The following is a 57,671-nucleotide window of genomic DNA, read 5'->3' on the forward strand; positions in this document are numbered from 1 at the left end:
CCCCGGAGCCCCACTCCATCACGGCACTCCTGCGGGAGTGAGCAAGAGCAATGCCATTAGGGAGAATCCCGTTTCCTGCGTTTTAAAGGGAATCGAACAGGTGTAATCGGAGGGCGCGGCATTCCTGCCGCAGCAGCACGGTGATACAAAGTTTGAAACGGCCTTGAAAATCAGGGCGATGGCCGGTGCGGCAAAACTACCGCGGTGGTGAGGAACTTAGGCGCGGCCGTCGAACGGTGTCTGAAAGGGCGACGGACAATCGCGCGAGGAATCGGTCGGATCGTTCTGAAACGCTTCTCGATCGATCCCGTATTTTCGAAGAAGTCGTTGAAAACTGCGCCGCTCCTTGCCTGCCGCTTTGGCCGCATGCGTCACATTTCCCCGGAATGTCACCAGGGTCTTCACGAGATAGGCCCGCTCGACATCCATGGTCGCGGAGGTTTTGGCCGCGCGAAGCGAACCATCCAGACAGGGGGTCTTGGGCGCCTCCCCCGCACACTCGATATCCTGCGCCTGAATCGTCGCGGACCCGCACATGACGACGGCTCGCTGGAGCGTACTCTCCAACTCCCGCACATTCCCCGGCCAGGCATACGCGAGCAATTTCTGGATGGCGTCTTCGGACAACCGTCGCGGGCCTTGTCCATCCGCTCGCCGGAAGCGCTGGAGAAATCGGTCGGCCAGCAAGGGAATGTCTTCCACACGCTCCCGCAGAGGCGGCACCACCAGCGACAACACATTGAGTCGGTGGAAGAGATCCTCGCGAAACTGCCGCTCCGTCACGGCCTGCCGCAGATCATGATTGGATGCCGCGATGATCCGCACATGCGCCAGCTTCGTGCGCGAACAGCCCAACGGCCGATACTCCCGGTATTGCACGAAGCGCAGCAGCTTCGCCTGCGCGTATGGATTCAGCGCATCGACCTCGTCGAGGAACAACGTTCCCCCCTCAGCCTCCAGGACCAGCCCGCCCTGTTCGTTGGCTGCACTCGTATAGGCGCCCTTCACATGCCCGAACAATTCATTTTCAAACAACTGATCGGGCAGCGCGGCACAATTGATCGGAATAAACGCGTGGTCCTTCCTGGCGCTGGAGTAGTGAATTGCACGTGCAAACACTTCCTTCCCGGTCCCGGTTTCACCCTGCAGCAGCACCGTCGCATCCACATCGGCGAAGAGGGGAATTTTTTCAACCTGTGTCTGAAAGATAGAACTCTCTCCCACAAGCGAATCGATCCTCACGCGCTGAGACCGACCGATACCATGTGGTGTTGAACTCCGTCCGGCTACGAGGACTCGCCCGATTCGCAGGGCCAATTCGTCTCCATCGACCGGGCACAAGACAAAATCATTCAACTCCGCCGGAACTCCGTTCAGGAGCAGTGGACGGCGGCCATGCTCCGCTGCAAACAATCCTAGTATCGGCACATCCGGCCAACGACCGGCCACATCGGTCAGCCTCTGCGCCGATAAACGATCAGTAGATGGGTGGTGAAACAGCAGCACGTGCGGAGAGCGCGGAAGCGTTGCGGAAGGATCCGACACCCGGTGGAACTCTATGGTCCCTCCAGGCAGTGCACGTTGCAAAACGTTTACAAGGTGAGACTCATCGAACCAGGCATGATACTGATTGTCCGAAGTGACCAAGAGGATTCTGATGAAGTCCTTCATCCGACTCACCCTTTGCTGCGAGAAGCTTATCTACGTTCAGCCGGCGACCGGCCTGTAGACACAAACCGCCTTTCTACGTAAATGTGCACCATTCGTACCATCCGATGTGCGCTGTGCAAACGCATGTATCAGAACGAGACACCATCGACAAACCCCGCTCGAAATACATATTCTGAATGCACCGGGTTGCGAGATGAGTGGCTTCCATCGCAGATGACCATACTGCTGGCATCTTCATGTATGTGATTCGATACAGTCCCTCGTGATTTTGGATACAGTCCGCACCACCGGTCAGCATCGCCCGCTCTTATAACACAGGACGCCGAACCTGACCATGCACCCGCGGGATAGACCGCTCGATTCTCCACGCGTAGAATGCACGCTCGCACGGGTGATGAACAGTTCGACACCATCTACGTATTCCCAAGCGTCTTTAGCACGACAGCGGAGAACCACATGGCCTATGACAGAGGATCCAGAGATGTCGCACCTAGCACGGGGCACTAGCGCAGGAGGAGCTTTCGAACAGCATCGGTCCTGGTCCTTCCTACTTATGCTCCTCTTATTTTGTGGAGGCTGTTCGGAGGTCCGGGACAGTCATGAACTGCTGCACAGCCTGCTCTGGATGCGCACGTCTGCTGAGTACCATGTCCTCAGTGTCATGACCTATCAACGAGCGAGGGACGCGCTGGATCGCGCGTTGATCGACACGCGCTCAACAGCCAGTATCGAACAGACCGGAGACTTTCAACACCTGCCTCCCGCCGTGATCCTGGATCTCGACGAAACAGTGCTGGACAACAGCCCCTTCGAGGCGCGGTTGATTGCACAGCGCACCACTTTCAATCAGCCGATGTGGGAACAATGGGTACAGGAAGCCTCCGCGCAAGCGGTGCCGGGAGTCCTGGAATTTATCGCCGAGGCTCGCAAGAAAGGGGTCGCCTTGTTCTTCGTCTCGAACCGCGGGGCTCACCAGGAATCCTCAACCAGGCGCAACCTCGAGAAACTCGGCATTCACCTTCCGATCGATCCCGATGCCCTGCTGCTCGAAGGTGAACCTCCGTTCCGGTGGCCGCCGAACAAATCGAGCCGGAGGCGATACCTGGCCGAGCGGTACCGGATCCTGCTCCTCATCGGGGACGATCTGGGAGATTTTGTCGACGGGGCACGGGACAAGCCGGAGAATCGAATCGCATTGGCCAGACAACACGACCATCGGTGGGGAAGGTCGTGGTTTCTCCTTCCCAATCCGATGTACGGTACCTGGGAAACATCGCTCACTCCACCGGGTCTCTCCGACACCGATCGGTTGACCTTCAAGCGGGAGCTGATACGCAACGTTCCTTAGCACACCTTCCTGTCTTTCTCCTGCATAGGACAGATGAGTTCAGCCGATGCACATCACGGGCATGACCCAAAATGGAACATCGAATGCAGCATCCAAGAAAACTGCTCCCGGAGGGTTGACAGCTGGAAGGTGAATAATGTGTACTCCGTTCTGGTCACGAATTCCTACACCATAGGATCCCGAGTGACCGGAACAACCAGAGCTCTCAGCTTGCACCAATTCCCGATTCACTCACAACCGGGACATTGGCCATCCTGACAGTCAGTTCAACCAATTTCGACATGTACGTCCCGCGCATCAGCGCAGGGTGGGAACTGCCCAATTCCTGCTCTGGCCTCGGTAATTGAAGTGATGAATACGATCGCAGCACAACAACAGAGCGGTTTCACGAGGAGGACGTCGTTGGATGACCCGCGCTGATAAGCAGATGACGTCCTGCTCGCCGAATCTCGATTTCCTCCGGGCGAGTGCGGTTTTAATCGTCTATTTTTTTCATCTCTTCATCACGACGAACACCCGGTTGCCTGATTATCTCGGCCAGTTTGGCGTGCTGCTCTTCTTCGTCCATACCAGTCTCGTCTTGATGTTCTCGCTGGAGCGGATCGAAGCAACAGGGGGCAGCTTCTTTCTGACCTTTTATCTCCGCCGGCTGTTTCGCATCTATCCCCTCAGTATCTTCTGTGTCTCCGTGATCGTCCTCTTTCAACTGCCCCGCGCTCCCTGGTGGCCCTGGTCCAACCCGGACCTGTCGACCATCCTGGCCAATCTGTTCCTCTATACGGAGTTCATGTACAAACCAGTGGTCACCTCCGTCCTCTGGAGTCTCCCCTATGAGGTGGCCATGTACATGGTGCTGCCGTTCCTCTATCTCGCTGGGAAGGCCTATGGCGTTCGTGGAATTTTCGTACTCTGGTGCGTCGCTGTCGTTGGTGCGATTGCCCAGCCTTACGTGTCAAGCCGCCTCGGGGCGGCCCAATATGCGCCCTGCTTCATCGCCGGCGTGGCCAGCTACTTCCTGGGGTTCGGGATGCAACGATTCCGGCTCCCGTTTATCGGTTGGCCTCTCACTCTGCTCATAGCCGGCGCTATCTTGGGGTATGGAAATCACTCCGAACATGAGATCACCGCCCAGTGGGCCCTGTGCGTGCTGATTGGTGTGACCGCGCCGTTCTTTGCCGAGCTCCAGCTACCGGCAATGCGCAAGGCCTGCGCCCTGATTGCGCGATACTCGTATGGCATCTACCTCACGCATTTACATGCCCAGTGGACCGCGTTTGTCTTGCTGAAGGACTCCCCCTCGGCGGTACGCTATTCGGTGCTCGTCGTCCTGAGCGTCGGTCTGCCAGTTGCCCTCTATCACCTGATCGAAGCCCCGATGGTCAGGATGGGAGCCAGCTTGGCCCAGCGGTTACCAAGAACTTCCGCACAATCCTCCAAGCCGACTCCCGCTCAACGGCCATTGCCCGTCTCAGCAACCGCCGCCCCGCACACACCCCTACACGCGGCAGCGCGGCCGCGCGCAGCCCACGCGCCCGATCATCGTCACTCCAAAACCGCACCTGCTCGTGTCTCCGCAAGTTGACCGGTTTCTCGCAGCCGAACGCTTCGGCGCATCGACCGTATGAGCCTGCAACAGATGACGGCAAACCGATTCATCGCTGCCCCACGCCTTTTCCTCGCTCGATTCAACGTTCCAGGGCAAGATAGGGCAAGAATGGAGACTATCTATTTGGGACAGCTGCCTGAATGACCCCATAAACCATTCTCCCCATCATCGTCGTTCCTCTCCAATCGAGCGCATCGTGCGCATGTATCGCAAAGTTGGCCAACGAGCAAGCAGGCTGATCTGGAAACAACACCCGACTTCTCAGCATTCTCCCGTTCACATCCCAGTTCCCCCTGCTCTGCTGTCAGCCTCGTTTCGGGCAGCGTAATACTTGCATTTCTCCCTGCGCCCCAACGAATCTCTTGCCTCATTTTTCCGGTTATGGGATAAGCGCAAGCAGTTCGTGACGGCCACAAGTCGAACCGCCGCCGCTCGTCACTCGTGAAGCGTATCTCGTTTCAACTTCGCTCACCTCACGCTTCACGAGACACGAGCTACAGGATCACATGAATCGATTGCGCTCGGTCTGACGAGCGAAGTGGGGGCACACCATGGCGCACAAAAAATCAGGCACAGTGAGCTGGTCGACAACAGAGGGCTGGGACGTTCGTGCTACGGAACAGGCTCGTGGAGGGCGTCGAGCAGCGGGCGAGGTACCTGACCCCTTCGTGGCCAACCTCACCGCCACCAAGCGCTGGGAAGTCGAGCAAACCCTCACCGCGATGCCGAAGTCCAGACGAGGCGAGGCGACTCCGGCTCCCCTCACCCTGGATGTCGAAGGCGCTCCTGACGACGCGTACATCGTGATGACGCGATACAACTCCGGAGCCATCCGCTTCCACATGCCGACGGAACCGGCTCGACGCGGCATTCGACGAGGCGGGAAGAGAATCTATCGGTTCTCGATCCCGGTGCCGGCCGCGCCCATCGCCGAAGCAGGCGGCCGCCGCGGATTCATCAGCGCGGCGATCAAGGCCGTCGTGCTCAAAGTGGCAGGGAAAATTGCCGACTTTGCGCTCTCGAAACTCGCGCTGCTGTGGGAAACCGCCACGTGGAAATTGAAAAAACAACGAGAAGGGTGGCTGTCCATAACCGCCGACAGTCTCGGCGGAGAATCAGGCCTGCCTGCCGCAGACTTGCAGACGTTGAGCGCATCGGAGCGGAATCTTCTGTTCATCCACGGGACCTTTTCCAGCACCAAAGCAGCCTTCCGCTCGCTGGCGCAGACCCCGGGCAGCAACGGCAGGACATTTTTTGAAGAACTGCAGGCTGTGTATGGCAATCGCATCTATGGATTTGATCACTTCACCCTGAGTCGCACGCCGCAAGAAAACGTGCAAATGTTGCTCGAAGCCCTCCCCGCTCGCCCGACGACCTTCGACGTGATCACCCATTCGCGCGGTGGCCTGGTCCTGCGGCATGTGGTGGAACGTCGCGACCTCTTCGGCTCGCTGGCTGACCGGTTTGTACTGGGCCGGGCCGTGCTCGTCGCCAGCCCGAACGAAGGCACCCCGCTCGCCTCACCCGATCATGTGACCCAGTACACCAGCTGGCTGTCCAACGTCCTGGAATTATTTCCCGACAATCCCTACACCACCGGCGTAGAATTTGTCAGCGAAGCCCTCTCCTGGATCGCCCGCCGTCTGGTGGGCGGGCTACCGGGATTGGCCTCGATGGACAATAAGGGTGACATCATCCAGGCGTTGCAGGCCACCCCAAACCCTCCCAACGAGACCTACTCGGCTCTGGTCGCCAATTACGAACCGGACGCGGGGGTGCTGCAGCGAATCATCGATGCGGGAGCCGACTTATTCTTTCCGACGGCCAACGATCTGGTCGTGCCGACCGAAGGCGGGTGGCGGGTGGACGTCGGAAGCGGTGGGACGGTGACGATTCCGGGCACTCGCGTCGGCTGCTTTGGATTAGGTGGAAACCTGATGCAGCAGAAGGCGGTGAACCATGTGAACTTCTTCGACGATCCGGGCACGGTAGACTTTTTGGTGCGCGCCCTGCGCGGGGAGGCCCAGCCTGCCGCACCGATCGACATCGAGCACGACCTGCCATCCGGCAAGCGGCGGGGCGCCGTTCGCACCGAAGCGCGGCCCACCATCGCGGCCGGTCCTGCACTTCAGCAACCGGCGACGATCTCCCCAACTGTGGCTGCGACTCCTGCCTCCAAGGCAGTCCCGCCCATTGTATCCCTGACGCAGAGCTCCGAGCCTGACGACGTGTTCCAACTCGCCCTCATCGATCCCGACCCGCGCGATGCGGTCGCAACGCTTATCGCCACCTTCCGCAATGCGCGGGTGATGGAAACCGTGCACATCGGGACGGGCAGCACTGCGGGCACAGCCCGCGGCAAACAGGATCACACATCGGCGCAATGGAAAAACATCGATGCCATGCAACAGCACATCCACGGCTACATCGACGGCGATCCGCGCTATCCTCAACTGCCCGGCGAGAAAGACCTCCAGCAATTCGGCGGCGCATTGTTCAATGCGCTCTTTCCTGACCAGGTCCGCCGTCTCTACGATGCCGCCCGGTCTGAACAGGTCACGCAACGGCTCAACCTGATCTTTACTTCGGACAATCATTGGCTCGCCAGACAGGCGTGGGAATTCATCTACGATCCCGATCGCAGAACCTTCCTGGCGCTCGAGGAGGTGAATTTCACCCGCAACGTGCTCACATCCATTCCCGCCGAACGCATACCGGCTCGAACCGGCCCTATGCGCATCCTGGTGGTCGTCGCACAGCCGTTGGGATTGGGCGCCTTGTCCGTCGAGGAAGAAACAGACGTCATTCGCAGCGGATTCCGGCGGCTTCTCGACGCGAAACTGGCGGACGTGGAACTTCTGCTCGACGCCACGCCTGAGCTGTTACATCGAACACTCGAAGGCGCCGCCGCGCCGTTCGACATTCTGCACTTCATCGGACATGGCGAATATCGGGAGCAGGACGACTGCGGCTATCTCCTCTTCGAAAATGCCGAGGGCGGCGTGCATGAACTGGATTCAACCACGCTCCGGCAGATCGTGTGCCGGCGCGGCATTCGTCTGGTGTGTCTGAACGCCTGCGAGACCGGACAGGGGGGGCGAGAAGACTTCAGCCGCGGTGTGGCGCAGGCCTTGATCGCCGGCGGCGTCCCGGCCGTCGTCGCCAACCAATACCCTGTGCTGGACGTGTCGGCGACATCCTTTTCCCGCCACTTCTATTGGGCGCTGGCCATGGGCCAGTCCATCGGCGATGCGGCGCGCGAAGCGCGGGTGGCGGTCAATTATTCGATTTCCGGAGAAGCCATCGATTGGGCCGTGCCGGTCGTGTTTGCGCGCAACCCGGCCCAGCGCATTTGTGTTCCAAGACCGGCCGCCGAGTATGAACGCACCCGGGCAGCCTCGGAACGACAGCGCAGACGCGCCATGCAGGACCGGATCAAGATCGGCATGTGGAACGCGCATCGCATGATTCCCCACCTCCCCGCGATTTGCGATCGTCTGACAAAAATGCAGGATGTCTATTCGTTTGAAACCGTCTCGTTCCCTGCGCCGATCGGCACCTGGCGGCGTGAACAGGACGAAGACCAGGCCTACGTGGTCGCCGAAACCCTCTATGAGCGGCTGAAAAACAAGCCAAGAGAACTGGGCCTGGATCGACTTGTCTGCATGATCAACTTCCCGCTCAGGAGCGGGAAGAAGAAAAATCTCTACTATTGGCCACTCGAACCGGGAAAGGGCGAGCGCCTCTCCATCGTGTCCACGTTCGACCTGCTCGATCAGTTGACGGGTCCTGAATTTACGGTCGAACGGATGATGGCCCACCTGGCGGCTGCCGTGGTGGCGGACCTCATCCCCCATCTTCCAGACGTGGGACCGGCCGATTGCCCGTTTTTCTACAACAAGGACCGCGACATTCGCTCGATTGCCGGTCGCCTGCGGTTCTGCGCGGCTTGTCGGAGACAGTGCAAGAAACAGGAGGATCAGAATCGCCTTAGGATTGCCGAGCGGCTCCTGGCGGCCTATCCGTAAGTGTCGGAGTTATCGTTCGGGCGGGTTGAACTGACGCACCGCTTTGGCAAGATCTTCCGGCGTGCCGATATCGATGTAGGTATCGTGGGGAAAGATCACGCTCTGCAGCAACAGCCCCGCTTTCAAAGCGGCTTGCAGTACCACCCCAACGGCTAAATCCCCGCCCAGATCATGGGCGGTATTGGCCAATTGAGCCAAATTGCGGTGAGTCTCCTCTGCGCGCAGAAAGCGGTGGAGAAATTCCGAAAAGGCCGGTGTCCAGACCGCGCAGCACCAACCGTAGGTCAACGTCGTCGTCACCGGTTTCATCACGATATTCCGCACGAGGCCGTCGGCGTCGCAATCCACCATGTCCCAGACGCGATGATCATACACCCGATGCAGCCCCAAGACCACATCCGCTCCGGTTCGCTCTTGCGCCGCAATCAGCTGCCGGTAGGCATCGTCCGGGCCAAAAAGAATATCGGGAAATCCGAAGGCCACACGCTTCTGTTCCAGAAAGGGATAGGCGCGGTCGATGGTATCCGGCGGTCCCAGCGAGCCGGCGATCACGATGTAGGCGAGCGACAACCCCACCACTCCGCCCTCGCGGAAATAATTCGGAATGTCCCATTTGCCGTCTCGAATCACCAGATAGGCCTTTGTAATCCCGGCAGCCCTGAACTTCTCCAAAAGATAATGCGCCGCGACCTTCGGACGAGGCCTCCCGGTTTGCCGATCCGACACGAAGCCGACCGGATAGACCTCCTTACTGCAGGGGAAGGGTTGCAAGCGTTTTGCCAGCCCGGCTGCGGGCACCAGCCCGACCACTTCCTGTGCGGCCGATGAAGACGATTCAGGCCGGCTGATCGAAGGCGTCATCGCAAGGGCTCCTTCCCACCCGCAGGCTGTTCCCTGGTGATTTCACGATAGTAGGTCTCCAGCACAGCAGCGCGGGCCGGCTCAATCAGGACCAATTGACGCTGGTCGAAGGTGTTGGCGCAATACAGATACGCAAACGCCCCTGCCCGCCCCCATTCGACATGCAGCTGTCGACCATCCGGCTCTGTGCTGGTGACCTGAGCAGTCACCTGTCTTGCCGGTAACGAGAGCCATCCCTGTTCCGCCGAAATCTGATGATTTTCGTACAGCGGCTGGTCTCCTTGTGCCCGAGCCGAGCGGAGCGAGTCCAGATGGAGCGGCGGCATTCCATCCGCTTCCGGCGATTCATCCCACCCGCATGCCTGCTCCCGGGGAACGGTTCCCATTACATACAATGGACCGTCGTCCGTGACCTCCTCCACTGATCGATAGCGCACCGGCTCCGGCGGTGCGAGCAATCGAAGGCCGCGAGCGGCAAGCGCGCGCTGAAATGGAATGCGGCGGGCAAGTTGTCTGGTTTTTTCGAAGACCACCATGCGACCACCGGGAGTCAGCCCGGCACGAAGCCTGTCCAGCCTGACGCCCACGCCGATCCGCTGTTCGAATCCCTGCTGGGCCTGCGCATCTGCTGAGCGTGCGAACGTGCTCCAGTCGCGACTCGGCAGACCCGGCTCCTGCTCAGCCTGCAGCAACGTGTGGGTGGCAATGATCAGGTTAAAACAGCCGGCGAGATCCTGTTGATCTAAATCGCGGCATTCAAAGCGTACATTGGTCAGGCCCAGCTCCTGCGCCCGCTGCCGGGCAAGGTCGATGGAGGCCGGCGAGCGATCGATCCCGACAATGGTCGATGCCGGGCACCGTTTCGCGTAGAAGGTCGTGAGAATGCCGATGCCGCAGCCGACATCGAGAATCGTCGAGGCATCGCCGAGATGACCGGCCACCCGTGCCCCGACCTCCAGATAATATTCGTATCGCTGGCTGTAGAGCGCGGGAACAGAACGGGGCTGAGCGGTCAGATCGTAGAACGCGATTTCAGCGGCAGGACCGTCGGTGGCCTGCCGTTTGGCTTCGATGTGACGATGAAGTGTCGTGAGCTCTTGCGGGGAAAAGACGTCCCGCTGCCAGGCAAAATAGGCTGCATCGGATTCGACGTGCCGGAGTCCCCACCAGGCTAAGTGCTCACGCAGGCTCGCTCGTATCTCGTCATTCGTGTCGCCGGGCACAGGGTCCTCTTCACGAGAGACGTTCACGATACTCGCGTTACGGCCTCTTGAGCATGATGGCATCCTCGTAGGCCAGCGGCACCGGATGGGGGTGACGGAGCTGACCGCTGCCGAAGACGACATACTTTTCGCAAGTGAGCTGTGTCAGACCGATCGGCCCTCGCGCGTGATGGCGCGAGGAACTCAACCCGACATCGGCGCCAAATCCCAAACTGTCGCCGGCATTCAGGCGCGACGAGGCGTTGACCAGGACCGAACCGGCATCGACCTCTTTGGTGAAGCGCATAGCGGACTCATACGATTTCGTCACGATGACGCAGGTGTGACTCGGCCCGTGTTGCGTAATATGAGCCAGCGCGTCATCGAAGCTCGGCACCATTTTGATCGCCATGGTAGGCCCCTGAAACTGCCGATTCCAATCTGCATCCTGCGCCGGCTTGACGGCCTTGTGTCCGGTCATGAGCATCTGGCCCATGAGTGCCACGGTCTTCGGACAGCCCAGCACGTCGATCTTGAATTCATCGAGCAACCGCAGAATCAGCGCCGACAACAGCGGCCTGGCGATCCCCTGATGCACCAGGAGCGTATCCAACGCGTTGGCTGCCAAGGGCTGCTGCACTTTGGAGTTCACCACGATATTTTGGGCCAGCGGAATGTCGACATCACCGTCGATGTACACATGCGTAATGCCGCCGTCGTGGCAGAGGATCGGCATCTTGGCCTGCTCCTGCACCACCTTACGAAGCCCCGCGCCGCCGCGCGGAATGATCGCATCCAGTGCCTTGCCGGACTTGATCAGTTCCAGCGCCGCCTCCTTCTCCGGACGCTCAATGATCGTACAGGCGCCGAGAGGAACCCCAGCATCTGCGGCGGCCTTCGAGAGACAGGCGGCAATGGTCTGTTGCGTCAGCGTCCAATCCGGGGAACCGCGGAACACACAGACGTTACCGGACTTCAAGCAGAGCGCCAGAGCGTCGATCGTTTCGAGCGGCGCCAGTTCCGACACAATACCGATCACCCCGATCGGCACACGCACGCGGCTGACTTGGAGCCCGTTGGGTTCATCGTGACGTCCCAACACCTCACCGAGCGGATCCGGCAGATCGGCGATCCGGTGCAACCGGTCCACCATGGCCTTGACGTCGTCGGCCGTCATACGGACCCGCGCAACCGCGTCTCGGACCCGTTCCCGGTTCTCGTACCCCGTCATGGACTTCCCGACCGCATCCACATCCTTTTCATTGGCGGCCAGGATGTCCTCTTCTGCCTCCGCAATTGCGGTCGCCATCCCCCGCAATGCCTTATCCCTGGCCGGACCCGTCATGAGGGCAAAAGGACGCACGGCTTCACGGGCTGATTTCAATACTTTATCGAGATACAGCTTAACGGGAACTTCAACCATAGTGTTCCTATCTTTCGACTTAATACCCGGCGGATTCGGCGATGTTCTCAGCGGGCAATCGGCCGCCGCATCAGCAGATCAGAAAATGGTCACTGCGTCGCGCCGGACTATACCATGCGATTTTTTTGTGAGTCAAAGACGGAGGGGCCGTCAGATGTCGCCTCTCTCGACCGAAGGGCCGGGAGGTACCTGCCCGGCGAGCCAGCGGCCGAGCCAGGCCCAAAAGAACATGAGTGGCACCAGCACCCAGGAAATCTGTGCCGTGGTTACGCCGAGGGCCTTGATGCCCGATACGAGCCATCCGGTAGAGGCATCCCCTGCGCGCGAGATTGCCGTATCAATGAAATTCTTCGCTTTGTATTTCTCTTCGCGACTCACGACCGTGAAGAGCACTTCGCGGGCGGGTTTGGAGAGGGCATATTCCCCCACCCGGCGCAACACGGAAAAACTCACATACACGACGAGCCCCGGCCACAGGGCGATGCCGAGAAACCCGATCAGACTGACGACCGGCAGGAACAGGAGCGAGGCCACCAGGCCGTACCGGGCCACCACACGATTCGTGATGAACAATTGCGTCAGCCAGGTGAGCACATTCGTCGCGAAATCCAGCGTCGAGAAGAGGCGCGTCCTAGCTTCCGGCGTATCGAAGTGCTCGGCCACCAGCCGGACCTGCTCGAAGTACAGGAACGTCGCCGTCATGGTCAGGAAGGTGAGATAGCCACAGATCCCCAGCAAATAGGGCGAGGACCACACCAGTCGAATACCGGCCAGGAACCCGCCGCCCAATGGTTCTCCGCTGTTCTCGCGGTAAGACACAGTCCGGCCACGACTCCAGGCCTCCAGCTTGTAAATGCACCCGATGCAGGCCAAGAGAAAGAGCGCCGAGACCAACATCAACACCGGAACCGGGAAGAGATAGGTCAGTCCCGTCGTGAACAGGGGACCGAACAAGGCACCGGTGCTCCCTCCCGCAGCAATCATGCCGAAGAGGCGCGCGCCCTGGGCCGGCGTAAACAGGTCGGCCATGAAACTCCAGAACACCGACACCACAAACAGATTGAACACCGAGAGCCACACGAAAAACCCGCGGGCCACCCACTCGATGTACTGCTGGCCGGTCATCAGCAGATACAGGCCGACCAGATTGGCGATGAAGAACAGATAGACGGCGAGCAGCAATCGATAGCGGGAATAGCGGGCCGACAACCAGCCGAACAGCGGCGTGACGGCCAACAGCGTCAGGAAGGTCCCGGTCATCATCCAGGGCAGATTGTGCACGCCGCCCTGAATGGCCATTTCATCGCGCACGGGCCGAAGGATGTAGTACCCGCAGAGAAGACAGAAGAAATACCCGAAGGACCAGGCCAGCGGCCATATTTCCTGCGGCTCCGCCTGAACGAACCGGGCAACTGAACGGCGCAGTCTCTCCATACATCTCCGGGGAGGACCCCAGTGTAGCAGGCCAACCATCCCCGGCAAGCAGAAAATTTGCTAGAATGCCGCTCGACCACCATCAGTCGAGAGCAAGCACCTCCGTGTCAAACACACCTCAGCCCATCATCGATCTCCGGAGCGATACGGTCACGAAGCCATCTGCCGCCATGCGCGACGCCATGGCACGTGCGGAAGTCGGTGACGATGTGTACGGGGAAGACCCGACGATTAACCGGCTGCAGGAAGCCGGAGCTGCGATGGTCGGCAAACGAGCCGCGCTCTTCGTTCCATCAGGCACCGCCGGAAACCAACTCTGCCTTCGCGCCCAGACGGAACCGGGACAGGAAGTCATTGTTGAAGGCCAGTCTCACATCGTCCGCTACGAACTGGGTGCGGCGGCGGCACTGGCCGGGGTGCAGCTCCATTGGGTCGCCGGCAGGCGAGGACTCATGACGGCGGAACAGGTCGAGGCCGCTATTCGCCCCAAAAATCCATACAGTATTCAGAGCGCACTCATCTGTCTCGAGAATACCCACAATGCCGGAGGCGGCACAGTGTACCCACTCGCGACGATCCGGGCCATCCATGAAGTGGCTTCCGCCCACAGGCTTCCCATGCACCTGGACGGGGCCCGGTTGTTCAATGCGGTCGTGGCCTCGGGAGTGTCGGCAGCCGAGTATGCGCAGCACTTTGACACGGTGACCTTTTGCCTCTCGAAGGGACTCGGCGCGCCGGCCGGCTCATTGATCGCAACCGACGATCGCCTGCTACTGGAGCGAATCCGTCGGTTCCGCAGAATGTATGGAGGGGCCATGCGCCAGGCCGGGATCCTGGCAGCAGCAGGACTCTATGCATTGGAACACAATATTCAGCGGCTCGCGGACGATCATGCCCATGCGCGACAACTCGCAGCGCGGCTGCAACAGATTCCCGGGATCTCGATCGATCCGGAAACCGTCGATACCAACATTCTGTTCTTCGACGTGGTCGGTGCGAAGTGGTCGGCGAAGGAATTTGTTGCGGCACTCAAACCGCACGGCCTGTTGCTCAACGCCGTCGGTGCCCGCAGCTGTCGCGCCGTCACGCACCTCGACGTACCGGCCGAAGCGATCGAACAGGCCGCTGAGAAAATCGCACGTGTACTCGATCGCTAGCCCCTCCTCACATTGACAGTCCGCCTGCCCCCTCATAAAATGCCTCCACCGTAAATACACCAGAGGGGGATGCGTGCCGCTCGAAGTCGTCTCGTTTCAACTGATCAGCCGGATTCTCGATGTGACAGACGGCTTGGGACTCAATCGCGAGTGGGTGGAAATTCCCCTTTCGCCGGAATCCCCAGGCCAGGTCCGCACGCTCCCGAATGGAAAACTTGAAATCATCGTCGATGCCGACCAGCCGTTTGAAGAATGGCTCGGCACCCTCGAGCAACAGATACGACGCGCGCAGACCACCTGACACGTCGAAGGATAGACATGGAACCACAACTCGCGACCTCCTCCCCTCAGTCCACCCCGGCGCTTCCGTCCTCTGAAGAGCTGCAGGCTGAGTTATTGGATATTCCTGAACCACCCGACATGCCCCCGGCCGTGACGCCGCCCGGCTACGAGGATGCCCTCGCCGGTGCCGTCAAATATGTCCGCGCGAAACGCGGCGGCGACCTGGTGGGCATTATTCTCGTCGGATCGGGCGCCCGACGGGCGGTGACCGCGCATAGCGATATCGACCTGATCGCCCTGGTCAAAGGCCCGGCCGACGGACAGGAAATGATTCGCGTGGGAGACCGGCTCGTGGACATCCGCTATGGCGACCACAAAACCGTCGCCGAGGACCTGGCCTATTCTCCCCGCCTCGCGCCCTTGTTGCGCAAGGGGCGAATCCTGTTCGACCACGAGGAGACTGCGGCACAAGTCATCGCCAAGGCCGCACAACGGTTCCGGCAGGGGCCGCCTCCAGCCGGCATTCACGAGCGCATCCGCCTCAAGGCGGAGTGTCTGCACTGGCTGGGCAAAGTCGAGGACCTCCGCGATAAACCCAACACGGCACAATATCTCCTGCAACTGTTCTTTGAAGACTGCGTGACGGCCTTCTTCCGCACCCGGGGACTCTGGTTCACGGCACCGGTCGATACGCTCCGGTTCCTGGCCTCCCGCGACCCGGCACTCGGGGAACTGGCCAGCCAGTTTCTCAGCGCAAGCACACTACATGACCGACTGACAGCCGGCCGACGCTTTGCCGACCTCCTGTTTCGCGACATCCCCCTTCCGCCTCGCGTGGATTGACGGGGCCCGTCGAGGCGCTCGAATGCCGCCATCCGCTTGCATCGGCGTCCGGGCGTGCTACCATCGGTACTCCAGAGGGTATGGACGGCGACTGACCGTTTGAGACTCGCGCAGCCCCAAATACCACACACCGGCAACCACCAGAGAGGATGACCTATGGAACTCGGATTTGTCGGACTCGGGAAGATGGGCATGAACATGGTCACGCGCCTGCAACAGGGCCGGCATCGCGTCGTAGCTTACGATCGCACGCCTGAGGTTGTGAAACAGGCGGAGGGCAAAGGTTGTATCGGCGCTGCATCGCTGAGCGACCTCGTGGCAAAACTCGCCGCTCCTCGCGCCGTCTGGATCATGGTCCCGTCGGGCGCTCCGACCGAGGAAACCATTCAAGCCATCGCCGCCCTGCTCCAACCGGGCGATACCATCATCGACGGAGGCAACACCCGTTTCCACGACGATACCCGGCGCGCCGTCGAACTGAAACAGCGAGGCCTCCACTATGTCGATGTCGGCACCAGCGGCGGAATCTGGGGGCTGACGGTCGGCTATTGCCTCATGATCGGAGGCGAGAACGAGCCGGTCCGACGATTGACACCGATCTTCCAGACGTTGGCGCCTGAACAGGGCTGGGCTCATATGGGAACACATGGCGCGGGCCACTACGTGAAAATGGTGCACAACGGAATCGAGTACAGCATGATGCAGGGCTACGCCGAGGGCTTCGAACTCATGGCAAAAAGCGACTATCGGCTCGACCTGGGGAAAATTGCCGATGTGTGGATGCACGGCAGCGTCGTGCGATCCTGGCTGTTGGAGCTGGCCGTCGGCGCCCTGAAACAGGATCCGAAGCTCGAACAATTGAAAGGCTACGTGCAGGATTCCGGCGAGGGACGGTGGATGATTCAGGATGCGATCGATAAGGACGTGCCGGTGCCGACCCTCACCGCGGCGCTGTTCACCCGGTTCCGCTCGCGACAGGAAGAGTCCTTCGCGGAGAAAATGCTGGCGGCTTTGCGCAACGCCTTCGGCGGACACAGCGTCCGCCGCTGAGGCCTTAACCCAACGGACCACCACACCATGTCTTCTCCAACGACTCCCGTGGACATCAAGCCACTCCCCGAAGCCATCACGCCCGTTGAAGCCTGCACGCTCGTCATTTTCGGCGGTTCCGGAGACCTGGCCCGGCGACGGCTCATCCCGGCCGTCTACAATCTGCTCCTCGATGGTTTGTTGCCGGACAAATATGCGGTGATCGGGCTGGGCCGCAAACCGATGACTGATGCGGAGTTTCGCAATCTGGTGCGGGAGGGGGTCATCGCCCATTCACGGCAAGCCCTGGTGGAAGACACCTGGCAGGCATTCGAGCGCCACCTGTTTTATATCCAAGGGGAAAACGAAGACGCGCAGACCTACAGCGCGCTCCGTGCCAAAGCTGAGCAGATCGAACAGACGATGCAGTTGCCCGGAAACCGTATTTTTTATCTGAGTATCCCTCCGAGCTCTTTTGCTTCCGTCTGTGAGGGGTTAGCCAAGTCTGGCTTGGCGACCCCGCCCGCCGGCTCGGCTCCCTACTCCCGGATCATCGTTGAAAAGCCCGTCGGTCGAGACCTCGCTTCCGCGCAACAGATCAACGAAGTCACCGGCAAGGTCTTCGACGAGTCGCAAATTTTCCGCATCGACCATTATCTGGGCAAAGAGACCGTCCAGAACCTCATGGTCGTCCGGTTCGCCAACAGCATCTTCGAGCCGATCTGGAACCACAAATATATCGACCACGTCCAAATTACCGTCAGCGAAGCGGAAGGCGTCGGGACCAGGGCCAGTTATTATGAAGAGGCCGGCGCCCTGCGGGACATGATTCAAAATCACCTCCTGCAACTGCTCTGCCTCGTCGCGATGGAACCACCCTATTCGCTCGATCCCAACGTGGTGCGCAATGCCAAAATGGAAGTCCTGCGCTGCCTCCGGCCCATCGTCGGCAAGGATGTCGAACAGTATACCGTCCGGGCGCAGTACGCGCAGGGAACCGCGCATGGCCAGCCCGTGCCGGGATACCGTCGTGAGAAGGGTGTGAGCCCCGACTCCATCACCGAAACGTATGTGGCGGTGAAAGCCTTCGTGGAAAACTGGCGCTGGTCCGGCGTGCCGTTTTACCTTCGCACCGGAAAAGCCTTGCCGAAGCGCGCGAGCGAAGTCGCCGTCCAATTCAAAGACATTCCGCAGATTCTCTTCAACGCGAACCCTGCGAATCCTCAGCCGGCGAATGTCCTGACGCTGCGGATCCAGCCGGATGAAGGTCTCTCCCTGCGCATCATCTCACGAGTCCCCGGCACGCGCGCGCAGACGCATCCGGTGGAAATGGACTTCCAGTACAGCGACGTCTTCGGGTGCCCGTCTCCGGAGGCCTACGAGCGCCTGCTGCTGGATGTCATGGCCGGCGACGCCTCACGGTTCATGCGCCGCGATGCCGTGGAAGCCTCATGGGACTGGGTGACGAAAATCCTGGATGGTTGGGCTCAACAGAAACTCCGCTGGTTGCCGGAATATTCCGCGGGAACATGGGGGCCTGTGGAAGGCGAACGAATGATTCAAAACGACGGGCGCGCCTGGCGTATTCTTTAACCCGGATTATTCATGAATGCCGTCGCGAGGCGTTTGAGACCGACGCCCGCCGGGGCTGCTCGCCCGTAAGGCCGACGCAGGCGTACGTGCAGTCCGTCGAGGAGGCCGAACAAGAACTGCCCCGCCGGGCGAGAGGATCGGACGCCGGAGCAGGTATTCATGAATAGTCTGGGTTAAGCCAATCCGAGCTGCTTGCGGATCTCGTCTTTCCTGCCGACACCTCCGATAAACCGCACGAACTCGCCTCGTTCGAATAGCGCGAGTGCCGGCAGTGAGCTGATGTCCAGTTCCGCGGGAATCTGAAAATTCTCCTGCACATTCATCTTCACGATCTTCATCACCGGCGCGACCTCTTCCTGCAATTGCTCCAACTGCTTCAACAGGGCCAGGCAATGACCGCAGCCCGGTTGCCAGAATTCCACCAGCACCGGCGTCGACGCCTGCTCCACTTCACGAGGGAAGTCGCGGTCCGTGACATCCCGGATCATGGGCCAGACGGCCTGGAAGGTGTGAGGAGAGAGCCGGCCGCCGTAGGAGCAAAGAGCTGCTCGTAGAGCAACCGGCCGAACAGCCGATAGCCGCTGGTCGTGAGATGGAGGCCATCGTTGGAGTAGGGTTCGGCTAGCATGAGCGAGTCCGGATCGGCCGTCGCGGTGAACAGATCGAAATAGGACAAGCCCTTTCGACCGGCATAGTCCGCGATCAACCTATTCAACTGTTGCCGTCGTTGAATATGCCCGGCGAGCCAGGCGGCGGCATCGGGATGGTCCGCTCCCGCATCGACACGAATCGACGGCACGGTCACAGGAACCGGAACGATCGACGCGGCCCTCGCCGATTCATACATCTTCACGAGATTCCGCATGATTTCTGCCGGATCGGCGTTCCAGCCCAAATCATTCGTTCCTCCGAGAATGATGACCATCTGAGGCTTGCGGTCGAGCACCGTGCCGCGAAACCGCAGCACCATTTCGCCGGTGACTTCGCCGCAGATCCCGCTGATCTCGACCCGCCCCCGGTGGCCGAGGCATTCCTGCAAGACATGACCATAGGGAGTCTCCTGCTCATGAGCGTTGGCCGGGCCGGGGGTTTGATACCCTGCCGTGAGGCTATCACCGAAACAAACAATGAGCGGCAGTTGGGTTGATGCAGTCACGAAGCGATTCTACTGTCCCGGACAGTGCGACGCAATGCGTGCGTCCGCGATCGACCGGCGCGTCTCGACGCCCGGCAGGTTTCCGGAACACCTGCGCGGACCGGCTATTTTCTTGACGAAAAAGAGACCTCACGGTACGACTGACTACATATGGAACCGACAGCACCGCTCGAAGAAGGCGCTCCGCTCGTCCCCTTTGTGAAGGCCGGGGTCGATCCGGAGGTAGCGGCGATCAAGCAGCTGCTCAAGCTGCTCGACAAAGCGGCCAAATCGGCACGGACCTACGGCACAAAGAACCCCGTCGCACAGCGATTCTTTCAGCAGTTTTACGACGACCTGACGAGCCATCTCGCAACCCACAGCCGACTCCCTCTCCTAGTACAACGCAATCAACTGTTCTTCAAAGACGAAGTCGTCTATCAACCGGAGCGCGATGCGACCGGAGATAGCTTCGCGTTCAAGATGTACTCGGACGGAATCCGCGAATTGAGCTTCCATCAAGGCCTCACGCAGGAGGATCTGGCTTACTTCCTCGACGCGCTCTGGGGGACGCCCACTGACGAGGCAGGATCAGTAGAGCAGCCGGCCGACGTGGAAGAAGACGACGATATCGTGACGCGGCTGTGGGCCAGGAATCTGGACACCATCACCCTGGTCACCGCAGAGGAACTCGTTCGGTCGTCCGGTTTCGGACCGGACGAGCTCGAACTGCAGACACAAGGCTATATGAGCATGTCGGTCACCTCGCTGCGCGAACTACTCGACCGTGAGCGCGCGGCAGCGGCCCCCGAGCCAGCGGGACAACGGGGAACAGCCGATCAACCGGGCGGGGGAACCAGCGGCGGCGGCACAAGCAGGAATCGGCGATTCCAGGCCAACGTCGTCGGGTATGACGTCTCTCAGGAAGAGCATGACGCGCTCACGCAGGAAATCCAGCGTGAAACCGAGCGTGACGCCACGGCTTACATCCTCGACATCCTGACAGCCGTGCTGGCGTCCGAACCCTCCCCCGCCTTGCTCAGCAAACTGTTCGACGTCTGGGATAGCGTGCTGGATGTGCTGATTCGCGGCGGACACTGGACACAGATCGAAACCGTATTGACCCTGTTGCAGGATGCCGATGCGGTGCGCCCCGATCTGTCGGAGACTCACAAGCAACAGCTCGCCGGCCTGTTCGAGGGATTGAGCCGCCCCGAACGGCTGAAGGCGATCGGACTTCACCTCAATCACGCCCTCCACGCCAAGACAGAAGGCCTGTTGACCCTCCTCCTGATGATGAAACAGGATTCGATCCCGGGACTCTGCTCGTTGCTCGCCAACCTGGATGCGCCTTCGCATCAAGCCGTCGTCATGGAAGCGCTGCAGACGCTCGCGCGAGACCATTCCGATGCGATCGTGCGCGGCTTGACCGACAAACGGCCGACCTACGTGAGAAATCTGCTGACGCTCATCTCCAGATGGAACGACATCCGCTTTGCCGACTACATCGAGAAAACGCTCCGGCACCCGGAATCCACCGTGCGGCGTGAGGCGCTCCGGATCCTGGCCACGCTCCGCCCATCCGGCAACGGAACCAAGTTAGTCGGCCTGCTGAGCGACAGTGATGAAACCGTCCGCCTCACGGCCATGAAGGTGCTTTCCAGCGGACAGTACAGTGCCGGTTTCACCGTCTGGGCCCCGTTCGTCTCCGCCGATGACTTTCATGACCGATCACCGGCCGAAAAGCGGGCGGTCTACCTGGCCCTCAAACAGACTGCCGCCGATGAAGCCGTGCCCTATTGGCAGGGACTGTTGACGGAGTGGTCCTGGACCAACCGAAAGAAGAAAGAAGAACTGGCCTTGCTGGCGGCGGATATTCTCGGCAAGCTGGCGACACCCGCAGCCGTTGCGGCGCTCGAAATCGGCCAGAAAAAGGGCGGCGCAGCCGTCCGCCAGGCCTGCACCTCCGCGCTCTCCGTCGCCAATCGACAACACCGGCAGTCCATCCCATCGGCAGCCAATTCCTGATTGCGAGGAGACGACCTGTGAGCGAGACGCCTTCCCCTGCCAATCCGGTCCCGACTCAGGACAACGCCCATCCGATTCTCACTCATGAGCGGTCCCTGGCCAATAAGATCGCCAAAGGCTCAGAAGCCGGGGACATCCTCGACCAGCAACTGGCCATGCTGGGGATTCAGCTCGTCACCCAGTTGAACGTCCTCATCAAGACATCGCGGATCCATGGACGAACGAATGCCGCGCTCGACAAACCCGTGGACTCCATGCTCACGCTGGTGAAAACCCTCGCGGCGGATCATCCGGTCGTCCTCCGGCTGCAAAACGATTTTTTGTTTCTGGGAGACAGTCACCTGAAAATGAGCTCGCAACAGATGGCCGTGTTTGCGAGCATTATCGAAGCCTTGAACAAGTGGCACATCGGCGGGGTGTCGTTCGCGTCGACGGCCGACTCAAAGGATTTTCGGGAGTTTGCTTATCTCTTCGTCAGCCTGGATCCGGACAAGCATTCCCTCACCGATCTCCAGGAGGCCATGCAGGCCGCGGGCATCAAGGGCATCGAACTGGAAGATCCCCGCTCGCTGCAACTTCAGCATCTGAACGACGCGGAGTTGGCTGGAGGCAATACCGGGGCACGTACAAGTGGCTCATCGAACGGCTCGGAGGGGTCGAAAGAGAAACGGAAGGCCCTGGCCAAAGGCGGATATCTGAAAGCATCGACTGCGCTCGGCGACTTGGTCAAGAATACGCGCGGCGGCGGGACCGTCAGCTTCAAACAGGCCAAACGCGCGATTCAGAACATCGTCGAACTGATGATGCAGGATGAATCCACCCTCCTGGGCTTGACCAATCTGCGCTGCCACGATCAATACACGCACAATCACTCCGTCAACGTCTCACTGCTCGCCATGGCCCTGGGCAACCGGGCCGGTTATCCGAAAGTCGAGCTGGCTGACCTCGGGCTGTCGGCGCTGTTCCACGACGTAGGGAAATGCGCCATCTCCCTGGACGTGTTGAACAAACCCGGAGAATTCACACAGGAAGAATGGGCCGTGATGCGGTCGCACCCGATTGAAGGGGTGTTCACCCTCGTGAAATCCCGCGGCATCAACAATGTGCCGGCGCGGATGGCGGCCGCCTCGTTCGAGCACCATATGAACTACGACTACTCAGGATACCCCAAACTCAAGGTTTCCTGGACTCAAACGGTCGCCAGCCGGATCATCACGATCGCCGATTGTTACGACGCGATGACATCCTCTCGGGTGTACCGACGGGAACCCATGTCCCCCGCGAACGTGTTGAAGTTTATGTTCGGAAAGAGCGGCCAGTCGTTCGATCCGATCCTGCTCAAGCTCTTCGTCAACTGCGTGGGGATCATCCCGATCGGCAGTCTCGTCCGACTCGACTCCGGCCCTCTGGCCGTCGTCATCAAGCCGGCGCAGGACAAGACCAATGCCGAACGCCCGTTGGTTCGAGTGATTACGGATGAGAGCGGCACATCCATCGAGGACGGTCCTGAACTCGACCTGACCGAGCAGGATGAGGCCGGACACTACACACACAGTATCCTGCAGCTCGTCGATAACGCCGAATATCACTTCGACACCGGCCGGTACTTCGTTTAGCCCGCGCCTCCCCCGCCTCTTCACCCTCGTCGGCCCCCTGAATCGTTACCGCTTACTCTCAGGCGGAGGCCAGTCCATGACGATCTGCCTGCCGCAATAAAAACAGGCCACCCGATATTTAGCCTTGCGGCGCGGATTCGGCATGGAGATGAACACAACCGGCGTCTCGTCGAACGGACAGACCGGCTGCTGATGCATGAGATGTTCGTCGGCCATCAACTCAAGGGCGGCGTTGTCCCAGGGAGGGGTGAGTTGCTCCTGCCCCGTGAGACTCGTGTGCCAGCCGCACCGCTCACAGCGCAGGTCGAAGGTTTTCACCCGATCGCGCGTCTGGGATTGGTCGACCGTTTCGACCGGTCCCGGACATCCGGCATGCTCACAACTGATGGCTTCGTGTTGGAGTGCGTGCACGAAGAGTCGATGCGTCTGCTGTTGCTCAGAAGGTCGCATGAGATCCTTTCTCACCCGCTCGGTGGGAACACCTACCCGAATGTCGGAACGTTGGCGGGCGTTGCCAGGCTTATAGCCACCGGCATCCCTCCTGTCAATTCGCCTGTCCCTTCGACGGTGCCCTCCTTGACACGATCACGACGGGCGGCTATTCTCCCGAGGTTTGTAGCAGACATTTTTTTCGGCGAAAGGAGTCCCGAGATGGGTGTGAAGTGGCAAGGAGCAGGCCGGCGCGCGGCAGTGGTCGGAGTTCTCGTCGCAGCGACCCTCGGCCTGTTCTCGACGAGTCCGGCGGCGGAATTTAAAATGGGGGTCATCGATCCTCAAGTGGTTCTGGAAAAAAGCAAAGCCGGTAAGCGGGCGCTGGACGGGTTGCGGGAGTATGTGGCGACACGCCAGAAGCTCCTGTCCCGGGATGAGGAAGAGTTACGTAATACTGAAAAGCAGATCAAGGAGCAGGCCTCCAAGCTGACCGACAACGAAAAGAAAGAGAAGGAAACCTCCTTCCGCGCCAAAATTCAGGATTACCAGAAGCGCGCCCAGGAGTTTAATCAGGAACTGCAGGGCAAGCAGAAGGAACTCGTCGACGAATATATGAAGAAGATTGCCGTCGCCACCCAGGCCGTCGCCGATAAAGCTGGGTACCAGCTGGTGCTGGACAAGGGCAGTGAGCAGACCGTGAAGATCGTGATCTTCAACAAAGACACCATCGATTTGACCGAGCAGGTCATCAAGGAATTCGACCGTACGAACAAATAATACTTACACGCTACGCAGCTCCCGCCGAATATGCTCCACCAGCCGTTCAAACGCTGGTGGAGCCGGGTCCACCGCCTCCGTAACAAGCTCAATGTCCTGCCCCGATCCGACCCCCAGTCCCAACGCCGCCGCGCGCTTGATTTGCCGCTGATCCCCGATTCGCTTGCCCTGCAACTTCGGCCAGGTACCGAAGGACCGCAACAGGGCGATGGCCACCAGGTCTACCGCGACCCGGTCACCGCTGCAGATCACCAGATCCGTTTTCGACGGGGTGCCGGCTGTCGGACCGCCTTCGATCATGGTCGTCGTCCCGTCGGCCACGGTCAGCGCGGGGTGCACGGCCAAATTGATCTCGGCAATGCGCTCGTGCCAGTCACCGGTCCAGAACCTCACAGATGGGCGATACCGCGGATGAACCGCCCCGACAAAATTCTTGAGGCTACAGGAATACTCTGCAAACCGATGGGTCTTGATGACCGGCATATTGATCACCACATCGGACTCGTAGACCGGCCGGGAAAAATAGAACTGCCGGAGGGTCTGAGCCTGAGGGACCTCGATCTTCACCCAGGGTTCATCTTCCAGCGCCAGGACGCGGGCCCCGGCCGCTTCCGCTACGGCTCGCATGCCCGTACTCGTCAGGTTGGCGGACGTGGGAAGCCGGATGATTCCCGATCCATCGGCCACCACCACTTCGGCGGCTCCGTTCGCTTTGGCCATGTCCGCCATGGCTGCGACCACCAGCGGATTAGTAGTCGAAGGAGGCGGCTGGTCGTTCAACACATTGGGCTTCAGCAGCACGCGTTTCCCGCGCATCCCCAATAAATCAAGTCCTCCCAGCAGATCGACGGCGCGTGGAAGCATACGACAGGTATCCTTGCCGTACACGATTGCGACGATCGACCGGCCGTTCCGTCGATACGGATTGTCGGGGATTGGTTTGAGGGGGACGAGAGGGCCGTCCGGATCGAACAGCAGATGGCCGAGAATGGTCCTGGGGGAGCGCATGAGGGCCGGTAGCAACAGGAGACCGAACCCCGCGTTATTGAACAATTCGCGTCTGGAAAACGCCATGGGATTACGGACGCCGGCCCTTCTCGATGGGGTACCCGGCCGCACGCCAGGCCTTGATTCCCCCGTCCATCGAGATGACATTGGTGTAGCCCATGAGGCGTATGCTGTCCGCAGCCAGCACCGACCGGTACCCACCCCCGCAATACAACACGATCGGCTCCTGCTTATTCGGCAGCACCGTTTCAATATCCCGCTCGATGACGCCCTTGCCGAGGTGAATCGCCCCCGCCGCATGCTCCTGCGTATATTCATCATCTTCGCGGACGTCCACAAAATGAAACCGTTCCGCGCGATCCAGCCTGGCCTTCACATCGGCGACGGTACATTCGCGCACACGCCCCCGCGCCTCCTCCACGACCTTCAAAAACCCCGGGTTATGACTCACGACTCTCCTCCTAATCGAACAATGATTGCTGCGCTGTCGGTCGGCGGAAGGTTCTGGGAACCGGACGGTCCTCCTCGACGAATCCGGCGCGACGGCGGCCCACGTCAAACAACTGTTCGACACAACGCCAGTAGGTCCCGTTGCCATGATGCCGGCTGAAGAACCCGCCCTCACTCAGCTGCCCCCCGCGCACCTCTTGAAGTCGGTGGATGATTTTCGAGATCCGGTCGGGAAACGCCTCGCGCATGCGATCGAGAAATACCGTTTCTACATGCCCCGGCAAACGCAGCAAACTGCAGGTCGCCGAGGTCGCTCCCGCCGACTTGGCACGCGCCAACAGCTCAGGGATGGCCTCTTCATTCAAGCCTGGAATGATCGGCGCCACAGATATGCCGGTGGGAATACCGGCCTCTGAGAGAATGCGCATCGTCTCAAAGCGTTTACTGACGGTCGGCGCCTGCGGTTCGACCAGACGGGCCGTCTCGTCGTCGGCAAAAGCGATGCTGAAATACACACGGATCCAGGCCTGTTCCTGCAGTTGCTTAAACACCTCGATATCACGAACCGGAAGCGCGCCCTTGGTGATGATCCCGACAGGATTCCGGTATGCGGCGCAGATTTCAAGACAAGCCCTGGTCAGGCCAAGGGTGGACTCGAGGGGTTGATAGCAATCAGTGTTGCCGGAAAACACAATCAACTCACCGTCCCAGGATCGCTTCTCAAACGCCTGCTTGAGGAGATCCGCAGCACGGCGCTTCAGTACGATCTTTGATTCGAAGTCGGTGCCTGCGCCGAATCCCCAGTATTCATGCGATGGTCTGGCATAGCAGTAGGCGCAGGCATGGAAACAGCCACGATAGGGATTCACGCTCCATCGAAACGGAAGGTCGGGGCTGTCATTCCGGCTCAGTATCTGGTTGGTGTCGTCTTCAAAAAGCTGAATCTCCACACGCGACGAGGGTTCAAGCGTCTCACGCTGAGTGGATTCAAAGCGATTGGGTGGATTGGTCACAAGCTTCACGGCCGCTATGGTGCCGCCCTCCCCACCCGTTGTCAATTGCCTTCCCCCGGCCTCGCTTGGCGACCGGTTTCATTGACTACGCGGACATCCAGTGTTAGATTTCTCGCCGCTTCAGAGGGGAGAGTCTATGTACGACCTTCGTGTATTGCGGGACAACCTGAACCAGCTCCGTGACCAATTGGGGTCACGAGGGAAAGATGTCGCGTGGGAAGACCTGAGAACACTCACGGAAGATCGTCGAACCCGCACCATACAGGTCGAAGACCTACGGCACCAGTTGAAAAAGGGATCGGACGACGTCGCCCGGCTGAAGCGAGAGAAGCAGCCGGCCGATGAGGCCATGGCGGCGATGAAGGCCTTGGGAGAGACGATCAAAGGCCATGAGGAACAGCTTCGTGTCGTGGAAGAACAGCTGGCCCATATCGCGCTGCGCATTCCGAACCTCCCTCACGCCTCTGTCCCGGACGGCCGGGATGAGGCTGACAATATTGAAGTGCGCCGATGGGGAACGCCGCCGCAGCTCTCGGCTCCGGCCCAATCCCACTGGGATCTTGGCGAAGCGCTCGGCATTCTGGATTTCGACCGTGCGGTGCGCATGGCCAAAGCCCGCTTTGCCGTACTGACCGGATCGGGAGCCCGACTCGAGCGGGCGCTCATCAATTACATGCTGGATATGCACACCACACAGCATGGCTACCGGGAAGTGCTGCCGCCACTGCTGGTCAATCGCACGGCCATGACCGGGACCGGGCAATTGCCCAAGTTCGAGGACGATCTGTTTCAACTACGAGATGAAGAACTTTTCCTGATTCCGACCGCGGAGGTGCCGGTCACCAATCTGCACCGGGAAGAGATCCTGGCCGAGGAATCCTTACCGATCCGGTATACCGCCTATACCCCTTGCTTTCGACGAGAAGCGGGATCCTACGGGAAGGACACGCGCGGCCTCATTCGGCTCCACCAATTCAACAAGGTCGAGCTCGTCGCGTTCGTAAGACCGGAACAATCCTATGATGAGCTGGAGAGATTGACCTCGCACGCCGAGGCCATTCTGCAGGGGTTGGGACTGCACTATCGAGTGATCACACTGTGCAAAGGGGATATGGGGTTTTCTGCAGCGAAGACCTACGACATTGAAGTATGGTTACCATCGCAGCAGACGTTTCGCGAAATTTCCTCCTGCAGCAATTTCGAAGCGTTCCAAGCGCGGCGGGCAAACATTCGCTACCGGGCAAAGGCCGGAAAGAAAGATAACAAGCCTGAATTCGTTCATACACTGAACGGATCCGGGTTGGCGGTGGGAAGAACCCTTGTCGCCATTCTTGAAAATTACCAGCAACCGGATGGGACGGTGACCGTCCCGACAGTGCTACAGCCCTACATGGGTGGAATTCAGACAATCGAACGATCCTGACGCTGAGTGTGCTACGGCCTGGTGTGGAGGGGTGACGGAGCGGCCGAACGTGCCGGTCTTGAAAACCGGAGATGGGGTAACCTATCCGCGAGTTCAAATCTCGCCCCCTCCGCCATATTTCAATAGTGGCTGTAACGCAAGCCGAATTGCGAGCAAAGTCGGTCACGGATTCCATGGGCCAGATTTTTTGACAAGCGACCCCACTTCCGCACGGTTAGTGACCTCTGATCTTCATCGCATAGCACGAGGGCTCCTGACCGCAAATTGCAGGCTGCGGGTCGTTGAGAGTCACGGGAATTCGTTCCGGTGCATCTGCGAGTCGGCCAGCCTCCATCCATCGGTACTGTGTCACCTTGCATCCGCCGAATGACAAGCGTTTCACTCGAACAAACCTCTCACACTTTCATACCTATCTTTTCCCACTGAGCAGTTTCCGGATACTGAACATTCCACGCACGACAGATATTGCCTAGGATCGCCCCATGCTCGACCTCGTCGGATTGGGTATCCTCGCAGGAGTCGTTCCGGTTTACCTGGGCATCACGGCGGCCTTGGTGCTTCGTCGTGCCCTTCCCCGGACGTGGGAAGCCGGCCTGATCGGGCTCTCCACCGGGGTACTGATCTATCTCTTCTTCGACTTGATGCACGAAGCGGTGGAATTGATGGGAGTGCGCGATCCCTTCTCGTGGCTGCTGTTTCTGGGCAGCCTGTTTCTCAGCTTTGTCGGCCTAGTCCACCTCGAAAAACATCAATTCCTCAAAGGACGGCACGCCGACCAGGCACTGACACTTCCGTTTGTCATCGCGGCGGGCATGGGTCTTCACAACCTGGGTGAAGGACTCGCGATCGGAACCAGTTACGCCGGAGGAGAATGGGCCTTGAGCGGACTCCTCGTGGCTGGTTTCGCCCTCCACAATGGAACCGAAGGATTCGGCATTGTCGGGGCGGCGGGGCAATCTCCGATTCCTCCGCGCACGGTCGTGTTACTCGGCTTGACCGGTGGCGCGCCTACATGTATCGGAACGGTCCTAAGTGGACTCATCGTGTCGCCCTACCTTTCTCTCGTCTGGTATGCGTTAGCCGCCGGATCGCTCTTATATGTCGTGTTTGCATTGGTGGCGATGACATACACGAGCTCCCGCAAGGTCCATATGGCCTATGGTGTCTGGACGGGTATTGCACTTATGGCGCTGACGGCCATGTTTCTGACATTAGTCGGCGGACATCGCTCCTAATCCTCCGCTCCGTTCCGGACAAATTTTCAAACGATCACTCGGTGGCCTGACGCTTTGCTCCACAGCCCGCTTGACATGTTTTTCAAAATTGTGATATTGAGAATCGTACTCAATAACGAGATAGTCTCTGCCAGTACTCTCAGCAGAGGCCCGAGGAATTTAATTCCCAGAGCCCACGGTCATACGATCGCGGGCTTTTTATTTTTTGTGGGGGAAATTATGCACCAAGACCGCCGGGCACGAACTATCGATACATCCATCATCGGCATCGTCTCATCTGGGAGCCCTCCGCTTTCAATCGAAGCGTCACGGCAACGGCCATTGCACAGCCTGCGGACCAAGCCACAACCTTTCTGGCCGACGCCACAGATCACGCCTCTCAATTCCGTTACCCCGGCGGCACGCTTGTCGGCCCTGCTGTCCAAGCGCAGCGGGGATCGCCTGACGTTGAAGGAACTCTCCACTCTCCTGGGGTACTCGGAGAAATACACCTCCGAGATCTTTCGCAAGTATATGGGGCTCTCCTTTTCCGAATACCTCAAGCAACTGCATCTCGCCAAAGCAACGAAACTCCTCAGCGACCAGAGCCTGACCATCGCCCAGATTGCGGAATCGGTGGGATTCAGCGACGCGTTCGCGTTCAGCCACTTCTTCAAACGAGCCATCGGATGTTCGCCGAGCGAATTTCGAAAACAACAGACGCCGGAAGCAGGTTTGAGATGAACGACAAACGCGAGTCTCTGGCGCGAATGGGAGGATGGCTGGTTTCGCTGACCCTGCATGGCCTGAGTCTCGGGACGGCGTTGGTCCTCGCGGCTGAATTCTCCATTCTCCCGGAGCCGCGCCCCTTCCGCTGGGAAGTTACAATGGTGAGCGCGCCGGCGTTGCAACCTGTCGCAGCGGACGTACCCACCCCCTTTTCCGCATCGTCCGTCTCCCCTTCCGTCATGCCGAGGGACAAGTCTCCACGGCAGGTCCGGTCCCGTCCGAACGCCGCCAATACCGAAGCGGCTCGACCGCTGGAGGCTCATTCCGGAATCGTCTCACCTACGCAAGATGGATTCGTCCGGCCACAGGACACAGAGACCCCCTCCGTGGCCATCGACAGTGCCTCGCCTGTCCTTCATACCCCATCAACGGACCTCACGTCCGACGAATCAGTGCACGAGGCGCCTCAAACCACACGTGTAGATCTTCCAATCACCACCACGGAGCCGTCTGAAGTACCGCCCCCGACCGTCGATGCAGCCGAAGTATCCCTCACGACCTCCATGCCTTCCATTCGCGAATCGATCCGGCTCGTCAACCGCCCGACGCCTCGCGCCCGCGAGGCCACCGTCTCACGGATACTCCATGCCGATTACGGATGGCTCGCCGAAATGTTGTTCGCAAAGGTCGAACAGAGCAAACGTTACCCAACATTCGCCAAAAGCCGTCGCTGGCAGGGCAATGTCATGCTTCAAGCCGTGATCCATGAAGACGGCAGCATCAGCGACATTACGATCGTCACGCCATCGGGCCACTCGATTCTCGATCTCGACGCGATCGCCCTGCTCGAACAAGCGTCTCCGGTCCAGTTGAAGTATCCACTCGGTCAATCCCATGTTGTCGTCCACATCCCCATCGGCTATCGCCTGGAATAGGATCCATCATGCAGAATGAACATACACTTCCCTGTCTCACTGCCTTCGAAGAACATCACAACGATCTCTTGAGGTTCTTCACCCACAAGCTCGGCTGCCGTGATCTCGCCGCCGATTGCACTCAGGATACCTACATGCACCTCGTGCGCATGAGGCCTTCAATCGATGTGCAAAACCCGCGAGCCTTCCTTTTTCGGGTCGCGGCCAATCTCGCGGTAGACAATCTGCGAAAACTTCGCACCCGTCGGGGGGCGCTCAGCATCGAACCGCCCCCTGAAGAAACAGCCAGTCCGGCCCCGTCGGCCGAGGATACCTTGGACGCCAAGCAGCGGGTCGCCCAATTGGAAGTCGCCATGCGCGAACTGTCGCCCAAATGCCGGCGGGCCTTGCTGCTCAACAGGTTGGAAGGGAAAACACACCGGGAAATCGCCGACAGTCTGAAGGTGTCCGAGAGTATGGTCGCGAAATATATCGTCCAAGCCTTGCGGCACTGCCGCGCCCGCTTGCATCCGGAGGAATCCACCAGATAATCCTAACTGTTGAAAGCCGAGCGCCATCCGTCTTATAGAGTAGCGTACATCGACCAGTATCCCGTTCAGGGGCAGTCGTGTGCACAATGGTATGATGGATGCCTGACTCGACACCTCCAGATGCCTCCTCTCCACTGATCGACGAAGCCCTCGCTTGGTTGGTCCGCATCCATTCCGGTCACGCCTCCGATGAAGAGCGCCTGGCGTGCACTGCCTGGCGGACGCAAAGTTCCGCCCACCAACTCGCCTACGCAGAGGCGGAAATCCTATGGCGGGATATCGGCTTGCTGCCGAATGGCGATTGCGCCGGTTCGGCCGACCTGACGGCATCGATGCCGCACGGCACGCTCCCGCGTGCACGACGCATGATCAAGTGGGGACTGGCCGCTTGTGTTTTACTCGCCGCCGGTTGGCTCTCATGGGGAATCGTTCAAGAACGACTCGACCTCGCGTCAGCCGATTACCGCACCGCAGTGGGGGAACAACGACACGTCAAGCTTGAGGACGGGAGTCGTATTTATCTCAACACCGATACTGCGGTGGCCGTCGCCTTCACTGCGCAGCAGCGAACGATCCGGCTGCTCACCGGAGAAGCCAGTTTCACCGTCACTCCCGAGACAGTACGGCCGTTCACGGTACAGAGCGGAGATGTGAGCACCCGCGCGCTCGGAACGAGCTTTCTGGTTCAGCGCCACCAAAATGCCATCACCGTGACCGTCACGGAGCATGCCGTTCAGGTATCGGCAACGGACGGCCGCCAGGTTCCCGCAGCGGTGGTCCGGCAAAGCGAGCAGATCTCCTACAGTGCCGAGGCCGGACTGGGTAGGGCCCACGCCATCGACTCCAATGCCATCGCCGCCTGGCAACGTGGGAAAATGATCTTCGAAGCCCAGCCGCTGGCCGCAGTCGTCGAAGAGCTCAACCGATACCGAGCCGGGCGCATTATGATTCTGAACCCGGCGCTTCGCTCACTGAACGTGACAGGTGTGTTCGACATTGGCGACCCGAATGCCGCGCTCCGAATGATTGAACAGACGTTGCGAATTCACGACACCACCCTGACGCCCTACCTCGTCCTCTTGCACTAACAGACACCGCAGTTTTCCTGAGACGTCATCCATCCACTTCGCAATTAGACGCTGTCCTCCGTCATCCCCTTCAAGTTTTTTTTCAACGCACACGATTTCGATTACAAGTTTTTCGGCCCGATCCGTCTTTACCTAATGAAACGCCGAGTGCGCGTCGCTCGGCCCGTGCCCGGATACGTGCGCTTATTCATACCGGACTAATAGAGGGGGAATGATGCATCTCTCATGGCAAGTCGTCGTCACACTCTCCGTATCGGCCGTTCTGGTGCATACGGCCGGAAACCTGGCTGAAGCGCGAAGCGAGCGTCTCACCACATCGAACAACAGTCCCCTTCTCCTTGCGCAGGCCACAGGGGCTGCTGAGACATCAGACTCGGTGGACTTCAATATTCCACCACAGGCCTTGGGGTCCGCCATCACCGCGTTCGGCGATCAAGCCAACTATCGTCTCTTGCTGCCATCCGACCTGGCTGAAGGAAGGAGCACCAGCGGTGTCAGCGGTCGTCATACTCCGGAGGAGGCCTTGGCGCTGATGCTCGCCGGAACCGGCCTTAGCTATCGAATGACCGAGGCCCGAACGATGACGTTGGAACCCGTGGCGGAAACGCCCTTGCCTCTCGCTCCGCTGAGCCAAGAGCCAGCGCCGCCCAACCCCAACACCCAAATTCAAGCGGTACCCAAGCCGGTGAAAGTGCCGGAAATCGTTGTGAAGGAAGTCGAAGATCGAGGGTATGCCGTCGACGAATCCTCTTCGGCCACGCGTATTCCCGCTCCGATCCATGACACACCACGCTCCGTGGAGGTCGTGACCCGACAGGTGTTGGACGATCAAAAAGTGATTCGTTTCAGTGAAGCCCTCCGGAACGTCAGCGGCGTCTCGCAGTCCAGCACGCAAGGCGGACAAGGCGGTACCTTCATGATTCGAGGCTTTGCCTCCGATCTGAACGTCTTCAAAAACGGCTTCCGGGACGACAGTACCTTCAGTGCCCGTGCGCAACGCGACATCATCAACATCGAGAGCGTCGAAGTCGTGAAAGGTCCGCCGTCCTACCTGTACGGCCGCTCTGATCCCGGCGGAGTCATCAACCAGGTCACAAAGGCTCCGTTGAGAAATCCCTACTATTCCGCAGAGATGATCGTCGGCAGTTACGGACTGTACCGCCCCACGATCGACATCGGTGGTCCCCTGAACGAGAGCAAGACGCTCACCTACCGGTTCAACGGCATGTATGAATCGGCGGAGAGTTATCGGGATGGCGTGAAGACCGAACGTATCTTCCTCGCCCCGACCTTCGGTTGGGAAATGAGTTCACGGACGACGTTGCGGTTCGAAGCCGAATACATGTACGACCGCGCGCCTATCGATCGAGGGCTCGTCGCCATCGGCAACGGGGTCGCTCCGATACCGGTCTCGCGCTTCTTGGGTGATCCCTCCCGCAAGCTGGAGACCCATCATGGGAAGGCGACCATTACTCTGTGGCATGACATCAGCAATATGTTCCGGTGGCGAACCGCGTTCAGAACCGCCGTCACCAGCAGCCGCTATTCCAGCCTTGAATCCAACTTCCTGGTCGGAGCCGAGAGCGACGGCATCTTGAATCTGGCAAGGTATGAGATTCCGACGACGGTCCAGAGCCACTACTTGCAGAATGAACTCCATGGCAACTTCACGACCGGCTCGATCAAACATAAAACGATCATCGGAATCGAACTCGGCCGAGAAAACTCATCTGCCACGGCCTCGGGGGATTTCGGCGGCGACACGAGCACGCCGGGCGCGTTCAGCTATATCAATATATTCAATACCAACGACCGGTTATTCTTGAATCCGGCCCTCACGAAATTCAGTGACGCCAGCACACAGAACAACATCCTGGGTGCGTACTTCGGCGACCAAGTCGACCTGTTGGATAACCTGCATGTGCACTTCGGCGGACGGTTCGACCTCTTCGATCAAACCATTACGAATCATCCCGACGATTTTACCGCCACCAGCAGCCAAAACAACAAAACCGATTCGGCCTTCAGTCCCTCAGTCGGTGTGGCCTATCAACCCTGGAAGCCGATTACCCTCTTTGCCAACTATACGGAGTCTTTCGCGCCGCAAAGCGCAGGTTCCAGGAGCATCAACGGCAACCTGTTCAATCCGGAACGCGGCAAGTCCTATGAGGGCGGCATCAAATATCAGGCGTTCGGAGGACGGTTACGTTCGACGGTCGCGCTCTTCGATACCAGGAAGAAGAATGTGCTCACGGCCGATCCGCTCAACGGCTTTTTCTTCTCCGTTGCGACGGGAGAACAACGCAGCAAAGGCGTGGAGTTCGACATCGCGGGCCAGATCCTGCCCGGATGGGACATCATTGCAAACTATGCCTACATCGACGCGCGTGTGACCAAGGATCTCCTGTTCGCCGAGGGAAGCCGGGCGCCGAACAGCGCCTTGCACCAGGGAAGTTTGTGGACGACCTATTTTTTCCAGGAAGGTGTCGTGCAGGGTTTCGGCGCCGGTATCGGGATGTACGCACAGGGAAAGCGAAACGGAATTTTCCAGTGTCAGGATCCCGCCAATTGCCAAGCACCATTCGAGATGGCCGGGTATGTCCGCATGGACGCCGCGCTCTACTATCGGAAGCAGGAAGTCTTCAACAAGACCAACCTGTTGGCAGCCATCAATTTCACCAACGTTCTCGACCATCGCTATTTCAGCGGTGCGCAAAACTTCCGTGAGATCGTGTACACAGGCACGCCGTTTACAGCCATCGGATCCCTCAAGTTCGAGTTTCACTGACCTCGTCGCCCTTCCGACTGCCGCAACCGCAACAGGGGAGTCTCACATCGAGACTCCCCTCCTCCTTTCATGATCCCCCGGGCCGGCTCACAGACACAGGCAATCCTCGGGCCGCAGCTCACCCCAGAGCCGCCGCGACGAAGCACGTCATCAGTCTGGTTATTTCACGGAATCAGAGGACGGACAGGTGAGGTATTTCTTGAACTTTGAGAGGGGAAAGAGCACCAGCTCTCCGCAGCGATGGCACTTCACGACCACTCCTCGCTTCTCGAGCCGAGCCGTGAGTCTGCCACAGAGACACCGTATGTCTTTCCCCGTCGGAGAGACTGCCACTTTATTCACCATGGTTGGTTTCTACCCACGCAGGCGGTCACTGCCCCTTCTTATTAGGACGCATGAGCGACACAAAACCTTACCCTCTGGCTCCCTGTCTCCGGACCGATCCGCCCTTGCCCTCCTTGTGGCTCCAAGGTGTGGTTTCAGGCTGGTCACGCGTCTTATTAAAAAGGGGCTCATGCTGTTCGCCACAGGCGCGAATCTCCTGCACCGGCCGCCGAGGGAGACCGGAGACAGACAATGATCGTCAGCCAGCTACAACCCGTGCGCGTGCCTTCAAACACGTCCCGTCCGCAGACTTCCGCGCCCCCAGCGGTCGCGGCCTTGCCCCAGCCTGCCCGTAAGGTCTGGCGAAAGGTGTGGCTAAACCTGCACCTCTATATCGGCTTGTTGGGCGGCGCGCTCTTCGTGCTGACGAGCCTCACTGGCAGCCTGTTGGTGTTCTACAAGACGGTCGACGAATGGATGAATCCCGAACAACTCGTGCGGACGGCAGGAGCCGATCTCCCGCTGAATCAGATCGTGGCGGCAGCCCAAGCTGCGCATCCGGACTGGTCCGTGCCCGACAGTCTCATCTTTCCACTCCACGAGAAAGACAGCTTCCACGCCTGGTTCAAAGTTCCAAGTCACGGCGCCGACCGCGACGACTGGCGGGTTGTAACGATCGATCCTTCCAGCGGCCGCACGCTGAGCGACCGGCAATGGGGCTCCTACTTCGTCTCATTCGTCTATGAACTCCACCAAGGCCTCCTCCTGGGGAAAGTGGGCGAGAGCTTCGTCGGCATCCTGGCACTGTTCCTCCTCCTCTCCATCGCAACCGGACTCTACCTCTGGTGGCCCGCGTCGGGAAAAATGCGTCGTGCCCTGTCCTTTCAAGGAGGTGGCAGCCCCGTCCGACGACAGTACGACCTCCACAAGCTCAGCGGCCTTGGCTCTGCCCTCGTGCTCAGCCTGTTGGCCGCCACAGGATTCTATCTGGAGTTTTCGGACGCCGTGATCTCGACGGTGCGCTGGGTGTCTCCCGTGCAAGACACTTCGCCCCAGGCCGAACCGCACTCGGACCTACGAGACGGAGCAGCAGCAATTCTCCCCGATCAGGCCGTCGCCATCGCCAGGGCCACCCTTCCTGATGCTCGCGTCATGTGGCTGGGCCTGCCCCACGACGCGCGTGACACCTTCGCAGTCGGACTGCGGCAACCGGGGGAAGTGCGTCAGGCGGGAGGGCAAAGCGAAGTCTGGATCGATCAATACAGCGGCGCGGTCCTGCGAGTGCAGGCTTGGCAGCACTTCACCGGTGGGGAAATGTTTCTCGCCTGGCTCTTCCCGCTTCACAACGGCGAAGCGTTCGGCCTGACCGGACGCTGGCTCGTGTGCGTCACAGGTTTCATGCCGTTGATCCTGTACGTGACGGCGTTACGTATGTGGTGGCTGAAGAGAACCGCACGATTGCGGCAGCGAAGCAGATAACGGGCGGTGCCGGCGTGGAACGCCGGCAGACGACGCTCACGCCATGGCCGGTGATGCCGGTTGAGAGCGGCAACCGGCACAGAGCCCGTACAATTCGAGATTCCGGCCGGTGAGATGGAAACCGTTCGCTGAGGCGACCTGCTGCCGCAACCCTTCGATGGCCGGGTCTTCAAACTCGACGATATGACCGCAGCCTGTGCAGATCAGATGATCGTGGTCTCCTTTCGCTGAAATGTTGTCATACTGCGTTTCTTCGCCGAAGCGTCGCGTCTGCGCGAACCCGTTGTCACACAACACCCGCATCGTCCGGTAAATCGTATTCAGCGGGGCCCGGCGCCCGTTTCGATTGAGGACGCCGTACAAGCTGCGGATGGTGATGTGATCCTGTTTGAGAAAGGCCATGACAATCTGTTCCCGCTGTGGACTCCATCTCAAACGGGAACGCCCCAGGCTCGCCCGAACCCGGTCGAGCGTTTCTTGAGTCACGAGGACTCGCTTTCCGGACACAGTATTCGGAAGTGCCGATTTCCTGACTGCAGCAGTTGCACGATTCACCTGTCGCCCCCCTTCGCTCGTCCAGTCCTTGTTGAGTAAGACGTATGCGGGGGCTTCGACCACACCCTGATATTCGGCTCCATCCAAATGCACCTGGAAATCGAACATTCCCTTTTGCGTCTGCCCGCCACTACTATCCAACCGCCGCGAATCACGATCGCACAACCCTGTTCTGCGACGGAACCATACTGAATGGAAGCACGTACCCACCTGGAAATGTCGACGCTGATCCGAGATCACGGCCACGACCTGCAGCAATTCCTGACTCGCCGCCTGGGCTGCACGGAAACCGCCAAGGACCTGGTCCAGGATACGTTTGTTCGCCTGCTGCAGAACAGGTCCGGCGAGATCCTCACCAATCCGCGTGCCTTTCTCTTTCGCATCGCCACGAATCTCGTCATCGACCACCATCGTCGGCGACAATACCGCGAGACCGTGACGCTCGACGATCCTGAACGCCCGATCGACCAGGCAGATCCCGCGCCCTCGATTGAAACCGTCGTCTGGTCGAAACAGCAGGTCGCGCGCCTGAAACAGGCGATCGAGGAACTGCCTCCCAAGTGCCGGCAGGTGTTTGTGCTCATCAAGTTTCACCACTTGAGCCATGCCGAGGTGGCCGTCAAGCTGGGCATTTCCCAAAGCACCGTCGTCAAACACATGGTCAAGGCGGTGGACTTTTGCAGAAGCCGACTCCAGGATTTGTCATCCTGAACGTCCCGCCCGAATGGATGTTCTCCCCGCCTCGCTCGTCTACTGTTAGTGGGAACCTGTCGAACCGGAAGATGACAGGGCAACGGGCGACGCGCTACCATGATCACCCCAATGGACACACCAGAACGCGACAGGCTCGCCTCGACCGCATCCGAGTGGCTGGTACGGATGGAGTCCGGCACGATCACGGCCGCCGAGCGGCTGCGCTTCGCTGAATGGCTCTCCTCCGATCCTTCCCATCGAGATGCCTATCGGGAGGCCGAGCGATTCTGGCACGGGCTGGACCGTTTGAATCCCGACGACATCCGCGAGTTCGTTCGGTACCTTACAGAGGACACGATCACGGATCCGCGGGGAACATCCCGCTCTTGGCGGCGTGTCGCGGCGCTGGCGGCAAGCCTCGTGCTCGTCGCAGGCATCGGTCTCTGGATCACGACTGCCTGGTTGCCGTTCGGCGATTACCGCACGGCGGTGGGAGAAGTGCGAACGGTCACCCTGGCGGATGGATCGATCGTACAACTGAATACGGATACGGCATTGTCCGTGTCGATCACGGAACATGGACGGCGGCTGACGCTCCATCGGGGAGAAGCGTTCTTCACCGTCGCGCCGGATGCGGCTCGCCCCTTTGAGGTCGAAGCCGGCAGGGGCGCGATCCGGGCGTTGGGAACGGCGTTCAACGTGAGAACAGGCTCCGATCGCACCACCGTCACGGTCACCGAACACGGCATCCGGATCCGCTTGGGGAAAGAGACGTCCGCGGAAGTTCACGCGGGAGAACGCCTTCGGTATCGGCCGGATGGATGGATCGATCCGATCGAAACGGCGGACATGGATCGCGCACTGGCCTGGCGCCACCATCGCCTGATCTTCGAGAACCAACCCTTACCGGAAGTCCTCGCCGAATTGGCACGATACCGTTCAGGCCGGCTCGTCATCCTCCGGGATGAATCCCTGAAAACCCTGCCCGTCACCGGCTCGTTCGACACCGAGCGATTGGATCACCTCCTGCCCGCCATCGAAGAAAGCCTTCCCGTCCGGATCGTCTCGTTCGCCGATCGCGTCATCCTCCTGTATCGGGGCCTCCCCAAGAAATCCTGAAATTTTCTTCGAGCACTAGACCTTTCCTCCCTCCCGTCCGTCGTAGTGAATGGGCCGTGAAGACGGCCGCATCACCCATCGCACCACGACGGAAAGGACCAAGCAATGTTCGGAACCATCACGACGCTGTGCACTCGTCGGCAAACCCAGTCCCGACCGGGCACCTGCACCTCGATTCACGTACTGCTCTGCAGCCTTCTCCTGATGCTTGCAAGCCATGGCTCCTTCGTCCACGCGCAAGAGCCGTCTTCCACGGTCTCGCGATCCTTTGCGATTGCCCCGCAGCCTCTCTCTTCCGCCCTGCTTCAGTTTTCGGACGCGACGCAGATCGAAGTGCTGTTCGATGCGACCATCGCCCGCGACCTCCAGACGCAAGGCGTCTCGGGAGACTATGCCCCGGAGGAGGCCCTGCGCATGCTGTTACAGGACACAGGCCTCTCCTATCGCACCACGAGCGCCGGGAGCGTCACACTCGAGCAGGCCGCCGGCCTCCCGATCGTGCCGGCTCCGACGGTTCAAAGTCCGCCGACAGAACCCACGCCTCAGGCTGTGTCGCGCCCCGCCGCTCAGAAGTCGGTGAAGGTCCCGGAGATCGTGGTGAAGGACGTCCGTGAGCGCGACGACGATGCCCAGACCTATATCGCCGAGGAATCCACCACGGCCACCAGGACCGATACGCCGATTCGCGACGTGCCGCAGTCGATTCAGGTCATCACGCGCAAGGTCATCGAAGAACAGCGCACCTTCCGGCTCCAGAACACGTTGGAGAACGTGTCCGGCATCAACGCCACGGAGTCCGCGGCCTCCCTCTACGACTCGCTCATCATTCGGGGCTTCAGCGCGACGGATCGTAGTTACTTTCGCAACGGCTTGCTGGATCCCTTCGCCCAATTCACCGCCTCCGACACATACAATATCCGCCGGCTTGAAGTCCTGAAGGGTCCGGCCGCCGTCCTCTACGGGCAGGGAGATCCTGGCGGTGTGATCAACATCGTGACGAACAAACCCCTGCCGAATGCAGGCTATTCAGCCAATGTCACGTTAGGAAACTTCAACTTCTACCGATCCGAGCTTGATGCCACCGGCCCGCTCAATGCCGATAAGACCGTCTTGTATCGATTAAACGTAGCCGGGCAGAAAGCCGGCAGTTTTATCGACTATGCCAATCGCGATCTCGCGGCCATCGCGCCGAGCATCACCTGGCTGATGAGCTCACGGACCACGCTGACCGTCGAGGCCGATTATCTCAGACGGTGGAGCAACGACCCCTACGGCCTGCCGGCTCAAGGGACCATTCTCCCCAACCTCAACGGGCCCATTCCGCGCAACCGTTCCGTGACCCTCGGCGACTTCAGTACGTTCAACCGCACGTCGTATCGCTTCGGATATGACCTCACCCATCAGTTCAACGACAAATGGTCCATTCGCAATGCGTTCAGACATACCATCGTGGAGGACGACAAAAATAATCTATACGCAGGCGGATTCTTTCTGGAACCGGACGAGCGCACGTTCCAAAGATTTCAGGTGTTGCAACCGGCCGTGGCCCGCCGGCACGCCAATTCGATGGTAACCAACGTGGTAGGCCATATTCGCTTTCTGGAGATGGACCATACGCTGTTGACCGGTGTCGAATTGCGGCAGGAGAAGACCGATCAATTCATCTTCACCTCGGGCTCGGCCCCGCCCTTGGATCTCTTCGCGCCGAACTACTCACTCAGCCCGTTGCCGTTCGACGGAGACCGGGTCAGTTTCCAGGCCGACAACAAGACCGCGGCGTTCTATGTGCAGGACCAGATCACCCTTCTGCCGAACCTGAAATTCATGGGCGGCTTACGTTTCGACTATGTGCATCAATCGACGCAATCGACCACGGCAAGTCATGCGTCGGACAACCATGCAGTCAGCCCGCGACTGGGACTGGTCTATCAACCCATCGAACCCATTTCGCTCTATACGTCCTGGACCAAGGGGTTTCAGCCGAGTTCCCCCTCATCCTTCAACCCCAACGGTAATCTGTTCAAGCCGGAACGGTCGACACAATACGAGGTCGGTATGAAAACGTTCCTCTTCGACAACCGCGTGTCGGCTACCCTCGCCTGGTTCCACCTAACCCGTGAAAATCTACTCACGCCCAACCCTGATCCGGCGCTGGCGCTGCAAGGCTTCTCTGTCCAGACAGGTGAACAACGCAGTCAGGGCGTGGAATTGGACGTGACCGCCCAAATCACCCCGGGGTGGAACATGATCACCGGCTATGCCTATACCGACGCCGAGGTGACCAAGGATAACGATCTGTCACTGGTGGCGAAACGACTGGCCAACGTGCCCTACAACAAGTTCACCCTCTGGTCGACGTACCATTTTCAGGAAGGTCCGCTGCAGGGATTCGGATTCGGCGGAGGGCTGTTCGCCTATAGCAGTCGCAATTCCACGATTTTCGAAGGGCAAGTGGACATGCCCGGCTACATCAGAGCCGATGCAGCCCTGTACTACAATCGGGATCTGCAGAAGGGCAACTGGCTGGGAGCGAAAGGAGTGAACGTCGCACTCAATATCCGCAACCTTCTGGATCAGCGATACGTCGCCACCTCTTACAACGGCTCGTCGCAGTTCTTCTTCGGCGAACCCCGGACGGTGCTAGCGACCGTGGGGCTGCGGTTCTGACCTCGTCCCGGTACGGAATACAGAAGGCGGGCCACCGGTGTTATCCCGTGGTCCGCCTTACCTGCCATCGCCGGGGAAACAACGAACGATTCTCTGAAAAGGAATTCTATGCATTACCTCGCACTCCTGGTCCTCCTCCTGTCCGGCTGCGTCGAAGGCCGATGGGTTCATCCGGAGAATACCGCAGACCAAACCGCACAGGACTGGGAACACTGCAAGGCGGAGGTGCTCTCGGGGCAGGAACATAACAAAGAAACCCTGGCAGGCGGCATCAACCTCAGCGGCTGCATGCATGGCAAAGGGTATTCCTACGTTGAAGACCGCCAGCCGCAGGCCGGAGCCGACACCTCGACGCATCGCTGACGGCATCGGTCTGCACGAACGGATACGCCACCGCCTGGCACTCCCGATCGGTCGTTCCTCTTCAGATACAGCCTCTCTCCTCATCGCCAAATGGGCCGAGCAGAAAGACCCTCTGCTTCCTGCCTGGAGGTTGGGTTTTTCAGCTCTCGCCCGTCACCCTTTTCCAGGAACAACGCACAACATTCAGGAGTGTAGACATGGCCCTTGTGGGCCAGGCCCCTTATGATGCGCTCGGCGCTCAGGCAACCGAGCAAGGACCTGCCTCAACCATGGAATCCAATCCGACCAATCGCACACTGGGCGCATACACCGGATACTATCGGGAACTTCTAAGCTTCCTGACGGCCCAGCTGCGTTGTCCGCACGAAGCGGCGGACCTGGTGCAGGAAACCTTCGCCAGACTTCTCGCGCTCGATAACCCGGACGTGGTCCGCCAGCCACGGGCGTTTCTCTATCGCATTGCCCGCAACCTCGCCATCGACTCGAGCCGGAAAGTTTCCGTCCGCAATCGTTTCCTGATCGATCTCAGCGAACTGGAGGAAGCCCCATCCGCCGCTCCGCTGCCGGATTATCTGCTCGAGGGGAATCAGCTCAGACGCGCACTGGATCAGACCATCACTGAAATGCCGCCTCGCCGGCGGGATGTCTTTCTGCTCTACCGCTTCGCAGGGTTGAAGCAGGCGGAGATTGCCGAACGACTCGGCATCTCGACCTCGATGGTGGAGCGACACTTGATGAAAGCCATGGCGCAATGCAGACAACGATTGCAGTCACACCTGTGACATCTCTACCACCAGCCAAAGGCCTTGATCGGTCATGACCGATTCGTTGCCTCCATCTCGACGAACTGCAGCCGAGGACGCCATCCGATGGTTTCTCCGCCTGCGTGAACCGGGCTGTTCTGCCGAGGACACAGGGCTCTTCGAACAATGGCTGGCCTCCGACCCTGCCCACCACGCAGAGTACCTGGCGGTACAGGCGACGTGGAAACACGTGGATGCCGTTGCGACTCGACCCAGTCCCGAATTGCAATTCCACCTCGCCCACGCGATGACCATCCAGGTGAAATCGCAGAGAGAACATCGAGGCAGGATCCTCAGGCAATTGACAGCGTTGGCGGCGATGCTCCTTCTGGTGAGCGGAACCCTGTGGTGGTGGTCCTTCGCGGTCACCGAAAGCACATACCGCACGGCCAAAGGCAGGCAACAGACCGTCACCCTCTCCGATGGCACGATCCTGGATCTCAATACCGAGAGCAGCGTCACGGTACGAATGTGGGGCCGGGGACGCCAGGTGATCCTCCACACCGGCGAGGCCTATTTTACGGTCGCCAAAGATCCGGCCCGGCCGTTCGAAGTCGTCGCACTCAACGGGCACATCCGCGACATCGGCACGCAGTTTGCGGTCTACCGGCAGGCCGAGCGCGTACTGGTAGCCGTCGAGAGCGGAGCGGTCGGCGTGGCTCTTCCCTCCACAGACAACGGCGCTTCACAAACCCATGTCCTGAGCCCTGGAGAACGAGCCACATACACCACCGCAGGCGAGTGGTTGCTGCTCGATCATGTCGACCCGCGACGGATCGCCGCCTGGCGGCAAGGCACCCTCCGGTTCGACCGGATCCCATTGCGCGACGCCATCCGGGAAATCGAGCGCTACTGGACTGGACGAATTCTCCTGGCCGATCCTGCCCTGGGGGCCATCTCCGTCAGCGGGGTGTTCGACCACCGGAAGCTCGAAGAATTTTTTACAGCGCTGCCGACCATCATCCCGGTTCACGTCACACATCGCGACGGGAACATGATCCTCAGTGCGCCGGTGTCGTCCGTGCGTCCGTAGTAATCCCCGATAATTTCACGTGAACAGGTTGGGAAGTCGACCCTTCGCGCGTCTTCTGTACAGATTGGGAAGAACGTTCACCACCACAGCACTGCGCGGGGGAGCACGATGATGATCGCGAGAACATGCGATGCCGTATCAGACACGGAAACCACGATATGCCGGTGGTTATGCACACTCGTTCAAATCTTGCCGGCCATAGTCGCGATGACAATCCTCGCCGCTGCACAGGCCTCGGCTCAAGATGCGGTGTGGTCGTTCGACATTCCCTCCCAATCGTTGCCTGCGGCGTTGGATGCCTTTGCGGAACAGGCGCATGTGCAGATGTTGTATAAGGCCGACAGCGTGCGGGATCTGCAGTCCGCGCCGGTCTCGGGGCAATTGTCGCCCGAACAGGCGCTGCACCACCTTCTGCAAGGCACGGGGTTGTCGTTTCAGTCCGGTGGTCCGAACACCATCACAGTCGTGACCCCGCCTGCAGAACCGAATCACGAAAGCGCGCCGCCGGCGAGGGATCGCCCTCGCACGGAGAAACCGCTCAAAGTGCCCGAGATCCTGGTGAAGGACGTACAGGAGCGAGAGGGCGATGTGTCCTATGTGGCGGAGGGCACGAAAACCGCCACAAAAACCGACATCCCGCTGATCGAAACACCCCAGTCCATCAGCGTGATCACGCGCAGTCGCATGGTAGCCCAGGAGGTCAACTCGGTCGCGGAGGCGCTGCGCTACACGCCGGGTGTACAGGCCGAGCCGTTCGGCTTCGAGCCCCGCTTTACATTCCTGAGATTTCGTGGATTCGACGCCACACAGAACGGATTGTTTCGGGACGGTCTGCAGCTACGCAACCCCGGCTTCGCGGTCAGCTACAATCTTGAACCCTACGGCGCGGAAGAGATCGACGTGCTGCGCGGCCCGGCCTCATTTCTCTATGGGCAGGGAAGCCCCGGCGGATTGTTGAACTACATCACCAAGCGACCGACCCGGGAATCGTTGCACGAAGTGCAGTTCTTGACGGGAAACTTCGGCCGTCACGAAGGCCGGTTCGACTTCGGCGGCAAGCTGAATGACAGCGACGTGTTGTCCTTCCGGTTGACCGGCCTGTTTCGCGAAAGCGGCACGCAGCTCGATCAGGTGCCGAACGATCGCATCTACATTGCGCCCGCTGTCACCTGGCAGGCGGCGGCACGAACGCAGATCACGTTTTCGGCCCATTTTCAAAAAGATCAGCTCGGGTCTTCGCAGGCCTTGCCGGCCGAAGGCTCACTGCGCTTCAATTCTAACGGCAGAATCCCGGTATCCCGGTTCACCGGACATCCCGATATCGAAAAGCAAAATAGAACGGAATCCTCCTTGGGGTATGAGGTGCGACACGGCCTCGCGCCGGACTGGGATGTGGTCCACAAGCTCCGCTACAGTTCCACCGAGCTCGACGGCCTGACCACTTACAGCAACAGTTTCGGCACGGACAAACGCACCGTCTCGCGATTCGCCTACGGGTCGCTCGGCAAACTGAATGCGTTGACCATCGACAATCAGGTGCATGGGAAATTCTCCACCGGTCCGTTTCAGCATCAAGTGCTGGGAGGACTGGACTTCCAGCGGATCACCGTAGACTTGCGGCAAACCTTCGGAGCGGCGACCGATGTCGATATTTTCAATCGTTACGATTATGGGGCCCCTTTTGCGTTGCCTCCCGTGTTTCTGAATCAGCGGGTCACTCAGCTTCAAACCGGCGTCTATTTGCAAGATCAGGTCAAGCTCTATGACCATTGGCTGTTGACGCTCGGCGGCCGGCACGATTGGGCGAGCGATGAGACGCAAGACCGAATGACGGGGGCGCCGAGCAGGAGTCAGGCAGATCGCAAAGCCACCGGCCGCGCCGCTCTGACCTATCTGTTCGACAACGGCCTGGCTCCCTACATCAGCTATTCGACCTTTTTTCTTCCGGCGATCGGCGTGAACTCAAATGGACAGGCCTTCACGCCGGAAACGGGCCGTCAGTACGAACTGGGTATCAAGTATCAAATTCCCAGGACACGCACTCTCTTGACCGCCGCACTGTTCGACCTAACGCGCGAAAACTTCATCCAGACCGACCCGAGCGCCTTTCTCCAGGTACAGCGGGGAAAAGCCCGTTCGCGAGGTCTGGAGTTGGAAGGGGTGGCAAGTTTCGACTCCGGGCTGGACGTCATCGCTTCGTTTACCCTACTGGACAACGAAGTCAGGGAGACCGCCAACCCGCTCGAAAAGGGAAAACGGCTGCCGCAGACACCCGGGCAATTCGGGTCATTATGGGTGAAATACACGTTCTCCGGCGGGAGCCTGAAGGGGTTCGGGATCGGCGGCGGAGCGCGGTATACCGGGTATACCTACGGCGATGAAGCCAACACCTTTCGCGTCCCCAGCTATGTCGTGGGGGACGCCGCCATCGACTACACCTGGAAGCATTATCGGTTCGCGCTGAACTTCAACAACATTTTCAATCAAGATCAATTCGGCTGTTTCGACCGGAGCGGCAGTTTCTTTTGCACCTTCGGCGAACGGCGCACTGTGGTGGGAAGCGTCACCTATCGATGGTAAACGCAGCATGAGACCCTACCTGTTCATCGACGGTCGTCCGGTCGCCGATACGTGACGCTTGACTCGTCCACCTTGGGATGCCAGGGTACAGTGTCCTTCTTGGACCCCTTGTTCAGAGGATTCATGATCGAAGGGAGCATCGCCATGAAAGGCTATCTCATTCAAATCGAAGATGCCACACGCGACAATCAGTATTACCGTCGAGTGCTCTTTACGGCACAACACTCCCAGCTGGTGTTGATGAGCCTCAAGCCTGGTGAAGAAATCGGAGAAGAGGTTCATGAGTTGGATCAGTTTATTCGTTTCGAAGAGGGCGAGGGAATCGTGGTCCTGGACGGAGAGAACCACGCGGTGAGCGACGGCTTTGCGGTCGTCATCCCGGCCGGGACCAGGCACAATGTCGTCAATAGCGGGAAAACGGCAGCACTTAAGTTGTACAGTCTCTATAGCCCTCCGGAACATAAAGATGGAATCATTCACAAAACGAAGCAGGAAGCCGACGCGGATCACGATCATCATTTTGACGGTCGGACGTCAATGAAATAGGGCTGTTTACGGGTCATATCCTCGGCGCGCGGGCGAGTAACTCCATGAGCTGACGAGAGACTCGTCGGGCCGCTGCACGAAGGTCTTGTCGAAGGCCAGCCCTGCCTCGCTCTGCAAACCTGCCGGACAGTTTGAATCGGACCTCTCCCCATCAGCATACATGGTCAAGTTCATTCAGACCCTCCCGCCTGATCGAGATGGGTGGCGAGAAACCGCTCCATCTCACGGAAGAACGTGAGGCGGTCCTCTTGGCGGCTGAGGTAATGATCGCCATCCGGCAGTTCGACATAACGCATGTGCTTGAAACCCGCTTCTTTCAAGGCATCGACCATCGCGCGGGATTGTTCAACCGGCACAGTCCGATCCTCCGCCCCGTGAACGATCAAGAGCGGGGTGCGTATCTTGTCGGCGTGGTTGACAGGAGACGTTGCCTTAAGCCGTTCGCGATCGGACCACCAGGCTCCTAACTGCCGTTCCCATCCCAACTCGTAGTCGAGATAGGATCGCTTCTCTTTGAGGAAGCCGATCAGATCCGATACTCCGGCGAAGCTCACTGCGCAGCGATAGAAATCCGGTGTCTTGACGGTGCCCATCAACGCGGCATAACCACCGTAACTTCCGCCGACGATACAGATGCGGTTTGGATCGGCCATGCTGTTGTCGATCGCATACTGAGCCGCATCCGTCAGATCGTCCTGCATTTCGAGTCCCCAGCGCTTGAATCCCGCTTGCAAGAATTCGTCGCCATAGCCTCTGGAGCCCCTAAAATTCACTTGCAGCACGGCCCAACCGCGACTCACGAGAAACTGGGTCCAGTAATCGAAATCCATCACGTCTCTGCTGCCCGGTCCACCATGAGGCAGCAAGACCAACGGCTGACGCGGCTGTGCCTTCGTCGGACGAGTCAGATAGCCATGCAGGACTATCCCATCCCTGGCCTTGAAGGACACCGGTATCGGTTTTATCAGGTCTTTTGGTTTCAGATGTGGATAGTCTTCCACCATCAAATTGAGCCGATTGAGCTCCTCATCGAACAGATACCACTCCGTGGGCTGAGTCGCATGGCTGGAGGTCACGATGTGTCTACGGCCATCCTGACTGCTGCTGTAGATCGCATTCATTCGCCCAGGAAGGGCCAGATCGAGTCTCATCTGCAGCTCTTTGGCCTCAGGATTCCAATAGATGCTTGCGAATTCATCCGCCTGATAGCGAACGCCCACGGCTTGTTTCAGCCAGACCGAATAGACAAGACCACCTTCGATATCATAGGACGCGTGCGAGGCGAACAATTTCGCCGGAAGGTGTGGTTGAGAAATGTTGAGGCTATACACAGCGGCTCTTCCATCCAGCGGTTGCCGGACAAATAGCACATTCGGATCTTCGTCAAAACCCAATGGAATCAGCTCCGGCTCGCGCAATGCGTCATACTTTCTCAGCGTCTGCCAGCGGTCCTGTCCTGCCGGTTTGACCAGTATGTGGACGATGGTTCCTTCGACGGCCGTTCCCAATCGTACGACACCCTGTCGATCGGCCATCCAGCTCCGAATTCCGTAGGTGCTCCCCTCGATCAACTCACGCTGACCTGTATATACGTCCAATTTGTAGACATCGGGATAGGTGGGGGTTTTGAGGTCAAGCGCAATGAGTACGGATCGGCTATCTCCAGGAATTTTGCCGATGACCCTGTCCTGAAGCTGCGGAACATGTTCGCGACTCAGCCCGCGAATGTCGCCGGACGACATCACCAAATCTGTCTTGAGATCCGACCCGTCGCGATTGACGGCCAGGAGACGTGTTTGTGTCCATCTGAACGGCCCTCCCAAACCATACGCTACATCCGCAACTACGACCCCGACGATGAGCCGCTCGTCATTCACCCACCGAAACCATCGAAGAGAGTATTTTTTATTGTCGCTTTCAAACAGCATGCGGCGAGCTTTTCCGTCATGGGTCGTCGTGACCAAGTAGGTTTTGTCGTCGGTATTCTGGACAAAGGCCACATACGTTCCGGAGGGGGATAACGCCATAGTCCGGACCTGGGGGAGGAATGCGAATGCCTTGAGCGGAATCCGGCCGGACGACTCCTCACTGATGTCCACAGGCGATGGGTCGGGAATCTGCCGTTCAGCCGTCGTGCAGCCTCCGGTGAGCGCGACCGTCATCATCAACAGCGTCGACAGTGCGATGAAGTGTGTGGACCGGATTGTCCTGTCAAGGGTCGACGTCATGCGGCAAAGGGGAACGGTGATCGCAATGGAGAACGGACAACCAGACATGACACACCCCTCATCAAATTGAGTGAAGGCAACTAAGCACAAGAGCAGAGCACAGTGTAGAAAGGGATTGAAAAGCGGTCAATTGAACGATCGAATCTCGCGGCGGAGAGAGGGCACATCGCCGTAATTGTGCTCGTGGACGAGGCGACTTCATTTCATTTCCAGACACACACATTCAATACTTTCAATCAGTTAAGAATTATTTTCATTCCAAGGTGTTGAACGTGCCCGTTCATACGTCATTAGTAACGATGTGCTACGCGCTGGAGCTCTGTCCTACATGGGCACCGGCAGAGCGTGATCGGAGTAACCAGAAAGGATCCATTCCAATGGAGGGACTGAAGCATCTGATCGACTACGGCATCATCGGGCTCCTGATCGCGCTGAGTCTTTGGGCGGTCGCCGTGGCGACGGAACGATGGTTTTTCTTTCGACGTGTGGATGTCAAACGCTTTCACAGCGAGCAGGAATTCGAGGTGGCCCTCACGAAACGATTGGTCGTGATCGGCACCGTTGCGGCCAACGCCCCATATATCGGTCTGCTCGGAACCGTGCTCGGGATCATGTTGACGTTTCATAGCATGGGCACCTCAGGCACCATGGCGGTCCAATCGATCATGGTCGGGCTCAGTCTTGCCCTCAAGGCCACGGCGGTCGGGCTGCTCGTCGCCATTCCCTGCGTCGTCCTCAACAACGTGCTTCGTCGGCGCGTCACGGAACTCCTCACCCAGTTCAAGGTTCAACATGGGACGTGACATCGACCAGATCAATGTCATTCCTCTGGTGGACGTCATGTTGGTCTTACTGGTGATCGTCCTGACCACGGCGACCTTTATTACCACCGGCCAGGTGCCCGTCGAACTGGCAAAGGCCAAGGAGTCCGGAGACCGCAAGGATGTCCCGCTTGTCATCACCCTGACGGCGGAGGGCTCGCTTTTCATGAACGATCAGCCGGTGCCACGCGACGGACTACGAATCGTGCTCAATCCTCATCCGCGCGAATCTTCCGTACTGGTGCGCGCCGACCGGGTGACGGTGCTGGATCGATTCGTGGCTGTTGTCGATGAAATTCGCGGACTTGGATTTCAGCAGGTCAACTTGGAGGTGGTACGTTCATGAGCCTGACAGCCCAGTGGGACTCGTCGCCGCGCCAACGTACTTCGCTGTGCTGGGCGTTCTCCGTGACGACGCACGGCCTCTTCGTGGGCATGGCAATGATGCTCCTCACCGAACTGCCTCCGCCGCCTCCGCCCACCTTCAAGTGGGATGTCGCGGTCGTGCAGTCTCCGCCTCCTGCGGCCGAACCGGCGCCTCCCCCNNAACAGGTCCAACCGGTGAAGCCCCAGCCCGTCGTCCGGCCGATCCAGCCGACCCGCGAAGTGCAGCCGGTTCAACATATCCAGCCGGTTCAGGAGAGCATGCCCGTGCAAACCGCTCAGGCCATTCAAGAGGTCAACCGCACGGTCCAGGAGCCGGTAGAGACTGTGGTTGAACCGGTGCAAGCCATGATGCGGACTGAAGCCGCCGTCGAGCAGGTCGCCGTCGTGGAACAACAGACTCCGGCTGTCCAGCAAACGCCCACCGCAGCGCCGGTGATGCGCCAGGCCGAACCCGTGACGCAGGTGGCCACCGTCGTGAGCGACGCCCCCGCGGTCGAAGCGGCACCCGCACCCGTAGAGGCTCCACAACAGGTGGAACAGGCGATCGTTCAGCGGCCGGTAGAAACCGTGCAGCACCGGATCATTCAACAGCGAACGGTGCGAGGCCGTCCGGAGGCGCAGGCTGACTTCGGTTGGCTGGCGCAGAGTATTTTTTCCTCGGTCGACCCGCACAAACGCTATCCGGCCGAGGCTAAACGGAACCGTTGGAAAGGCCGCGTCATTCTGAAACTCACCGTCGAACAACGCGGAGGCGCGATCCATTTGCTCGAATTGGTATTAAAGGAGAGTTCGGGGCACGCGGCGTTGGATCGTCACACAGTCGACATGGTGCGGACTGTCTTTCCGCTTCAGGTCAAGCATCACATCGCACGAGCAGCAATCGACGTCGATATCCCGATTACATATCAATTGGCAAATTAATTATTTCCCCTAGATTTTGACCAACAGGAGGGATTCATGTTGTCACGCCGCCATCTCTTACAATCGGCCCTAGTTGTCACCGCCGCTGTCGCCGCCTCTCTTTCTTGGAACGCACCGTCCGCCTCCGCCCAGCAGAACGGCGACAAACCGTTTCACGCCCTCGTAACCGATGCGAAAGACATGCAAACCGACCTGAAGAATGTACTGTTCTATTGGGAAGAAAAGGTGAGCGAGACCTCGTTCATCCCCCACGAGTTGAAGCACCTGCCGGTGAAACGCGGCACCGCCACGGTCAACATCAAGTTCGACGGCGTCAAACAGGTCGAGGTGACTCCCGGAGCGGACAAGGCGCTGCCAACGCTCCACATCACCTTGACCAACGGCAAGACGGGCGACTTTCCGCTGGCGATCGACGGCAGCTTCAAAGGCGACTCGGATTTCGGCCAAGTTGAGCTGCCGGTCCACGGTCTCAAGAAGCTCGAGTTTAAGTAAACAGCACCGGGGCCCCCTCCCGATCATCCGTCGGGAGCCGCGTGAGGCCGAATGAACAGGAGCCAGGACCAGCAGCACCGCTCATGACGCTCCGTCGTACCACCTACCTCGTTATCTTCACGCTGCTCGCACTCTCCGCGATGCTCGCCGTGAAGTGGACCGTGCTGACTCCGGTTCCTGCCTCGGAAGTGACGGGAACCGTGCCGGCAGGGACGGCCGTCGTGCTCGCCCCGGTCACCACCGAGGCGATCCGGCACACGATCAAAGCCGTCGGCTCCTTGCGGGCCAATGAGAGCATTATGATCCGTCCGGAGATCGCGGGGCGAATCCGTCAGGTCTGGTTTCAAGAAGGTCAGGCGGTGGAGAAAGACCAGCTGCTCATCGAAATGGACGATTCGGAACTCCAGGCGCAACTGGCTCAAGCCGCGGCGCAACTCAAAGTCAGCCGACTCACCTACGAACGGCTCAAACGACTCGACCTCGACGGAAAGCGGTACGTGACGAAACAGCAACTCGATGAAGTGGCCGGCGCGCTGCAAGTCTCTCAAGCCAACCACGCGCTTTATGTGACCAGACTGGCCAAGACGAAAATTCGGGTCCCCTTCACCGGCGTCACCGGCATCCGGCGCGTCTCCCCCGGCGACTTCGTCGGTGCCGGCCGGGATCTCGTGAACCTGGAAGATCTCGACACCTTGAAGATCGATTTCAAGGTGCCGGAAACCATGCTGCGCCATCTGGCGCCGGGTCAGTCCCTCGAACTGACCACGGACGCCTATCCGGGGAACACGTTCCATGGCACGGTCTACGTGATCGATCCTCAGGTCGACCCGAGCACGAGGTCCGTGCAGGTGCGGGCGAGAATTCCGAATCCACAGCTGCGGCTCAGACCCGGCATGTTCGCGCAAGTGCTCCTCACGTTCGGACAGGAAGAGCGGGCGCTGCTGATTCCAGAAGAGGCCGTCATGCCGAAACAGGACAAGGCCTACGTCTACCTCGCCCAAGACGGAACCGCCCAACAGCGAGAGGTCACGCTGGGCACCCGCTCCAGGGGCTTCGTGCAAGTGCTGGACGGACTCACGGAACAGGATACGGTGGTCCGGGTCGGCCACCACAAGCTGCAGAACGGCGATTCCATTCTGGCCCTATCCTCGTCGCCTCACTAACGACAACCCATCGGACCTCCCCATGAGACTCTCCGCCCTCTCCATTGAGCGACCCGTCCTCGCCGCCGTTGCGACGCTCCTGCTGATGCTCTTCGGCCTGCTCTCCTATTCCCGCTTGCCGGTCCGCGAGTATCCCGACACCACCTTCCCCATTGTCTCGGTCATGACCGTGTATCCGAGCGCGGATGCCCAATTGGTGGAAACGGATATCACCTCGGTGCTGGAGGATGCCCTCAGCGGCGTGGAAGGGCTCCGGACGTTGCGCTCGACCAGTCGTGAGGGACTGTCCACGATCGGTCTCGAATTCTCGTTGATGCGCAACCTGGATGCGGCGGCCAACGACGTGCGCGACCGCGTGACGAGAGTTCAATACCTGCTTCCGCAGGGCATCGAAGCGCCCTTGGTGATGAAGGAGGACAGCGACTCAGACGGCATCATGTGGCTGGCGCTGATCAGCGACCGCCACACCGAGCTGGAAATGACGGACTTTGCCGAACGCCAGCTGAAGGATCGACTCGCGCCCCTGCCCGGCGTCTCCAGCGTCATGCTCGACGGAGGCCGCCGGTATGCGATGCGGATCTGGCTGGATCCCGACCGACTCGCCTCGCGGCTCCTCACCGTGCAGGACGTCGAAGACGCGCTCCGGACACAAAACGTCTCCATGCCCACCGGCCGGATCGAAAGCACCCAGCGGGAGTTCAGTGTGCGCATGGGTGGAGGCCTGGAGAAAGCGGCGCAGTTCAATCAACTGATTCTGGCCTATCGGGACGGCTATCCGGTCCGGCTGCAGGACGTGGGTGCCGCGGAGATCGGCCCGGAAGACGATCGCAAACTCGTGCGCGTGAACGGCAAACCCGCCATCGGCCTCGGCATCATGAAACAGTCGAAGGCGAATACGCTCGAAGCGGCACGCGCCGTCAAGCGCACCATCCCGGCCATGGAGGCGTTGCTTCCGGAAGGGATGCAGCTCGTCACGGCGTTCGACAGCTCGATCTACATCGAGCGGTCGCTGCACGAAGTGTACGAGGCCGTCGGCCTGTCCGTGCTGCTCGTCGTGCTGGTAGTGTTCCTGTTCCTGCGCAGCGCCCGCGCCACACTCATCCCCGCCGTCGCCATTCCAGGCTCCATCCTGGGTACCTTCGTGATCATGCAGATGACCGGCAGCTCGATCAATACGATCACCCTGTTGGGATTCGTGCTGGCCATCGGACTGGTAGTAGACGACGCCATCGTCGTGGTGGAAAACGTCTACCGCCGCATTGAACGGGGGTTGAGCCCGACACAAGCCGCGATCGAAGGCAGCCGGGAAATCGGGTTTGCGGTCATCTCAACAACCCTGACGCTTGCGGCGGTCTTCTTTCCGATCATTTTTCTGCCCGGTATCGTCGGTCGCCTGTTTGCCGAACTGGGCATCGCCGTCGCCGGCTCGGTGCTCCTGTCCGGGTTCATCGCCCTCACTCTCACCCCCGCCATGTGCGCGCGGTTGCTCGGAAAGACTGCGGGAACCGCCTCGCCGTCCCGAGGCTCCGCACTGGATCCTTCGGCTTGGCTCCGCTGGCTCACTCAACGCTATCGCCTCGCCCTGAAAGTCGCCTTGGAAAGGCCCGCGATCATCCTAGGTGGAGCCGTCCTGTCACTGATCGTCAGCGCCGCCCTCATGTGGGGTCTCCCCAGCGAACTGGCACCACTTGAAGATACCGGATGGTTTGCCGTCCACGTCAGTGCGCCGGAAGGCTCTACTCTCGACTACACCGACCGTTACGCCAGGGAAACCGAGAACGCCACGGCACGCATTCCCGAAATGGACTCCTACTATACGGTGGTCGCGCGAGGCTGGAGGCCGACCCTGGTGAACCGGGCCGTGACCTGGGTGACGCTCAAGGATTGGTCCGATCGCAACCGCGTCCAGCAGGAAATCGTCGATGACGTGCAACCTGCCCTCTCCGCCATCCCCGGCGCCACGGTCTTTGCTCTCAATCCGCCCCCGTTCAATCAGGAGGACAGCAAAACGCCGGTGCAGTTGGTTATTCGCGGCCCCTCGTACGAGGTGTTGGACAAGATCGTGACACAGATCCGGCATGACCTCACCGGAAACCAGGAGGTGGTCAATGTCGAGAGCGATTTGGATTTGAACAAACCGGAACTCCGGGTGGAGATCAACCGCGACAAGGCCGCGGACCTGGGCATTCCGATCGAGACGATCGGCAGGACGTTGGAAGTGTTCCTCGGCGGGAGAAAGGCCTCCCTGTTCATGCGCGAAGGCAAAGAGTATCCCGTCATCATGCAAACGCGGCCCCATCAACGCGGCACTCGATCGGATATCGACCGACTGCACGTCCGTGGGACCCAGGGGGATTTGATTCCCTTGAGCAATCTCGTCACGCTGCGGGAAACCGTGGCCCCGAAACAGCTGAACCATTACGAAAAACTGAGGGCCGTCACGATCAGCGCGGGAGTGGGGGCCGATTCGACGCTCAGCCGGTCCATCGAATCACTCGAACAGACGATCCGCAAGCACCTGCCTCCCGGCGCAACCATCAGTTATGCGGGAGAGACGAAAGAGCTCAAGGAGTCGTCGGGCAATCTGCATCTCACGTTTCTCCTGGCCCTGCTCGTCGTCTACCTCATCCTGGCCGCGCAGTTCGAAAGCTTCCGCCACCCGATCACCGTCCTCGTCTCGGTTCCCCCGGCGCTGGCCGGCGCGCTGTTGGCGCTGCTGCTGTTCCGCGGCACCTTGAACATCTATAGTGAGATCGGGTTGATGATCCTGATCGGCCTCGTCACCAAAAACGCCATCCTCATTGTCGAATTTGCCAACCGGCTGTGCCAGGAAGGCAAATCTCCGCGCGCTGCCATCGTCGAGGCCGCCGTGTTGCGCCTGCGGCCCATCGTCATGACGACATTGTCCACCATTCTGGCCGCGCTGCCCCTGGCGCTGGCGACGGGCGCCGGCGCAGCCGGGCGCTGGCACATCGGCCTGGTCGTGATCAACGGGCTCGTCCTCTCAACGCTCCTCACCCTCTTCCTGGTGCCGGTGGTCTACCTCCTTTTTGCCAGGACTGCTCCGGTCCGACAGTCCGCAGCGGTGCCTGAGCCATTCTCGGAAGTCCTGCCGCGTCACTCGCCTTCACAAGGCTGACAGCGACGGCCACTGCAGGGCCGGACTGATGTCTTCAGGATAAAATCGTGAAAGTTCGGGAAGACGGAGGGTCAAAGAGTCTTCCGGCTTAATGGCCGCAAGAACGGCAGGAAACCCGCTTCGAGACAGAGCCGTCGGTGTTCGTTATGCCGACGGCGCGCGAATGCCGGCGAGCTTGTCCCCGATCCGCTGGTGTGCGTGGATGCTGTAGACGGCGTCCACGTGATCTCCGACCACCGTATCCACCGACACGAGACCCGTTGTATGGGCCGACCAGTCGACCGGGCCCTTGCCGTGTTTCGCCAAGGTGCTCGTCGTCCACCAGACGTGGATCGGCGCCTGAATCGGATTGAAGCGGGTCACGGTCACGAATCGTGCAGCCTCCCTCGCCAGGGCATAACCGAGCTTCAAAGAGCCGATCGAGGCCTCAGCTTCCTCATCGGAAAGAAAGTTTCGTTCCCTCGCCCATTGGATGGCGTACTCCAGGCGGTTGTCGTCCGCCAGTGACGCCAGATGCTGCTGGAGCGCCTCTCGTTCGTGCTGAGGGATCGACTCGAAGTCGCCCCTCCGGTCCCGCCGTATATAGGTCATCAACTCCTCGACAGGCGTTGCGTCACCGGCCGCATAGACGGCCTGGTCCGGTTGCGTGTCCAACAGACCGAGAAACGCGACCGAGTCCCCGCCCTGCTCCAGCAGTCGCGCCACCGCCAAGGCA

At 59.6% G+C, this 57,671-nt stretch carries 47 protein-coding genes and 1 tRNA gene (1 of these 48 only partly in view); 34 read left to right on the forward strand and 14 right to left on the reverse strand.

Translation table 11 applies throughout. The annotated features are described in order from the left end of the window. Positions 1-216: 216 nt before the first annotated feature. The gene (locus tag NSND_RS00520; RefSeq protein ID WP_159450548.1) at positions 217-1,449 is read right to left on the reverse strand and encodes a sigma-54 interaction domain-containing protein; all 1,233 of its coding nucleotides are present in this window, start codon (positions 1,447-1,449) and stop codon (positions 217-219) included. A gap of 775 nt (positions 1,450-2,224) precedes the next feature. On the opposite strand from NSND_RS00520, the gene NSND_RS00525 reads away from it, so the two are divergent. The 3 genes from NSND_RS00525 (at position 2,225) to NSND_RS00535 (ending at position 8,653) form a co-directional block, all read left to right on the forward strand. Continuing rightward, positions 2,225-3,019 carry a 5'-nucleotidase, lipoprotein e(P4) family gene (locus NSND_RS00525; RefSeq protein WP_235000120.1) on the forward strand — a complete coding sequence of 265 codons (795 nt, stop codon included), beginning with the start codon at positions 2,225-2,227 and terminating at the stop codon, positions 3,017-3,019. 406 nt (positions 3,020-3,425) lie between these two features. Next, the gene (locus NSND_RS00530; RefSeq protein WP_080877114.1) at positions 3,426-4,601 is read left to right on the forward strand and encodes an acyltransferase family protein; all 1,176 of its coding nucleotides are present in this window, start codon (positions 3,426-3,428) and stop codon (positions 4,599-4,601) included. A 692-nt stretch (positions 4,602-5,293) separates the two neighbouring features. Further along, the gene (locus NSND_RS00535; RefSeq protein WP_159450550.1) at positions 5,294-8,653 is read left to right on the forward strand and encodes a CHAT domain-containing protein; all 3,360 of its coding nucleotides are present in this window, start codon (positions 5,294-5,296) and stop codon (positions 8,651-8,653) included. Positions 8,654-8,662: 9 nt separating this feature from the next. Here NSND_RS00535 and NSND_RS00540 read toward each other — a convergent pair whose 3' ends face one another. From NSND_RS00540 to NSND_RS00555, 4 genes are all read right to left on the reverse strand, one after another. Further along, a complete protein-coding gene (locus NSND_RS00540) occupies positions 8,663-9,514 on the reverse strand; it encodes a nucleotidyltransferase family protein (protein WP_080877116.1) in 852 nt (283 codons plus the stop codon). Next, entirely contained in the window at positions 9,511-10,764 is a 1,254-nt protein-coding gene (locus tag NSND_RS00545; RefSeq protein WP_235000121.1) for a class I SAM-dependent methyltransferase, read from the reverse strand. Before NSND_RS00545 ends, NSND_RS00540 begins: the two co-directional genes overlap by 4 nt. Before the next feature lie 10 nt (positions 10,765-10,774). Next, the gene (locus NSND_RS00550) at positions 10,775-12,139 is read right to left on the reverse strand and encodes a glutamate-5-semialdehyde dehydrogenase (protein WP_080877118.1); all 1,365 of its coding nucleotides are present in this window, start codon (positions 12,137-12,139) and stop codon (positions 10,775-10,777) included. A gap of 150 nt (positions 12,140-12,289) precedes the next feature. Next, a complete protein-coding gene (locus NSND_RS00555; RefSeq protein ID WP_159450552.1) occupies positions 12,290-13,573 on the reverse strand; it encodes an NTP/NDP exchange transporter in 1,284 nt (427 codons plus the stop codon). A gap of 104 nt (positions 13,574-13,677) precedes the next feature. Here NSND_RS00555 and NSND_RS00560 point away from each other — a divergent pair, with 104 nt between their 5' ends. From NSND_RS00560 to zwf, 5 genes are all read left to right on the forward strand, one after another. Then, positions 13,678-14,730 carry a threonine aldolase family protein gene (locus NSND_RS00560; protein WP_200810445.1) on the forward strand — a complete coding sequence of 351 codons (1,053 nt, stop codon included), beginning with the start codon at positions 13,678-13,680 and terminating at the stop codon, positions 14,728-14,730. 73 nt (positions 14,731-14,803) lie between these two features. Further along, the gene (locus NSND_RS00565; protein ID WP_080877120.1) at positions 14,804-15,031 is read left to right on the forward strand and encodes a hypothetical protein; all 228 of its coding nucleotides are present in this window, start codon (positions 14,804-14,806) and stop codon (positions 15,029-15,031) included. Positions 15,032-15,048: 17 nt separating this feature from the next. Further along, a complete protein-coding gene (locus NSND_RS00570) occupies positions 15,049-15,855 on the forward strand; it encodes a nucleotidyltransferase domain-containing protein (RefSeq protein ID WP_080877121.1) in 807 nt (268 codons plus the stop codon). Between the two features lie 156 nt (positions 15,856-16,011). Next, positions 16,012-16,905, forward strand: coding sequence for a phosphogluconate dehydrogenase (NAD(+)-dependent, decarboxylating) (gnd, locus tag NSND_RS00575; protein ID WP_080877122.1), 894 nt, complete (start codon positions 16,012-16,014; stop codon positions 16,903-16,905). 27 nt (positions 16,906-16,932) lie between these two features. Beyond that, complete coding sequence (gene zwf, locus NSND_RS00580) at positions 16,933-18,477, forward strand: glucose-6-phosphate dehydrogenase (RefSeq protein ID WP_080877123.1); 1,545 nt, start codon at positions 16,933-16,935, stop codon at positions 18,475-18,477. Positions 18,478-18,650: 173 nt separating this feature from the next. Here zwf and NSND_RS00585 read toward each other — a convergent pair whose 3' ends face one another. Next, positions 18,651-18,965: a thioredoxin family protein gene (locus NSND_RS00585; RefSeq protein WP_080877124.1), complete on the reverse strand. Its 315-nt coding sequence runs from the start codon at positions 18,963-18,965 to the stop codon at positions 18,651-18,653. Beyond that, a complete protein-coding gene (locus NSND_RS00590; protein ID WP_080877125.1) occupies positions 18,962-19,633 on the reverse strand; it encodes an SGNH/GDSL hydrolase family protein in 672 nt (223 codons plus the stop codon). Before NSND_RS00590 ends, NSND_RS00585 begins: the two co-directional genes overlap by 4 nt. Before the next feature lie 150 nt (positions 19,634-19,783). On the opposite strand from NSND_RS00590, the gene NSND_RS00595 reads away from it, so the two are divergent. Then, a complete protein-coding gene (locus NSND_RS00595) occupies positions 19,784-21,640 on the forward strand; it encodes a HEAT repeat domain-containing protein (protein WP_080877126.1) in 1,857 nt (618 codons plus the stop codon). A gap of 17 nt (positions 21,641-21,657) precedes the next feature. Next, positions 21,658-23,256 (forward strand): HD-GYP domain-containing protein, encoded by a 1,599-nt coding sequence (locus tag NSND_RS00600; RefSeq protein ID WP_080877127.1) that lies wholly within the window; start codon positions 21,658-21,660, stop codon positions 23,254-23,256. A 45-nt stretch (positions 23,257-23,301) separates the two neighbouring features. Here the strand turns inward: NSND_RS00600 and NSND_RS21110 are convergent, their stop codons facing one another. Next, positions 23,302-23,706: a hypothetical protein gene (locus tag NSND_RS21110; RefSeq protein WP_159450553.1), complete on the reverse strand. Its 405-nt coding sequence runs from the start codon at positions 23,704-23,706 to the stop codon at positions 23,302-23,304. Between the two features lie 201 nt (positions 23,707-23,907). On the opposite strand from NSND_RS21110, the gene NSND_RS21115 reads away from it, so the two are divergent. After that, positions 23,908-24,465 carry an OmpH/Skp family outer membrane protein gene (locus tag NSND_RS21115; RefSeq protein WP_159450554.1) on the forward strand — a complete coding sequence of 186 codons (558 nt, stop codon included), beginning with the start codon at positions 23,908-23,910 and terminating at the stop codon, positions 24,463-24,465. A gap of 3 nt (positions 24,466-24,468) precedes the next feature. Here NSND_RS21115 and NSND_RS00610 read toward each other — a convergent pair whose 3' ends face one another. The 3 genes from NSND_RS00610 to NSND_RS00620 are packed head-to-tail and all read right to left on the reverse strand — an operon-like array spanning position 24,469 to position 26,945. Continuing rightward, positions 24,469-25,539 carry a DUF362 domain-containing protein gene (locus tag NSND_RS00610; RefSeq protein WP_159450555.1) on the reverse strand — a complete coding sequence of 357 codons (1,071 nt, stop codon included), beginning with the start codon at positions 25,537-25,539 and terminating at the stop codon, positions 24,469-24,471. A gap of 4 nt (positions 25,540-25,543) precedes the next feature. Next, positions 25,544-25,924 (reverse strand): rhodanese-like domain-containing protein, encoded by a 381-nt coding sequence (locus NSND_RS00615; RefSeq protein WP_235000122.1) that lies wholly within the window; start codon positions 25,922-25,924, stop codon positions 25,544-25,546. A 10-nt stretch (positions 25,925-25,934) separates the two neighbouring features. Continuing rightward, complete coding sequence (locus NSND_RS00620; protein ID WP_235000123.1) at positions 25,935-26,945, reverse strand: PA0069 family radical SAM protein; 1,011 nt, start codon at positions 26,943-26,945, stop codon at positions 25,935-25,937. 127 nt (positions 26,946-27,072) lie between these two features. On the opposite strand from NSND_RS00620, the gene serS reads away from it, so the two are divergent. The 9 genes from serS to NSND_RS00665 all read left to right on the forward strand — a co-directional run bounded on the left by serS (position 27,073) and on the right by NSND_RS00665 (position 37,446). Then, the gene (gene serS / locus NSND_RS00625; protein WP_080877131.1) at positions 27,073-28,359 is read left to right on the forward strand and encodes a serine--tRNA ligase; all 1,287 of its coding nucleotides are present in this window, start codon (positions 27,073-27,075) and stop codon (positions 28,357-28,359) included. 25 nt (positions 28,360-28,384) lie between these two features. Then, positions 28,385-28,474, forward strand: a tRNA-Ser gene (locus tag NSND_RS00630). A 367-nt stretch (positions 28,475-28,841) separates the two neighbouring features. Next, positions 28,842-29,594: a ZIP family metal transporter gene (locus NSND_RS00635; protein ID WP_080877132.1), complete on the forward strand. Its 753-nt coding sequence runs from the start codon at positions 28,842-28,844 to the stop codon at positions 29,592-29,594. 219 nt (positions 29,595-29,813) lie between these two features. Continuing rightward, positions 29,814-30,317 carry a helix-turn-helix domain-containing protein gene (locus NSND_RS00640; protein WP_159450556.1) on the forward strand — a complete coding sequence of 168 codons (504 nt, stop codon included), beginning with the start codon at positions 29,814-29,816 and terminating at the stop codon, positions 30,315-30,317. Continuing rightward, positions 30,314-31,237: an energy transducer TonB gene (locus NSND_RS00645; protein ID WP_159450557.1), complete on the forward strand. Its 924-nt coding sequence runs from the start codon at positions 30,314-30,316 to the stop codon at positions 31,235-31,237. The genes NSND_RS00640 and NSND_RS00645 overlap by 4 nt, the downstream gene beginning before the upstream one ends. A gap of 8 nt (positions 31,238-31,245) precedes the next feature. Continuing rightward, the gene (locus tag NSND_RS00650) at positions 31,246-31,767 is read left to right on the forward strand and encodes an RNA polymerase sigma factor (protein WP_080877134.1); all 522 of its coding nucleotides are present in this window, start codon (positions 31,246-31,248) and stop codon (positions 31,765-31,767) included. A 98-nt stretch (positions 31,768-31,865) separates the two neighbouring features. Next, on the forward strand, positions 31,866-32,855 hold the full coding sequence (locus NSND_RS00655) for a FecR family protein (protein ID WP_080877135.1): 990 nt from the start codon (positions 31,866-31,868) through the stop codon (positions 32,853-32,855). Between the two features lie 211 nt (positions 32,856-33,066). Continuing rightward, positions 33,067-35,643 carry a TonB-dependent siderophore receptor gene (locus tag NSND_RS00660; protein ID WP_080877136.1) on the forward strand — a complete coding sequence of 859 codons (2,577 nt, stop codon included), beginning with the start codon at positions 33,067-33,069 and terminating at the stop codon, positions 35,641-35,643. 693 nt (positions 35,644-36,336) lie between these two features. Continuing rightward, complete coding sequence (locus NSND_RS00665; protein WP_235000124.1) at positions 36,337-37,446, forward strand: PepSY-associated TM helix domain-containing protein; 1,110 nt, start codon at positions 36,337-36,339, stop codon at positions 37,444-37,446. Between the two features lie 36 nt (positions 37,447-37,482). Here the strand turns inward: NSND_RS00665 and NSND_RS00670 are convergent, their stop codons facing one another. Beyond that, positions 37,483-38,109 carry a Fur family transcriptional regulator gene (locus NSND_RS00670; protein WP_235000125.1) on the reverse strand — a complete coding sequence of 209 codons (627 nt, stop codon included), beginning with the start codon at positions 38,107-38,109 and terminating at the stop codon, positions 37,483-37,485. An 84-nt stretch (positions 38,110-38,193) separates the two neighbouring features. Here NSND_RS00670 and NSND_RS00675 point away from each other — a divergent pair, with 84 nt between their 5' ends. From NSND_RS00675 to NSND_RS00710, 8 genes are all read left to right on the forward strand, one after another. After that, positions 38,194-38,712: an RNA polymerase sigma factor gene (locus NSND_RS00675; protein WP_080877138.1), complete on the forward strand. Its 519-nt coding sequence runs from the start codon at positions 38,194-38,196 to the stop codon at positions 38,710-38,712. Between the two features lie 111 nt (positions 38,713-38,823). After that, the gene (locus NSND_RS00680; protein ID WP_159450558.1) at positions 38,824-39,813 is read left to right on the forward strand and encodes a FecR family protein; all 990 of its coding nucleotides are present in this window, start codon (positions 38,824-38,826) and stop codon (positions 39,811-39,813) included. A 105-nt stretch (positions 39,814-39,918) separates the two neighbouring features. Then, positions 39,919-42,480, forward strand: a complete 2,562-nt coding sequence (locus tag NSND_RS00685) for a TonB-dependent siderophore receptor (protein ID WP_080877140.1) — start codon at positions 39,919-39,921, stop codon at positions 42,478-42,480. Between the two features lie 108 nt (positions 42,481-42,588). Then, positions 42,589-42,843, forward strand: a complete 255-nt coding sequence (locus NSND_RS00690) for a hypothetical protein (protein WP_080877141.1) — start codon at positions 42,589-42,591, stop codon at positions 42,841-42,843. A 197-nt stretch (positions 42,844-43,040) separates the two neighbouring features. Continuing rightward, the gene (locus tag NSND_RS00695) at positions 43,041-43,625 is read left to right on the forward strand and encodes an RNA polymerase sigma factor (protein ID WP_080877142.1); all 585 of its coding nucleotides are present in this window, start codon (positions 43,041-43,043) and stop codon (positions 43,623-43,625) included. 34 nt (positions 43,626-43,659) lie between these two features. Beyond that, entirely contained in the window at positions 43,660-44,679 is a 1,020-nt protein-coding gene (locus NSND_RS00700) for a FecR family protein (RefSeq protein WP_080877143.1), read from the forward strand. Between the two features lie 207 nt (positions 44,680-44,886). Beyond that, complete coding sequence (locus NSND_RS00705) at positions 44,887-47,259, forward strand: TonB-dependent siderophore receptor (RefSeq protein WP_159450559.1); 2,373 nt, start codon at positions 44,887-44,889, stop codon at positions 47,257-47,259. Between the two features lie 144 nt (positions 47,260-47,403). Continuing rightward, on the forward strand, positions 47,404-47,805 hold the full coding sequence (locus NSND_RS00710) for a cupin domain-containing protein (RefSeq protein ID WP_080877820.1): 402 nt from the start codon (positions 47,404-47,406) through the stop codon (positions 47,803-47,805). A gap of 170 nt (positions 47,806-47,975) precedes the next feature. Here the strand turns inward: NSND_RS00710 and NSND_RS00715 are convergent, their stop codons facing one another. After that, positions 47,976-50,081 carry an alpha/beta hydrolase family protein gene (locus NSND_RS00715; protein WP_080877145.1) on the reverse strand — a complete coding sequence of 702 codons (2,106 nt, stop codon included), beginning with the start codon at positions 50,079-50,081 and terminating at the stop codon, positions 47,976-47,978. A gap of 329 nt (positions 50,082-50,410) precedes the next feature. Here NSND_RS00715 and exbB point away from each other — a divergent pair, with 329 nt between their 5' ends. The 6 genes from exbB to NSND_RS00745 all read left to right on the forward strand — a co-directional run bounded on the left by exbB (position 50,411) and on the right by NSND_RS00745 (position 56,956). Further along, on the forward strand, positions 50,411-50,836 hold the full coding sequence (exbB, locus tag NSND_RS00720) for a TonB-system energizer ExbB (RefSeq protein ID WP_080877146.1): 426 nt from the start codon (positions 50,411-50,413) through the stop codon (positions 50,834-50,836). Continuing rightward, positions 50,826-51,200: an ExbD/TolR family protein gene (locus NSND_RS00725; RefSeq protein WP_080877147.1), complete on the forward strand. Its 375-nt coding sequence runs from the start codon at positions 50,826-50,828 to the stop codon at positions 51,198-51,200. Before exbB ends, NSND_RS00725 begins: the two co-directional genes overlap by 11 nt. Further along, positions 51,197-52,162 (forward strand): TonB family protein, encoded by a 966-nt coding sequence (locus NSND_RS00730; RefSeq protein WP_080877148.1) that lies wholly within the window; start codon positions 51,197-51,199, stop codon positions 52,160-52,162. The genes NSND_RS00725 and NSND_RS00730 overlap by 4 nt, the downstream gene beginning before the upstream one ends. Before the next feature lie 36 nt (positions 52,163-52,198). After that, positions 52,199-52,654 (forward strand): hypothetical protein, encoded by a 456-nt coding sequence (locus NSND_RS00735; RefSeq protein ID WP_080877149.1) that lies wholly within the window; start codon positions 52,199-52,201, stop codon positions 52,652-52,654. A gap of 83 nt (positions 52,655-52,737) precedes the next feature. Then, positions 52,738-53,817 carry an efflux RND transporter periplasmic adaptor subunit gene (locus tag NSND_RS00740; RefSeq protein ID WP_080877150.1) on the forward strand — a complete coding sequence of 360 codons (1,080 nt, stop codon included), beginning with the start codon at positions 52,738-52,740 and terminating at the stop codon, positions 53,815-53,817. A 22-nt stretch (positions 53,818-53,839) separates the two neighbouring features. After that, the gene (locus NSND_RS00745; protein ID WP_080877151.1) at positions 53,840-56,956 is read left to right on the forward strand and encodes an efflux RND transporter permease subunit; all 3,117 of its coding nucleotides are present in this window, start codon (positions 53,840-53,842) and stop codon (positions 56,954-56,956) included. A 144-nt stretch (positions 56,957-57,100) separates the two neighbouring features. On the opposite strand, the gene NSND_RS00750 is transcribed toward NSND_RS00745, so the two are convergent. Next, on the reverse strand, positions 57,101-57,671 hold the final stretch of the coding sequence (locus NSND_RS00750) for a non-ribosomal peptide synthetase (RefSeq protein WP_080877152.1). The gene runs 6,608 nt beyond the window's last position; 571 of the gene's 7,179 nt are visible here — the last part of the coding sequence; its start codon lies off the right edge, out of view; its stop codon occupies positions 57,101-57,103.

The sequence above is a fragment of the Nitrospira sp. ND1 genome, from assembly GCF_900170025.1.
Classification (GTDB): domain Bacteria; phylum Nitrospirota; class Nitrospiria; order Nitrospirales; family Nitrospiraceae; genus Nitrospira_A.

Coding starts and splice junctions, on each gene's coding strand:
- exbB (WP_080877146.1), top strand. CDS start 50,411: ATGGAGGGACTGAAGCATCTGATCGACTACGGCATCATCGGGCTCCTG.
- NSND_RS00670 (WP_235000125.1), bottom strand. CDS start 38,109: ATGTTCGATTTCCAGGTGCATTTGGATGGAGCCGAATATCAGGGTGTG.
- NSND_RS00745 (WP_080877151.1), top strand. CDS start 53,840: ATGAGACTCTCCGCCCTCTCCATTGAGCGACCCGTCCTCGCCGCCGTT.
- gnd (WP_080877122.1), top strand. CDS start 16,012: ATGGAACTCGGATTTGTCGGACTCGGGAAGATGGGCATGAACATGGTC.
- NSND_RS00690 (WP_080877141.1), top strand. CDS start 42,589: ATGCATTACCTCGCACTCCTGGTCCTCCTCCTGTCCGGCTGCGTCGAA.
- NSND_RS00550 (WP_080877118.1), bottom strand. CDS start 12,139: ATGGTTGAAGTTCCCGTTAAGCTGTATCTCGATAAAGTATTGAAATCA.
- NSND_RS00585 (WP_080877124.1), bottom strand. CDS start 18,965: ATGATCCGGGATGTCACGGACCGCGACTTCCCTCGTGAAGTGGAGCAG.
- NSND_RS00695 (WP_080877142.1), top strand. CDS start 43,041: ATGGCCCTTGTGGGCCAGGCCCCTTATGATGCGCTCGGCGCTCAGGCA.
- NSND_RS00715 (WP_080877145.1), bottom strand. CDS start 50,081: ATGTCTGGTTGTCCGTTCTCCATTGCGATCACCGTTCCCCTTTGCCGC.
- NSND_RS00685 (WP_080877140.1), top strand. CDS start 39,919: ATGTTCGGAACCATCACGACGCTGTGCACTCGTCGGCAAACCCAGTCC.
- NSND_RS00705 (WP_159450559.1), top strand. CDS start 44,887: ATGACAATCCTCGCCGCTGCACAGGCCTCGGCTCAAGATGCGGTGTGG.
- NSND_RS00675 (WP_080877138.1), top strand. CDS start 38,194: ATGGAAGCACGTACCCACCTGGAAATGTCGACGCTGATCCGAGATCAC.
- NSND_RS00740 (WP_080877150.1), top strand. CDS start 52,738: ATGACGCTCCGTCGTACCACCTACCTCGTTATCTTCACGCTGCTCGCA.
- NSND_RS00710 (WP_080877820.1), top strand. CDS start 47,404: ATGAAAGGCTATCTCATTCAAATCGAAGATGCCACACGCGACAATCAG.
- NSND_RS00635 (WP_080877132.1), top strand. CDS start 28,842: ATGCTCGACCTCGTCGGATTGGGTATCCTCGCAGGAGTCGTTCCGGTT.
- NSND_RS00655 (WP_080877135.1), top strand. CDS start 31,866: ATGCCTGACTCGACACCTCCAGATGCCTCCTCTCCACTGATCGACGAA.
- NSND_RS00555 (WP_159450552.1), bottom strand. CDS start 13,573: ATGGAGAGACTGCGCCGTTCAGTTGCCCGGTTCGTTCAGGCGGAGCCG.
- NSND_RS00640 (WP_159450556.1), top strand. CDS start 29,814: ATGCACCAAGACCGCCGGGCACGAACTATCGATACATCCATCATCGGC.
- zwf (WP_080877123.1), top strand. CDS start 16,933: ATGTCTTCTCCAACGACTCCCGTGGACATCAAGCCACTCCCCGAAGCC.
- NSND_RS00735 (WP_080877149.1), top strand. CDS start 52,199: ATGTTGTCACGCCGCCATCTCTTACAATCGGCCCTAGTTGTCACCGCC.
- serS (WP_080877131.1), top strand. CDS start 27,073: ATGTACGACCTTCGTGTATTGCGGGACAACCTGAACCAGCTCCGTGAC.
- NSND_RS00725 (WP_080877147.1), top strand. CDS start 50,826: ATGGGACGTGACATCGACCAGATCAATGTCATTCCTCTGGTGGACGTC.
- NSND_RS21110 (WP_159450553.1), bottom strand. CDS start 23,706: ATGCGACCTTCTGAGCAACAGCAGACGCATCGACTCTTCGTGCACGCA.
- NSND_RS00540 (WP_080877116.1), bottom strand. CDS start 9,514: ATGACGCCTTCGATCAGCCGGCCTGAATCGTCTTCATCGGCCGCACAG.
- NSND_RS00595 (WP_080877126.1), top strand. CDS start 19,784: ATGGAACCGACAGCACCGCTCGAAGAAGGCGCTCCGCTCGTCCCCTTT.
- NSND_RS00530 (WP_080877114.1), top strand. CDS start 3,426: ATGACCCGCGCTGATAAGCAGATGACGTCCTGCTCGCCGAATCTCGAT.
- NSND_RS00610 (WP_159450555.1), bottom strand. CDS start 25,539: ATGGCGTTTTCCAGACGCGAATTGTTCAATAACGCGGGGTTCGGTCTC.
- NSND_RS00680 (WP_159450558.1), top strand. CDS start 38,824: ATGGACACACCAGAACGCGACAGGCTCGCCTCGACCGCATCCGAGTGG.
- NSND_RS00650 (WP_080877134.1), top strand. CDS start 31,246: ATGCAGAATGAACATACACTTCCCTGTCTCACTGCCTTCGAAGAACAT.
- NSND_RS00525 (WP_235000120.1), top strand. CDS start 2,225: ATGCTCCTCTTATTTTGTGGAGGCTGTTCGGAGGTCCGGGACAGTCAT.
- NSND_RS00645 (WP_159450557.1), top strand. CDS start 30,314: ATGAACGACAAACGCGAGTCTCTGGCGCGAATGGGAGGATGGCTGGTT.
- NSND_RS21115 (WP_159450554.1), top strand. CDS start 23,908: ATGGGTGTGAAGTGGCAAGGAGCAGGCCGGCGCGCGGCAGTGGTCGGA.
- NSND_RS00660 (WP_080877136.1), top strand. CDS start 33,067: ATGATGCATCTCTCATGGCAAGTCGTCGTCACACTCTCCGTATCGGCC.
- NSND_RS00570 (WP_080877121.1), top strand. CDS start 15,049: ATGGAACCACAACTCGCGACCTCCTCCCCTCAGTCCACCCCGGCGCTT.
- NSND_RS00700 (WP_080877143.1), top strand. CDS start 43,660: ATGACCGATTCGTTGCCTCCATCTCGACGAACTGCAGCCGAGGACGCC.